Here is a 40,562-nt window from a genome sequence, read left to right on the forward strand (position 1 = left end):
GATCGGCGTGCGCGCCGAGGCGCGCACCGTGGAGGGCGCCCAGGCGCGCCGGCTGCTCGGCATCGCCCGCGACGTCACCACCGAGCACCAGGCGCAGCGCGCGCTGGAGGAGGCGCGCGCCGGGCTCGCCCGCCGGGTGGCGGAACGCACCGGCGCGCTGGCGGAGGCGAATGCCCGCCTGCGGGAGGGCGAGGCGCGGTTCCGCGGGCTGTTCAACGCCACCTTCCAGTTCATCGGCCTGCTCTCGCCCGACGGCACGGTGCTGGAGGCGAATGCGGCGATGCTGCGGCTGGGCGATGCGCGGATCGGCGATGTCGTCGGCGAGCCCTACTGGCGGGCGCCCTGGTGGCCGCAGGACGCGGCGACACAGGCGCTGCTGCGCGAAGCGATCACGGAGGGCGCGGCCGGGCGCTTCGTGCGGCGCGAGACGCAGATGCGCGATGCCGAGGGCCGCAGCGTGGCGGTGGATTTCTCCGTCACGCCGGTGCGCGACGAGGATGGCATCGTCTCGCTGCTGGTGGCCGAGGCGCGCGACATCTCGGCGCTGAAGTCGGCGCAGGCGCTGCTGCACGAGGCGCAGAAGATGGACACGCTCGGCCAGCTGACCGGCGGCGTGGCGCACGACTTCAACAACCTGCTGATGGCGGTGCTGGGCAACCTGGCGATCGCCCGGCGGCGGGCCGAGAAATCCGCGCCGGAGCTGCTGCGCCAGCTCGACAACGCGACCCAGGCGGCCGAGCGCGGCGCCGCGCTGACCCAGCGCCTGCTGGCCTTCGCGCGGCGGCAGGACCTGAAGCCGGTGCCGGTGGACCTGCATGGGCTGCTGCTGGGACTGGAGGCGCTGCTGCGCCGCTCCGCCGGGCCGCTGGTGACGCTGGAGCTGGATGCGCCGGCGGGGCTGCCGGCGGCGCTGGTGGACCCGCATGCGCTGGAGCTGGCGCTGGTCAACCTGGCGGTGAATGCGCGCGATGCGATGCCGGAGGGCGGCCGGCTGCGGGTGCGGCTGGCGCTGGAGGAGGGCCGGCTGGAGGGACGGTTGGCGGCGGGGCGGTGGCTGACGGTCGCGGTCGCCGATACCGGCGCGGGCATGGACGAGGCGACGCTGATGCGCGCGGTGGACCCCTTCTTCACCACCAAGGCCCCGGGCCAGGGCACCGGGCTCGGCCTGTCCATGGTGCATGGACTGGCCGCGCAGTCGGGCGGCGCACTGGTGCTGGAGAGCGCGCCGGGGGAGGGCACCACGGCGACGCTCTGGCTGCCGGTCTCGGCGCGGCCGCCGGCCGCGCCGGCCGCGCCGGACGCGCGGCAGGCGGAGTTGGAACCCGGCCGCGGCGCCGTGCTGGTGGTGGATGACGAGCCGCTGGTGCTGGAGAGCACGGCGGCGATGCTGGAGGAGCTGGGCTACGACCCGGTCTGCGCCTCCTCCGCCGCGGCGGCGCTGGAGCTGCTGCATCGCCGGAGCGACGTGGCGCTGGTGCTGACCGACCACGCGATGCCGGGCATGACCGGCGCGGCGCTGGCCTTGCAGCTGATGCGGGAGCGGCCGGGGCTGCCGGTGATCCTGGCGACCGGCTATGCCGGCGCCCGCGGCGAGGCCGGGGCATGGCCGCCGGTGCTCTCCAAGCCCTACAGCCTGGCGCAGCTCTCGGCCGCGCTGCACCGGGCCATGCAGAAGGCGACGGCGGCACGGGACGGCGTGCAGGCGGCGCAGTGACGGCATGGCGGGACGGAGCGCCCCGCATGGCTCGCAACCCGCGCGCATTTTGACGCTATGAGACGATTCGGGCATCCTCGCCGGCTTCCGCGCCAGCCGGGGCAATGGGCTTCCGGGCCGCGCGGAGCCTGAGGAAGCGAGGAAACATCGTGATCCCCGCCCTGATGCCGAACTACAACCGCGCCGACCTCGCCTTCGAGCGGGGCGAGGGCGCGCGCCTGTGGACGGCGGACGGACGACGATTCCTCGATTTCGGCGCGGGCATCGCGACCTCCTCCATCGGCCATGGCCACCCGCATCTGGTGAAGGCGATCGCCGAGCAGGCGGCGCGGGTGATGCACGTGTCCAACCTCTACCGCGTGCCGCAGGCCGAGGAACTCGCCCGCCGCCATGTGGAGGCGTCCTTCGCGGACAGCGTGCTGTTCTGCAACTCGGGCGCCGAGGCGAACGAGGGCATGATCAAGGCGGTGCGCAAGTACCACGCCGAGAACGGCCACCCCGAGCGCTTCCGCACCATCTGCTTCGAGGGCGCCTTCCACGGCCGGACGCTGGCGATGATCTCGGCGACGGGGAACGCGAAATACCTCGCCGGCTTCGGCCCGCCGGTGCAGGGCTTCGACCATGTGCCCTTCGGCAACATGAACGCGGTGCGCGACGCCATCGGGAAGGAGACGGCGGCGATCCTGATCGAGCCGGTGCAGGGCGAGGGCGGCGTGCGCCCGGCCTCGCTGCAGTTCCTGCGCGACCTGCGCGCTGCCTGCGACGAGTTCGGCATCCTGCTGGCGCTGGATGAGGTGCAGACCGGCATGGGGCGCAGCGGAAAACTCTGGGCGCATCAATGGGCGGGGATCGAGCCGGACGTGATGAGCTCGGCGAAGGGCATCGGCGGCGGCTTCCCGCTGGGCGCGGTGTTCGCCAAGGAGCATGTGGCGAAGCACCTGAAGCCCGGCACGCATGGTCACACCTATGGCGGCAACCCGCTGGCCTGCGCCGCCGGCAACGCGGTGCTGGACGTGGTGCTGGCGCCGGGTTTCCTGGACGGCGTGGACCGCGTGGCGCGGCATCTCTGGCACGGGCTGGAAGGGCTGGCGCGCCGCCACCCCGAGGTGATCGAGGGCGTGCAGGGGGCCGGGCTGCTGCTCGGCCTGAAGCTGCGCGAGGCGGTCAGCAACACCGCGCTGCAGGACGCCGCGGCGGCGGAGGGGCTGCTGACGGTGGCCGCCGGGATGAACGTGCTGCGCGTGGCGCCGCCGCTGATCATCACCGATGCGGAGGCGGACGAGGCGGTCGCGCTGCTCGACCGCGCCTGCCTGCGAGTCTCGACCTCCAGGGTCGCGGCGCAATGAGCGCTGCCCTCAAGGTGGCCGGCGGGGGGAGCGCATCCCCCCGCCACTTCCTCGAGATCATGGACCACGATGCGGCGACGCTGCGGCGGATGCTGGATCTCGGCGTGCAGGCCAAGAAGGGCGCGGTGGCAGGGCGGCCGCTGGCGGGCAAGCATGTTGCGCTGATCTTCGAGAAGCCCTCGACGCGCACCCGCGTCTCCTTCGAGGTTGGCATCCGCCAGCTCGGCGGCGATGTGGTGGTGCTGTCGTCGAAGGACATGCAGCTCGGCCGCGGCGAGACGCCGGCCGACACCGCGCGGGTGCTGTCGCGCTACGTGGATGCGATCATGCTGCGCACCGGCGACGTGGCGAAGATCCGCGAGCTGGCCGAGCATGCGACGGTGCCGGTGATCAACGGGCTGACGGATGTCTCGCATCCCTGCCAGATCATGGCCGATGTGATGACCTTCGAGGAGCATCGCGGGCCGATCGCCGGGCAGGTGGTGGCCTGGACGGGCGACGGCAACAACGTCGCGCAGAGCTTCATCCAGGCCGCGGCGCGCTTCGGCTTCACGCTGCGCATCGCGACGCCGCCGGAGCTGGCGCCGCCGGCACAGCTGGTGGAGTGGGCGCGCCGGGAAGGTGCGGCGATCGAGCTGACGGACGACCCGAGGGCGGCGGTGAAGGGCGCGCGCTGCGTGGTGACCGACACCTGGGTCAGCATGTCGGACGAGAAGCCCGATGCGGCCGTCGTGAACCGCCACAACCAGCTGGCGCCCTATCAGCTCAACGCCGCGCTGCTGAAGCATGCCGCGCCGGATGCGGTGGTGATGCACTGCCTGCCGGCGCATCGCGGCGAGGAGATCACCGACGAGGTGATGGACGGCCCGCAGAGCGTGGTGTTCGACGAGGCGGAGAACCGGCTGCACGCGCAGAAGGGTGTGCTGCTGTGGGCGCTGGGGGCGGGCTGAGCGCCGGGGCGCTGGCGGCGTTCCCGTCATTCTGATTTTGCGATCGCATCGTGCCGGCGGCCGGTTGGGCCCGCACGCCCGGCTGGCGACCCGCATCGCCTTCACCTTTCGATACTGTCGCGGCCCTTGGCCGATCCCCGGCGCGGGGCCACCTTGGCGCGCATGAAGCCAGTGACACGTCGCACCGCCCTCCAGGCCGCCGCGGCCGCTGCCGCCGCCGGCACCCTGCCAGCCGAGGTGCTGGCCCGGCAGAGCCTGGCCCCAGCCATCGAACGCGCCGCCGAGCGGCCGCTGTTCGGCGCCACGCTGCGCACCCTGCCCAACGGGCTGCGCGTCGCCTTCGTCGAGCAGCGGCGGGCGCCGGTGGTCGCGCAATATGCCTATGTCGCCGCGGGCGGCGCCGAGGACCCGGCGGGCAGGTCCGGTGTCGCGCATTTCCTCGAGCACATGATGTTCAAGGGCAGCCCGCGCGTGCCCTCGGGCGAGTTCTCCCGACGGGTGGCACGCGAGGGGGGCAGCGACAACGCCTTCACCTCGCGCGACGTCACCGGCTATTTCCAGCATGTCGAGGCCAGCCGGCTCGACCTGGTGGCGATGATGGAGGCGGATCGCTTCGCCGCCGCGCTGATCCCCGAGGCCGAACTGGAATCCGAGCGCCGGGTGATCCTGGAGGAACGCTCGCAGCGCACCGGCTCCTCGCCGCGAGCACTGTATTTCGAGGGTTTCCAGGCGGCGATGTGGGGGCCGCAGCATTGGCACGGCCGGCCGATCATCGGCTGGGAGGACGAGATCCGCGCCATCACCCATGACGACCTGATGCGCTTCTTCCGGGCCCGCTACGCGCCCGGCAACGCGGTTCTGGTGGTGGCGGGCGCGGTGCAGCCGGAGGAGTTCTGGCGCGTCGTCGAGGACAAGTGGGGCGCGGTGCCGGCCGGGCCGCCGGTGCCGCGCGACCGCGCGCCGCCGCCTGCCGCGCCGCCCGATCCGCGCTATTCGCGCAACGATCCGCGGCTGCGCGGCGAGGCGGTGTTCCTCCGCTCCTGGCAGGCGCCCTCGCTCACCGCCGGGGAGACCCGGCTCGGCGAGCCGCTGGAGGTGCTGCGGCACGTGCTGGGCGGCGGCGCCGGATCGCGGCTGCACAAGGCGCTGGTGGAGACCGGGCTCGCCGTCTCGGCGGGGGTTTCCTACAACTCCGACGCGGCGTCCTGGACCGATTTCGACCTCTCCGCCGTGCCGCGGCGGGAGGTGGAGCCGGCGCGGGTGGAGGCGGCGGCGATGGCCGTGGTGAAGGGCCTGCTGGACGAAGGCGGGCCGACCGAGGCGGAGGTTGCGCGCGCGATCCGGCAGATGACCGCCGGCGCGCTGCTGGCGCTCGACGGGCTTGGCGCGGCGCCGCGGATGATCGGCGGCGCGCTCTCCGTCGGGCTGCCGATCGACGCAGTGGAGTTCTGGCCGGCCAGGCTGCGCGCGGTGACGCGCGAGCAGGTGGCGGAAGCCGCCGCGGCGGTGCTCGGGCGGGCACCCTCGGGCAGCGGATGGCTGCTGCCCGATGGGATTCCGGCGCCGGTGGAGGTGCGGCTGTGACCACTCCTTTCCGGCTTGAGATCCAGCAGGTTTCGGAAGGCGGGCATTCCGCCTGGCTGATCGAGGACCATTCGGTTCCCGTCGTCTCCCTGGCCTGGGGCTGGCACGGCGGAGCGGCGCTCGACCCGGCGGAGCATGGCGGGGCGCTGGCCATGGGGGCGGCGCTGCTGACGGAGGGTGCCGGGCCGCTCGACAACGTCGCCTTCGCCGACGCGCTGCGCGACGCGGGCATCGGGCTCGGCTTCGACGCCGAGCGCGACGGCTTCCAGGGCTCGCTGCGGGCGCTGCGCCCGGCGCTGGACGAGGCGGTGCGGCTGGCCAACCTGGCGATGCGCAGCCCGCGACTCGATGATTCAGCGGTGGCGCGGGTGCGGGCGCGGGCGGTGGCCGGCGCGCGCGCACAGCTGGAAACGCCGCGCGGCCAGGTCGGGCGTGCCTTCTGGGCGGCGGCCTATCCGGAGCATCCGGCCGGGCGGCCGACCAACGGCACGGTGGAGACGCTGAGCTCCCTCCCGGAGGAGGCGATCCGCGCCGGGCTGGCGCGGCAGCTGCGCGAAGGCGGCGTACTGGTCGCGGCCGCGGGCGCGATCTCGGCGGCGGAGCTGGCGCGGGTGATGCCGGCGCTGTTCCAGGGGCTGCCCGAAGGCGCGCCGCCCGAGCCGGCGCCGCTGCCGCCCTTCACCGCCTTCGGCCGGCTGGTGGTGGAGGTGCCGGCGCCGCAATCGGCGATCCTGTTCGGCCAGCCCGGCCTGCCGGTGACCGATCCGGACTGGGAGGCGGCGCAGGTGGTGCTGCGGGTGTTGGCCGGCGGCGGCTTCTCCTCCCGCCTGATGGAGGCGGTGCGGGTGCAGCGCGGGCTGGCCTATGGCATCGGCGCGGGGCTCGACGTGCTGTTCGGCCAGGGCGTGGTGGTGGGGTCGTCGGCCACCGACAATGCCCGCGTGGCGGAGACGCTGGCGGTGACGCGCGCGGAATGGGCGCGCATGGCCGAGCAGGGGCCGACGCAGGCGGAGCTGGAGGATGCGGTGGCCTTCCTCACCGGCAACCTGCCGCTGCAGTTCACTGACAGCCGCCGCATCGCCGGCACGCTGCTGGCGCTGCGGCGGAACGACCGCGCGATCGGCTGGCTGAACGAGCGCAGCGACCGGCTGCGGGCGCTGACGCAGGCGCGGACCACCGCGGTGGCGCAGCGCCTGCTGGCGCCGGCGGCGCTCTCGGTGGCGATCGCCGGGCGGCCGGAGGGGGTCTAGCCCGCGATCGCCCTGGGTGTGCACGCCGCAGGCGGGCACGCCAGGGCGTGAATCGCCGGCTCGAAAGGGCTGGACCCGAGCTGCCAGGACAGAGTCCGGGCAACTCGGGTCTAGCCTCTCCGGCTCGCCAAGCTCAGCGGCTCGCCAGGCTCAGCGCTGCGGCACGCCGCCGCTGTTCGAGGGATAGGCGCCCGAGGTGTTGGAGCCGGTGGCGCGGTCATAGGTGCGCTCCACCGCGGTGCCGGGCGGGTTGCCGGGGATGCCGTCGCTCTGCGTCGGGAAGGCGCCCGAGGTATTGGTGCCCGCCGCCCGGTCCAGCGCGCGCTCGGCCGCGGTGCCCGGCGGGTTGTCGCGGGTGCCGTCCGGGCTGGTCGGACCGCTGGCCGTGGCGCGGTCATAGGCGCGCTGCGCAGCGGTGGAGGGCGGGTTGCCCGGGGTGCCGTCGGTGTTCGGGTTGGCGCAGCCGACGATCGGCAGCGCGAACAGCGCAGCCAGGAACAGGCGGGTCATCGCGTATCCTTCCGGGGTTTGCCCGGCCGCTCGCCGCGCGGCCGGGCGGGTCGGGTTCAGCCGCGGCGGCTGTCGGCGTCGTAGGTATAGGCCGGCAGGCTCTGCAGGCTGTCCCGGGTGGCGCCCTGCAGCACCCAGCGGTCGCGGTCGGGGTCCTGGCGCAGCCGGTCATAGGGCACGGCGACCAGCCGCGCGCCGATGCCGAGGAAGCCGCCGACGGAGAGGATCGCCACCGGCGGATGGCCGCCGGGCGGGACGATGATGTCGTCCACCTCGCCGATGCTCTCGTTGTTCTCGTTGTAGACGGTGGAGCCGATCACCCGGCTGGCGCGGCGGCCGCCCTGCATTCCGGCGCTGTCCACCGCCATGGTGCCGGTGGTGGTGCCGGTCGTGGTCTCGGCGGGGCGGCCGATCACCGGCGGGGTGCCGGTGACGGAGCCGCCGGAGGTCGCCCGCTGGCCGGGATTGCCCGCCGCGCCCGGGGCGATGCCGCCGGGCTGGCCGAGATGCGAGGTGTCGGGCGGCTGCGCATCCGTGCCGGTGGTGTTGCCGGGGTTCTGCCGGATGCGCTCCATCTGGCTCATCTCCGGCTCCGGCGCGCCGGCGCCCGGGGCGATGACCCCGCCGGGGCCGGGCGTGATCTGGGTGCCGGTGGTGGCGGCGTCGCGGGCGGCGGGGTTGCCGGCGACCGGCGAGCGGTTGGGCGTGGTCTGGGTGGTCTGGGGCTGCATGCTGCTGCCGCCCGTATTGGCCTGGCCGAAGGCGAGCATCGGCACGGCGCAGAGCGCCGCGGCGGCCATCAGCGTATGTCGCATGGTCATGGTCATCGGTCCTCCGGGTCCTTGCCCCTGCGAACGCGGCGGCGCGGGCCCGCGTTGCCCTCGGACGGCGACGCGGGCCCGGTCATGGCGCCTGGGCGTCAGCGGCGCCGGTCGGCCTCCTCATGGGAGTAGGCGGGCAGTTCCTTCAGCCCGTCCCTGGTGGCGCCGGGCAGCACCCAGCGGTCGCGGTCGGCGGCGCGCTGCAGCCGCTCGAAGGGCACCGCGACCAGGCGGTCGCCGATGCCGAGGAAGCCGCCGACCGAGAGGATCGCCACCGGATTGCCGCCGCCGGTGGGGATGATGATGTCCTCCACCTCGCCGACGGTCTCGTTCGCCTCGTTGTAGATGTTGGTGCCGATCAGCCGGCTGGCGCGGCGGCCGCCCTGCATGCGGGCGCTGTCCACCGCCATGGTGCCGGTGGCCGTCCCGGTGGTGGTCGCGCCGGTGGTGGTGGTGGTCGTGGTGCCGCTCGGCGTGGTGGTGGTCGTGGTGTTCGGCGTGACCGAATCGGCGGCCCGCCTCGTGGCATCCCCGGCGCGCTCGGCGGCGCCCTGGGCTGCATCTCCGGCGCGCTCGAGCGTGCGGCCGGCTGCGGTGCCCGGCGGGTTGTTGCCGGTGCCGTCGGCATCGGTGCGCTCGCCGGTGGCGCGGTCGAGGGTGCGCTGGGTGGCGGTGGAGGGCGGGTTGCCCGGCGTGCCGTCGCGTGGGTTCGGCTGCACCTGGCCGAAGGCGAGAAACGGCAGGGCGCAGAGCGCGGCGGTGGTGGTCATCAACAGCGTGTGCTTGCGGGGGATCATCTGGACATTCTCCGGCATTTCGTGGTGCGTATGGGAACGTCCGCCGAACCGTCCGGTTGCGATCCGGGAGACGGCGCGGCCCTGCACGCGCAACATTGATGCGCCGCGCGGTGGAGGGGTCGTCTTGGCCCGGGGCGCCGTGGCACAAGGGCTGGATGTCCGATGCGAGGCGGCGCAGCGCGCGCGATCCGGTGCGCCCGGCCGGCGCTCCCCCCGATGAGAGCCGCCTGGCCGAGGCGGCGCTGGCGCATCTTGCCCGCTTCGCGGCGACCGAGGCGGGGCTGCGGCGCGTGCTGGCGCGGCGGGTGGAGCGATGGGCGCGGGCGGCCGAGGCCGAGGGGCAGGAGGATGTCGCCGGCCGCGCCGCCGCGGCGAAGCAGGCGGCCGCGGCGGTGGCGCGGCGGATGGCGGCGCAGGGCAATGTGGACGATGCGGCCTTCGCCGGCAGCCGTGCCCGCCGGCTGCAGCGCGCCGGCCGATCCCGCCGGGCGACGCTGGCGCATCTGCGCGAGAAGGGGGTGGACGCCGAGACCGCTGCCGCCGCCCTGCCGGAGGGCGAGGAGGTGGAGCTGGCCGCCGCGCTCGCCTTCTGCCGGCGCCGGCGGATCGGGCCGTTCGGCGCCGCCGAGGCCGGGCCGGAGGCGCGGGTGAAGGCGCTGGGGGCGCTCGCCCGGGCGGGGTTCGGGCGGGAGGTGGCGGGGCGCGCACTGGCGATGGAGCCCGACGAGGCGGAGAGCCGGCTGATCGCGGCGCGCCAGGGGTGAGACGACCGTGAGCGAGAGCGGCGAGGCGGCGCGGCGCGTCGTCTTCACCCGGCACGGCGTGGCGCGCGGCGCGCGGGACAGCCTGCCGCTGTGGATCGGCATGATGCCGTTCGGGCTGGTCATCGGCGTGCTGGCCGACGCCAAGGGCCTCTCCTTCGCCGAGACGGTGCTGATGAGCGCGATCGTCTATGCCGGCGCGGCGCAGCTGGTGGCGCTGGAGCTGTGGTCGGACCCGGTGCCGATCGGGGCGGTGGTGATCGCCACGCTGGTGGTGAACAGCCGCATGGCGCCGATGGGGGCGGCGCTGGCCGGCTGGCTGGACCGGCTGCGCGGCATCCGGCTGTGGGGCACGCTCTGGACCATGGTGGACCATTCCTTCGCGCTCTCGATCCAGGAGCAGCGGCGGGGCGGGCGGGATGCGGGCTACCTGCTGGGGATCGGCGCGGCGCTCTGGGTGGCCTGGGTGCTGACCACCGCGGCCGGCTACCTGGCCTCGAGCGCGGTGCGGCTGCCGGCGGGGCATCCGCTGTACTTCGCCTCGGTGGCGGCGTTCCTTTCGATCCTGGTGGGACTGTGGCGCGGGGTGCGGGTGGACTTGCTGCCCTGGCTGCTGGCCGGCGTGGTGGCGCTGGCGGCGCACCGGGCGGGGCTGCCGGTGCCGCTGCCGCTGCTGGCCGGCACCTTCGCCGGCGCGACCCTGGGGGCGTGGCGGGAGATGCGCGGGCGGAAAGGGTCGCGATGACCGTCCGTCCGGAGGTCCTGGTGGCGATCCTCGGCATGGCGCTGGTGACCTATGCCTGCCGGGCCGGCGGCTATGCGCTGTTGCGGAGTTTCCGACCGCCCGAGTTCGTGGAGGCGATGCTGCGCCACCTGCCGGGCGCGCTGTTCATGGCCTATGTGACGCCGCCGCTTGTGGCGGGCGCGCTGCCGGCCTGGATCGGCGCGGCGACGGTGGTGGGCGTGCAGGTCGTGACGCGCAACATGGGGCTCTCGATCCCCGCGGGCGTCGCGGCGGTGTGGGGCGCACAGGCGTGGCTGTGGTGAGGCCCCGGCTGGTTCACTGGTCGGGCGGAACTTCTGCCAGCAAGGCCTCGGCGTCGCGCAGGAAGGCCGGGGCGTCCAGTTCGAGGAGCGCGTCCCGCGCCTCGGTCGCGGCGCGGCGCGCCTTCGCAAGTGTGTCTCCGCCGAGCGTCGGGGCGAGCAGCAGCAGGGATTCGGCGGTGCGGACGCGGATTCGCGACCACAGGAAGGGCGCATTGAGCCGTTCGATGGCTGCCTCGGCCTGCTCGAAGTGCGTCAGCGCGCGCTGCGCCGCCGCCTCGTCGCCCAGGGCTCCGAGCATGGCGAGTGATTCGGCCTGCTCCAGCAGCAGCCAAGCCCGCTCCTGCCATTGGCGGGCCACCCCGGGCTGGGCAAGCTTCTCCTCGGCCGCGGCAAGCCCTTCCCGGGCTGCGGCGACGAAGGCGGCCCGCTCCTCCTGCCCGGCAGCCTCGGCCCTAGTCTCCGCAGTCTCCGCCAACTTGTTCAGTGCCGAGCGGAATCGAAGGCGGCGCGGATCAACCTCCAGCCGTTTCGCCCTGTCGCCGGTGCTGAGCCACTCGATGAGCGCCCGCTCTCGCGAGAGACGGTCGTCGCTTCCAACGAGGATAAAGACTAGGCGGGAAAGGTACTCCCACTTTTCGAGCAGATCGCGCCGCTCGGGGCCCTCGGGAAGAGAATGAAGTTCCTCGCCCACCGCCTCGCAGGCGGCAAGCGCTTCGCCCGGCCGCCCTTCCTCGCCTAGCCACGCAAGGTGCCACAGCCCGAGGCACATGTACAAGCGTGCACGCAGGAGCGTTTCCGGCACCATGTCGTCAGCCGGGATCGGACCCAGACCAGCACCACTCTCCAGCACCTGCTCCGCCAGGGCCACCCCCTCCCGGACCTCGCCTCGCCTACCGCGCACGAAACTAACGAGCAGCTCCGACAGATCGAGCTGCGCCTCGGCGCGCGCGGCCGGGTGTTCCGCGGCGGCCTTGCGCAAGCGATCCCGCGCCACGCCGACCAGGCGCACGAACGCGGCAACATGGCCCCGGCCTTGCAGCAGACCGAGCGCAGCGAGCCTGTCCGCCACATGGCCATCACGCGACGCGATGACCTCTGGAAGCGCCGGCAAGGCCTCATCGAGCAGGGCGACGGCTTCCTGCAGCGCTTCGTCGGGGCCGTCCTCGCCGATGCGGAGCAGCGTCCGGGCGAGCATGGCCTTGATCCAGGCGCGCGACCACCGTTCGGAAGCGGGCGTCAGCGGCAGGATCGCCCGCAAGAGCGCCTCAGCCTCCTGCAGCGCCACCCGGTCGCCCGAGGCGCCGAGATCGAGAAGGGTGAGCGCGGTCTCCTCCGCCACCTTGCGCCAGCGCACCTCCTGCGCCCGCACGTCGATCCTGCGGAGTTCGCCCTGCAGCAGCGCGACGGCGCGCCGCAGCGCCGCCTCGCCGGCGCCGGCGACCGCACGAAGCGGACCGGGCAGGCGCTCGAAGACCAGCCACCACTGCAGGTCGCGCCCAGCTTCGCCATAGGCGGCGAGCGCGGCGCCGAGTTCCTCGACCACCGTATCGGCCGTAGCCGCAGAGATCGACGGATCGCCGGCCAGCAAGGCGAGTCCGATGCGATGACGTAACATCGCGCGCTCCAGCCTGTCCCGCTCGCGGCCGTCGACGAGCATGGCGCGGTAGAGCGAGACGGCTTGGCCGGCGACTCCGCGGTCTCTGCCCCAGCGCGCGGCGAGCACCAGCGCGTCGGCCAGCACCAGCCGGAGCTCGTCACGCTGTCCGACGGAGAAGCTGGACGGCGGACGCTCCGCCAGCTGCCACAGGCGCGGAACGAGGCTGTCGCTCAGCTCCGCCATCCGTGCGGCGTCGCCGGTCTCCACCACCGGTCGCAGTGCGCCGAGCGCGATGGCCTGGATCGTCGCAGCGAACTGGTCCTGGAAGCCTTGCCCGAGCAGGCCGCCCTCAAGCCGCCAATCGCGGGGGCCGGCCTCCGTGGGCTCGCCCGGGTTGGTGAACCAGAGCCGGAGGATATGCTCCCCGGCACCCGCCACCTCGCCCCAGATGACGAGGTGCGCGCCAGTGCGCCGCGCCAGGGCCCGGGCTGCCTCCAGGCCCTCGGCTTCGGCACGCTGCAGCCGCATGTCGTGGCTGGCACCGATGCCGAGGCAGGACTCGCGCACCTCAAAGCTGCGCTCGCCGCGGAACGCCCCGGCCAGGGTCCGGGTGTAGGTGCCGTCGTGGTCATGATCCAGGCGCGCGATGACCACCCTGAAGCGCTGCGCGGGCGGCACCTGACCGGCGGCGACGAGCTGCCACGCCTCACGGGCTAGGCAGGTCCAGCTGGCTTCCACCGCTCGCCCGAGGCCGAGCATCTGGGTGGCGGATGCACGCGCAAGGTCCGCGGTGAACCAAAGAGCGCCGCCGAGCAGGCTGATAGCCGCAGCAGCGATCATGCCCTTCAAGCCTATCATTTCGCCAAGCCAGCGAAAACGCTGCGCCGCGGTCACCGGCGCTTCGCGTCTCGGCGGACCAAGCGGCGGCGGCGCGGTTGGCGGCGCAGCGGTCATGGGCGTTCCGTTCGCGGCGGCGGGATGATCGGACGATGCGGTCGGGCCTGCAAGTCCGTCCTGCGCCCGGTGCTTGACCCTGGCGGGGCCCCGTCCGCATATGTGCCGCATGTTCCGGTCCTGGCGTTCACCGCGAATTATCCGCCCGGCCTTCGCCTGAAGGCCGGGTTCTCCGCACGCGCCCCCGACCCCCGCGGCCCCGACCGGCCGCCCGAGAGCCGCATCCATGAACGACGTCCCCCCCGAACAGCCCGCCCGCGACTACCGCGGCACCGTGATCCTGCCGAAGACCGACTTTCCCATGCGCGGCGACCTGCCGAAGCGCGAGCCGGGCTGGCTGGCGCGGTGGGAGAAGCTCGGCCTGTGGGAGCGGCTGCGCGCGCAATCCGCGGGGCGGCCGAAATTCGTGCTGCATGACGGGCCGCCCTATGCCAACGGGCCGCTGCACATCGGCACCGCGCTCAACAAGATCCTGAAGGACGTGGTGAACCGCGCGGCGCAGATGGCCGGCCACGACGCCGACTACGTCCCCGGTTGGGACTGCCACGGCCTGCCGATCGAGTGGAAGGTCGAGGAGGAATACCGCGCGAAGAAGAAGAACAAGGACGAGGTTCCCGTCCTCGAATTCCGCGCCGAGTGCCGCGCCTATGCGCAGCACTGGCTCGGCATCCAGCGCGACGAGTTCAAGCGGCTGGGCGTGGCGGGCGATTGGGTGAACCGCTACGCGACGATGGACTTCCCCTCCGAGGCGATCATCGCCGGGGAGATCGGGCGCTTCCTGATGAACGGCTCGCTCTATCGCGGCCTGCGCCCGGTGATGTGGAGCCCGGTGGAGAAGACGGCGCTCGCCGAAGCCGAGATCGAATACCACGACCATGTCTCGCCGACGCTCTGGGCGCGATTCCCGCTGCACCAGGCGGGGTCGGAGGATCTGGCAGGCGCCAGCGTGGTGATCTGGACCACCACGCCCTGGACCATCCCCGGCAACCGCGCCGTCGCCTATGGCGAGGAGATCGACTACGCGCTGGTGCATGTGGAGGGCGTGGCCGAAGGCAGCGCGCTGAAGGTCGGCGAGTTCCTCATCGTCGCGCTCGCGCTGCTGCCGCAGTTCGAGAAGGATGCGGGGCTCGGCGCGCATACGGTGAAGCGCGTGCTGAAGGGCGCTGAGCTGGCAGGCGCCATCGCGGCGCATCCGCTGCGCGGATGGGCGGAGGCGGCTGGCGGCTACGATTTCGACGTGCCGCTGCTGCCCGGCGACTTCGTCACCACGGAAGCCGGCACCGGCTTCGTGCACATCGCGCCCGGCCATGGCGAGGACGATTTTCTTCTGGGCCGCGCGCATGGCTTGCCGGTGCCGGAGACGGTGGATGACGACGGCACCTTCACGCGGCACGCGCCGGGCTTCACCGGGCTGCATGTGTGGAAGGCGCATGACGCGGTGTACGCCGCGACCGAGGCGCTGGGGACGCTGGTGGCGAAGGGCAGGCTGACCCACAGCTATCCGCATAGCTGGCGGTCGAAGAAGCCGGTGATCTTCCGCGCCACGCCGCAATGGTTCATCGCGATGGATGATGCGAATACCATCCGTGCGAAGTCGCTGGAGGCCATCGCGGCGACGCATTTCGTGCCCGACATCGGGCGCAACCGCATCGGCAGCATGGTGCAGAACCGGCCGGACTGGTGCATCAGCCGCCAGCGCGCCTGGGGCGTGCCGATCGCCGTCTTCGTGGACAAGGCGACCGGCGAGCCGCTGCGCGACCAGGCGGTGATGGACCGCATCGTCGCGGCCTTCACCGAGGAAGGCGCGGATGCGTGGTACAGGCCGGGCGCGGCGCAGCGATTCCTGGGTCATGGACGGAACCCGGACGACTACGAGCAGGTGATGGACATCGTGGATGTCTGGTTCGAGAGCGGCAGCACCCACGCCTTCGTCCTGACGCCGCAGCGCGGGCTGCCCTGGCCGGCGGACCTGTATCTGGAAGGGTCGGACCAGCATCGCGGCTGGTTCCAGTCCTCGCTTCTCGAATCGGTGGGCACGCGCGGCGCGGCGCCGTTCAAGGCGGTGCTGACGCATGGCTTCGTGCTCGACGAGCAGGGCCGCAAGATGTCGAAGTCGCTCGGCAACGTGGTGGCGCCGCAGGAGGTGGTGGGGAAGTCGGGCGCGGACATCCTGCGGCTGTGGGTGATGAACACCGACGTCACCGAGGACCAGCGCATCGGCAAGAACATCCTGGAGCAGCAGGGCGAGCTGTACCGGCGCATCCGCAACACGCTGCGCTGGCTGCTGGGCAACCTGGACGGGTTCGACGAGTCCGAGATCGTGGAGCATGCGCAGCTGCCGGAGCTGGAGCGGTGGGTGCTGCACCGGCTGACGGAGCTGGATGCGAAGCTGCGCACGGCGCAGCGCACGCATGACTGGACCGGCGTCTATCCGGAGATCCACGCCTTCTGCGCTTCCGACCTTTCGGCCTTCTACTTCGATATCCGCAAGGATTCGCTCTACTGCGACGCGCGCGATTCGCTGAGGCGGCGCAGCGCGCGGACGGTGATCGACCAGCTGCATCGCTGCCTGACGGCCTGGCTGGCGCCGGTGCTGGTGTTCACCGCGGAAGAGGCGTGGCTGGCGCGGTTCCCGGATGAGAACGACAGCATCCATCTGCGGGACTGGCCGGTGCTGCCGGAGGGGTGGAAGGACGAGGCGCTGGCGGCGAAGTGGGAGCGGGTGAGAGAGATCCGCAGAGATGCGACCATGACGCTCGAGAAGCGCCGCATAGAAGGGGTGATCGGTTCGAGCCTCCAGGCAACTCTAGAGCTGACACTCGAGGAGCGCGACAGCGCTTTGCTTTCGGCCGACGAGTGGGCTGAGATCTGCATCGTCTCTGGTGTCGCGCTGAAGTTTGGTTCGGACCATGACAGCGCCACGGGCTTGTTGGTCGGGGTTCGCGCAGATGTAGCCCCCGGCACCAAATGCGACCGCTGCTGGCGCGTGCTGCCGGAAGTGGGGCAGTCCCACGCCCACCCGACGCTCTGCCGCCGCTGCGAGGCCGTGGTGGAGGCGCAGCCGGCCTGATGCTCCGCACCGGCCTGACCCTCGCCGCGATCATCCTGGTCGCCGACCAGCTCTCCAAATGGTTCATGCTGGACGTGCTGAACCTGCCGGAGGTGCGGCATATCCCGCTGCTCGACCTCGGCCCCTTCGGCTTCGACCTGACGATGGTCTGGAATCGCGGCGTGACCTTCGGGATGCTCGCGGGCGACGCGGGCTGGACGCAAGTCGCGCTCGGCGCGCTGGCGCTGGCCATCGCGGGCTTCCTGCTGGTCTGGCTGCGGCGCGCGGAGAACCGGACCACGGCGCTGGCACTCGGCGCCGTCATCGGGGGCGCGGTGGGGAACGTGATCGACCGGCTCCGCTTCGGCGCGGTGGCCGATTTCCTCGACGCCCATGCCTGGGGCTGGCACTGGTACGTGTTCAACGTGGCGGACGCCGCCATCGTGCTCGGCGTGGTTGCACTTGTCGCGGATGCCTTGTTCCGGCCCTCCGGCAGCGTTAAGCGTTCATCGCCATGACCCTGCGCCCCGCCCTGTTCGCTTTCCCGCTGCTGCTGGCGCTGGCCGGCTGCGGCCCGGATACCGCCCGCACCCTCGGCTTCACCCGCGACCCGCCGGATGAATTCCAGGTGACCACCCGCGCGCCGCTCTCGGTGCCGCCCGCCCTCGGCGACCTACCGCCGCCGCTGCCCGGCGCGGCGCGGCCGCAGGACGAGGCGCGCTCGGCCGGCGCCATCCTCGCCCCGGGCGCCACCAGCGCCGGCGCGCCCTCGGCCGCGGAGCGCGCGCTGATCGCCCGCGCCGGCGGGCCGGTGGATGACGGCATCCGCCGCCGGGTGGACGAGGAGAGCCTGCGGCTCGACCGGCCCTCCGAAGACGTGGTGGACCGCCTGATGTTCTGGCGCGCGGGATCGGCGCAGCCCGGCATCGCGGTGGACCCGACGCGCGAGGCCCAGCGCCTGCGGGAGAATGCGGCGCTCGGCCGCGACAGCACCGAAGGCGACACGCCGGTGGTGCAGCCGCAGCGGCGCAGCCTGCTGAACCGGCTGTTCGGCATCGGCGAGTAGCACGCGCCCGGGCGGCAGTGGTGCAGGGGCGGTGGCCGGACGCGGCAGGCGCCCCCATCTATGGCCCCTCCCCTCACCCAGCCGGGCCATACGCTCCTTGACCGATCCCACCCTGCCCTCCGCCACGCCTGCCTTCCTGAACCACGACCGTCCCCCGGTTCCTGACCTGGTGGTGCCGCGCGGCGTGCAGCCCTTCCACCTGCACCTGAAGCCAGTCCGTGGCCGGCTGGTGCGGCTCGGGCCGCTCGCCGAGGCGCTGCTCGGCCGTCATTCCGCCCTGCACCCCGCCGTGCTGGGCCTGATGGGCGAGGCGATGGCGCTGACGGCCGCGCTCGCCACCGCGCTCAAGTTCCGCGGATCGTTCAGCCTGCAGGCGAAGGGCGACGGGCCGGTGCCGATGCTGCTGGCCGACTGCACCGAATCGGGCGCGCTGCGCGGCTATGCCCGCGCCGATGCGAAGAAGCTGGCGCGCATGCTGAAGGCCGAGCCCGAGCCGCCGGCCGGCGCGCTGCTCGGCACCGGCTATCTCGCCTTCACCTGCGACCAGGGCCCGGAGATGGACCGCTACCAGGGCATCGTCGCGCTGGAGGGCGTGACGCTGGCGGACATGACCGGCAGCTACTTCCGCACCTCCGAGCAGTTGCAGAGCCAGGTGCACCTGGCCTGCGCCCGCACCGAGGCGGGGTGGCGGGCCAGCGCGCTGGTGATCGAGAAGGTCGCAGGCGAAGGCGGCGTGGACCCGCAGGCCGATGCCGAGGCGCAGGAGGAGGCCTGGCGCACCGCGCAGGTGCTCGCCGGCACCATCACCGCGGGGGAATTGCTGGATGACGGGCTAACCGGCGAGCGGCTGCTGCACCGGCTGTTCCACGCCGAGGGGCTGGCGCTCGATCGTCCGCGGGCGCTGTCCTATGGCTGCCGCTGCTCCCGCGCGCGGCTGGCGGGGGTGCTGGAGGGATTCCCGCCCGACGACCTCGACCACATGGCCGAGGAGGGCGCCATCACCATGACCTGCGAGTTCTGCAACATCGATTTCCGCTTCGCGCGCGACGAGGTGCAGAGCCGGGCGGGCAGGGCGTGACTTTCCAATCCGGACCCTTTCCGTCGTAGAATGGTCGGCATGGACGCCAGACGCCTCCCCCTGCTGCCCCGCCGCAGCCTGTTCCTCGCCCTGCCGCTGGTCGCCGCCTGCGCCGGCGGGGAGCAGCCGGCCGCGCTGCCGCCGCTGGTCAGCGGCTACGGGCATCTGACGCCCATCCGGCTGAACGTGGCCGAGCTGGAGCTGGCGGACCCCGCCGCCGGCGCGGTGCGGGTGGACGAGCCGGCGCCGGTGCGGCCGGAGCGGGAGATGCTGCGCATGGCGCAGGACCGGCTGGTGCCGACCGGCACCGAGGGCAAGGCGCGTTTCATCGTCGAGCGCGCCGAGTTCCGCCGCGAGCCGCTTCGGGCCGCCGGCGGCCTGACCGGTCTGTTCGCCGGCGATCCCGGGGAGCGGATCTCGGTGCTGCTGCAGTCGCGGCTGGAGGTGCTGTCCGGCGAGGGCAGGCGCGTCGGTTTCGTCGAGACGCAGGCGCGCCATCAGCGCACCCTGCCGGACGGCACCAGCGCCGCCGCCCGCGGCCGCGCCGCCGAGGAGGCGGTGCGCCAGGCGATGCAGGAGCTGAACGTGGAGTTCGAGTTCCAGATCCGCCGCGCGCTGCGCCCCTGGCTGGTGGAGGGCGCGGCGCCGCCCTCGGTGCCGCTCGGCCCCGGCGGGATCGAGGTGGAGGAGCTGCCGCGCGGCTGATAGCATCGGCCAACGTCGTTGACCGATGGTATCAGCTCTCCTTCGCCCTCAGGCACCGGGCCGCATTCGCGGCCTCGGCATCGGTCAAAGACCGACGGCGGCATGAGACCACTCGGGAGGACCGGCGATGAGCGTGAAGTTCGAGAACCCGTCCGGCGTGCACAAGCCGGGCTCGCGCTATTCCCACGCGGCCACCGTCGCGGGCGAGGGGCGGCGGCTGGTGATCTCCGGCCAGATCGGGGTCGCGCCGGACGGCATGGTGGCGGCCGGCGGCGAGGCGCAGATCGCACAGGCGCTGGCCAATCTCGGCGCCATCCTGAAGGCGCAGGGCATGGGGCCGGCGAACATCGTCAAGATGGGCGTGTTCCTGACCGACCGGGCGCTGATCCCGGCCTGGCGGGCGGAACGCGAGAAGTTCCTCGGCAGCCATGCGCCGGCCAGCACGCTGCTGGTGGTGGCGGGGCTGGCCGATCCGCGTTTCCTGTTCGAGGTGGAGGCGGAGGCGGTCGGGGATTGAACCCGCCGGCTACGCCAGCCGCACCAGGTCCATCTTCAGCAGCCAGCCGAAGGCGCGCTGCATCCGCCAGGCGCGGGCGGGCGGCAGCTCGGCGGTGAGCTGCGCGGCGGTGGCGGGGCCGGTGGCGAGCTGGTCGAACACCACGCGGAGAGCGTCGGCGCCGGGCAGCAGGTCGCGGCGTGGGGCGGCGCCGGGCAGGGCGGCGAGGGAGAGCAGGCGCTCCATGCTCGATGCCGCGGTCGCGCCGGGGGGCAGCGCCAGACGGGACTCGGGCATCAGGCGACGGGTCGGGTAGTCGGGGAACAGCAGCGCGGGGTCTGGGCGGTGGGGCACGCGCTCCTCGCCGCGTAGAGGCGCGGCGCGCTCGATCCGGCTGGCGCGGCGGATGCGGGCCAGCTCCTCCCACAGCAGCCGCCAGCGGGCGATCACGACCGGCCAGTCGAAGCGCGCCAGGGCGTCCTGCCGCGCCGCCGCGGCCATGCGGGCGCGCAGGCCAGGATCGGCGATCAGCGCGGCGAAGGCCTCGGTGGCGGCGGGGATGTCCACGGCGGTGGATTGCGCGATGCCGGCGATGAAGGCGTCGTAGCTGTCGAAGCCGGCATCGTGGCGCTCGGCAAGGTCAGGCATCACCCCGGCCACCGTGGTGGGGATGCGGAAACCGGTCTCGCCGTGGCGGATGGTGTCCTTCAGGCCGTCCCAGTCGGCGCCGACCACCGGCAGGCCGGCGGCGAGCGCCTCCACCGGGGCGAGGCCGAAGCTCTCCTGCACGTTGTCCGAGAGCAGGGTGAAGAGATCGGCGGCGCTGCGCAGCGTGGTGCCGGTCTCCGGCCGCTCGACCAGGCGGATGGCGAGGTTGGGGGCGACCGCCCTGGCCTGTTCGTGGAAGGCGCGGCGCTGGGTCTCGTCGGCGAACCAGCCGGAGAGGATCAGCACCACCCTGGCCCCCGCCGGCGCGCGCCCGGCGGCGCGGGCGAGGGCGAGGAACATCGGCAGCGGATGCGCCTTGGCGTGGAAGGACAGGCGGCCGTGGTGCAGCACCGCGATGTCGTTCGCGCCGAGGCCGAGCCGGGCGCGCCATTCGGCGCGGGCGGCCGGATCGGGGGCGAGTGCGGCGCAATCCACGCCGAGCGGGATCACCGGCAGCGCGGGGCCCTCGACGCGGGTGGCGCCGAGCCGCCGCGCCAGATAGGCGGATTGCATGTCCAGCAGGCGGCGCACCGCGCCGTGCACGGCGTGCGAGGTGCAGACGATCGCGTCCCAGGGCTGCACCGGGGCGACCAGGCTTTCCACGATCGAATCCATCGCGCCGGCGGAGGCGATGGTGTGGGTGACGCCGACCAGCGAGAAGGCGGCGGCCTCGCCGGCGCGGCGGCGGCGCCAGGCGAAGCCGCCGAGGCCGGGGCCGGGCAGCAGCAGGCAGCCGATGGCGCCGAGGCGGTGCAGCTGGTCGTCCGGGATGGCCTGGGCCGGGACGGTCGCGCCGAGGGCGGCGACATGGCGGCGGAACGCCTCGGCATCCGCCTCGCCGCGGGTCAGCGCGACCATGCGGTCGAAGCCGGCATGGCGGACCAGGCCGGCCAGGAAGCCTTCGCCGGCGGCGTGCCGGCCCATCAGCTTCGGGCGGGAGGTGTCATAGCCGTCCGGCGCGTAGAGCAGGGCGGCGCGCGGCGGGGACGGCAGGGGGGGCATGGCGCGGGCAGGCTGCGTGGTGGCCCCGGGCGGCGTCAACTGGCGGGCGCCAGGCGGCGCGGCGGTTGCTGGCGCGGCGCACCGGGAGTATCGCGCCCGGATGGATCTTGCGCCTGCCGCGGCGGCCCGGAACGAAGGCCCGCTGCCCGCCTACCGCGCCATGGTCGCCGCCGGCACGCTGCAGGCCGACCCCGCGCAGATGCGCGCGGCGGAGGTGCTGCAGGATCTGTGGCGGCGCACCCGCGGCTACGACCCGCATCCGGAGGAGCCCGAGCAGGGCGGCTTCTTCGGGCGCTTCCTGCGCCGCAAGCCGGTGGCGCCGGAAGAGGCGCCGGCGGGCACGCCGATGGGGCTCTACCTCGTCGGCGAGGTCGGGCGCGGCAAGTCCATGCTGATGGACCTGTTCTTCGAGACGGCGGATGTGGCGCGGAAGGAGCGCATCCACTTCCACGAGTTCATGCAGCACCGCGTGCATGCACGCATCCATGCCTGGAAGAAGAAGCACGGCGATACCGCCGATCCGATCCCGCCGCTGGCCGACGGCATCGCGGCGGAGGCGGCGCTGCTCTGCTTCGACGAGTTCCAGGTGCACGACATCGCGGATGCGATGATCCTGGGGCGGCTGTTCCAGGCGCTGTTCGCGCGGGGGACGGTGGTGGTGGCGACCTCCAACACCACGCCGGACGACCTGTTCAAGGGCAGGCCCGGCCGCGACGCCTTCCTGCCCTTCATCGCGCTGATCAAGCGGCGGCTAGAGGTGCTGGTGCTGGAAGCCGCGCGCGACTACCGGCGGGAACGGCTGCTGGACATGCCGAGCTGGTACATGCCGCTCGGCGCGCGGGCGGAGGCGGCGATGGACAACGCCTTCCGCGAACTCACGGGACACGAACGCGGCGAGCCGACGCGGCTGACCCTGCTCGGCCGGGCGATCGAGGTGCCGCAGGCGGCGGAGGGCGTGGCGCGATTCGATTTCGACGCGCTGTGCGGAAAGCCGCTCGGTCCCGCCGACTACCTCGCGGTGGCGACGCATTTCCACACGCTGCTGCTTGATGAAATTCCGAGACTTGGTGCGGAGAATTTCGACAAGGCAAAACGGTTCATCACGCTGGTGGATGCACTCTACGAACACCGCGTTAAGCTTGTTGCAAGTGCCGCGGCAAGTCCCGACCGCATTTACGAAAAAGGCGAGAATGCGGCGATGTTTGCGCGCACTGCGAGCCGACTGCACGAGATGCAGAGCCGGGACTGGCGGAGCCGTCCGCATCTTCCCTGAATCCTGTCGTGCGGCGTTGACAGATCACGGCGCGATGCGCCAAGGGAGTGGTGGGGATTGTTTCTGGGTCCGGGGGGACCCGCCCTCGGCACGGCCGGGGATGGTGACCAGAACGGGGGAATACAGAACGCATGCGACGCATCCTGCTCGTCCTCATCACCCTTTCCTGTGCAATCCCCGCGGCCGAAGCCGCGACGCGGGACGCGACGAGGGGGGAGGCGGCGAGCAGACCGGCGCAGCAGGCGGGCAAGCAGGCCCGGCCGCAGGCGGCACGGCAGCAGGCCTCGCGCCAGCAGGCGACACGGCAGCGCAGCGCGCGCCAGGCGACGCAGCGGCGCGCGGCGCTCAGGCCCGGCGATGTGCGGACCTCGCGTAGCGGCGTGGTGGTGCGCGGCGCCTCGGCGGCGACGGTTTCCCGGCAGGCGGCGTCAAGCTGCACGCGCCGCAACGGCCGCCGCGTCTGCGCCCCGGCGCGCAGCAGCATCGCCGGCTGGCAGCGCGGCCTGCCGGTGGCGAACTACACGCAGCGCGAATGCCCGGAGGGCACGCTCGCCACGCTGGCGCGCGGCCATGACGACGTGGTGCGCTGCATGCCGCTGTGAGGCGGCGGGCCGGGCTTCGGGGTGAAGGGGGCGCCTGCGGGCGCCCTTTTTCGTTCCGGCGCGGATCCTGAACGCAGGATGGACGCGTGCGCATGCGGTCGTTCCCGCCCCAGCCTTGCCCATATTGCACCGCGGGAGTAAGCACCCGCCGGGCGCTCGGCGCCCTTGACATCGGCATGCCCGGCACTCCCTCGCATCGGCCGCCGGGCCAGGTTGAGGACTGCGCATGGCCCGGAAGAAGATCGCCCTCGTCGGCGCCGGCAACATCGGCGGCACGCTCGCCCATCTGATCGGGCTCAAGGAGCTCGGCGACGTGGTGCTGTTCGACGTCTTCCCGGGCGTCGCCGCGGGCAAGGCGCTCGACATCATGCAGTCCGGGCCGGTGGACGGCTTCGACAGCCACATGGTGGGCGCGGGCGACTACAGCGCCATCGCGGGTGCTGACGTCGTCATCGTCACCGCCGGCTTCCCGCGCATGCCGGGGATGAGCCGCGACGACCTGCTCACCAAGAATGCCGGCGTGATCGGCCAGGTGGCCGAGGGCATCAAGACGCATTGCCCCGACGCCTTCGTCATCTGCATCACCAACCCGCTCGACGTGATGGTGTGGGTGCTGCAGCAGCGCTCCGGCCTGCCGCCGGAGAAGGTGGTGGGCATGGCCGGCGTGCTGGACAGCTCCCGCTTCCGCCTGTTCCTGGCGCAGGAATTCGGCGTGAGCGTGGAGGACGTGACGGCCTTCGTGCTCGGTGGGCACGGCGACACCATGGTGCCGCTGACGCGCTACTCCACCGTCGCCGGCATCCCCATCCCCGACCTGGTGAAGATGGGCTGGACCACGCAGGAGAAGATCGACGCGATCGTGGCGCGCACCGCCAATGGCGGCGGCGAGATCGTCAAGCTGCTGGAGAAGGGCTCCGCCTTCTACGCGCCGGCGGCCAGCGCGATCGCGATGGCGGAGAGCTACCTGCTCGACAAGAAGCGCGTGCTGCCGAGTGCCGTGCTGCTGAACGGCGAATACGGCCAGACGGGCTTCTATGTCGGCGTGCCGGTGGTGATCGGCGCGGGCGGCGTGGAGAAGATCGTCGAGGTGCAGTTCACGCCGGAGGAGAAGGCCGCCTTCGACAAGTCCTGCGACGCCGTGAAGAAGCTGATCGAGGACTTCAAGAAGCTCGGCGTCTGATCGCTCCGGTCGGGGGAGCGGTCCCCCGGCCGCTTCCACCTGACCGGAGACCGGGATGAACATCCACGAGTACCAGGGCAAGGAGCTGCTGCGCCGCTACGGCGTCGCCGTGCTCGACGGCCATGTCGCCTGGACGGCGGAAGAAGCGGTGGAGGCGGCGAAGAAGCTGCCCGGCCCCGTCTATGTCGTGAAGTCGCAGATCCATGCCGGCGGCCGCGGCGCCGGGCGCTTCAAGGAGGATCCGAACGGCAAGGGCGGCGTGCGCGTGGTGAAGTCGCTCGACGACGTCCGCGCGGCGGCCGAGGCGATGATCGGCAAGACGCTGGTGACCAAGCAGACCGGGCCGCAGGGCAAGGTGGTCTCCCGCGTCTATGTCGAGGATGGCTGCGACATCAAGCGGGAGCTGTATCTCGGCCTGCTGGTGGACCGCACGACCAGCCGGGTGCTGATCATGGCCTCCACCGAGGGCGGCATGGAGATCGAGGAGGTGGCGGCGAACCACCCCGAGAAGATCCTCAAGGTCGCGGTGGACCCGGCTTCCGGCATCTCCGGCTTCCATGCGCGCAAGCTGGCCTTCGGGCTCGGCCTCGAGGGCAAGCAGGTCAGTGCCTTCACGAAGTTCGTCACCAGCCTCTACGGCGCCTTCCTGGAGCTCGACTGCGCGATCGTCGAGATCAACCCGCTGGTGGTGACCGGCAAGGGCGAGATCGTGGCGCTGGACGCCAAGGTCTCCTTCGACGACAGCGCGCTGTTCCGCCACAAGGACCTGGAAGCGCTGCGCGACGACAGCGAGATGGACCCGAAGGAACTCGACGCCGCGAAGTTCGACCTGAACTACGTCGCACTCGACGGCGAGATCGGCTGCATGGTGAACGGCGCAGGCCTCGCCATGGCGACGATGGACATCATCAAGCTCTACGGCAGCAGCCCGGCGAACTTCCTCGACGTGGGCGGCACGGCGAATGCGGCGCGGGTGACGGAGGCGTTCCGGATCATCACCTCCGACCCGAACGTCAAGGCGATCCTGGTCAACATCTTCGGCGGCATCGCCAAGTGCGACATGATCGCGACGGGCATCGTCGAGGCATCCAAGACGCTGCACCTGCAGGTGCCGCTGGTGGTGCGGCTGGAGGGGACGAACGTGGCGCTCGGCAAGAAGATCCTGGCCGAGTCCGGGCTGGCCATCATCCCGGCCGACAACCTGGCGGATGCGGCCCAGAAGGTCGTGGCCGCGGTGAAGAAGGCTGCCTGACCGATGGCCGTTCTCGTCGACAAGAACACCCGGGTGATGACCCAGGGCTTCACCGGTGCCCAGGGCACCTTCCACGCCAGCCAGGGCATCGCCTATGGCAGCACCTATGTCGGCGGCACCACGCCCGGCAAGGGCGGCACGATGCACCCGGAGCTGAACCTGCCGGTGTTCAACACGGTGGCCGAATGCGTGGCCGCGACGCAGGCGAATGCCAGCGTGATCTACGTGCCCGCCCCCTTCGCGGCGGATGCGATCCTGGAGGCGATCGACGCCGAGGTGCCGCTGATCATCTGCATCACCGAGGGCATCCCGGTGCTCGACATGGTGAAGGTGAAGCGCGCGCTCTGCGGCTCGAAGTCGCTGCTGGTCGGGCCCAACTGCCCGGGGGTGATCACGCCGGACGCCTGCAAGATCGGCATCATGCCCGGGCACATCCATCGGCGCGGCTCGGTCGGCATCGTGTCGCGGTCGGGCACGCTGACCTACGAGGCGGTGGCGCAGACCACCGCGGCGGGGCTCGGGCAGAGCAGCTGCGTCGGCATCGGCGGCGACCCGGTGAAGGGGCTCGACTTCATCGACGTGCTCGAGATGTTCCTCAAGGACGACGAGACGCAGTCCATCATCATGATCGGCGAGATCGGCGGCGAGGCCGAGGTGGTGGGCGCCGAGTTCCTGCGGCGGGAGAACTTCGCGCCGGGCAAGCCGAACAAGCCGGTGGTCGGCTTCATCGCCGGCGCCACCGCGCCGCCCGGCCGGCGCATGGGCCATGCCGGCGCGGTGATCTCGGGCGGCAAGGACACCGCGGCGGCGAAGATGGAGGCCATGGCATCGGCCGGCATCCGCGTGGCGGACAGCCCCTCCTCGCTCGGCTCGACCATGGTGAAGGCGCTGGGGCGTTAAGCTTTCCGAAGGGCGCAGGGCCGACCTTCCGCCGGCGCGGAGGAAGGGGTCTGCCGCATTGTGGCCCTTCCGCCTATGTATGAACTTGGAACCGCCCCCAGCCCGGGGTTCCCGCGCATGGCGCTGCGCGGGGCAGGGTTGGGGGCGGTCGCGTATCCGGGCCCGGGGCCCGAGCGAAACGGTTGAGGACGAGCCGGCAGACGCCAGGGTGGCGGCGCCGAGGAGGACATGATGGCCGGAGTGGATATCCTCGCGAGCGCGATGTCGGGGGCGAACGCCGCCTTCCTCGCGGATCTCTATGCACGCTGGGCCGAGAACCCGAACAGCGTGGACCCCTCCTTCGCCGAACTCTTCGCCGCGCTGAACGACGAGGCGCGCGCGGTGCTGGAGGATGCGGCCGGCGCCAGCTGGGCACCGCGCAGCCGTGGCCGCTTCGGGCCCGATCCCGAGCCGCCGCCGCCGGCGAAGCGCGACGGCAAGGCCGCCCCGGCCGCGGCGCCCGCCGTGCCGACGATGGACAAGGCCGCGGCGCAACGGGCCGTGCTCGATTCGATCCGCGCGCTGATGCTGATCCGCAGCTACCGCGTGCGCGGCCACCTGGAAGCGCAGCTCGATCCGCTCGGGCTGCAGAAGCCGAAGCCACATCCCGAGCTGACGCCGGCGACCTATGGCTTCACCGCGGCCGACATGGACCGGCCGATCTTCCTCGACCACGTGCTCGGCCGCGAATACGCGACGCTGCGCGAGATCCTGGAGATCTGCCGCGCGAGCTATTGCGGCCCGATCGGCGTCGAGTTCATGCACATCCAGGATCCCGACCAGAAGGCCTGGATCCAGCGCCGGATCGAGGGTGCGCCCTGGCTCACCGCCTTCGACCGCGACGGCAAGCGCAAGATCCTGCAGGAGCTGACCGAGGCCGAGGGCTTCGAGGCGTTCTGTGCGAAGAAATACGCCACCACCAAGCGCTTCGGCCTGGAAGGCGGCGAGAGCACCATCCCCGCGATCGAGACGGTGATCGAGACCGCCGCCGCCGGCGGCGTGAACGAGATCACCATCGGCATGGCGCATCGTGGCCGGCTGAACGTGCTGGTGAACGTGGTGCGCAAGCCCTTCTCCGCGGTGTTCTCCGAGTTCCGCGGCAGCTCGGCGCATCCGGAGGACGTGCAGGGCTCGGGCGACGTGAAGTACCACCTCGGCACCTCGACCGATGTCGAGGTTGCCGGGCGGATGGTGCATCTCTCGCTGCAGCCGAACCCCTCGCACCTGGAAGCGGTGGATCCGGTCGTCGTCGGCAAGGTGCGCGCGCGGCAGGACATGGCGGGCGACACCAAGGCGCGGCGCAGCGTGATGGGCATCACCCTGCATGGCGACGCCGCCTTCGCCGGCCAGGGCGTGGTGTACGAGACGCTGGCGATGAGCCAGCTGATCGGCTACCGCACGGGCGGGACCATCCACATCGTCACCAACAACCAGATCGGCTTCACCACGGTCCCGGCGCATGGCTATTCCGGGCTCTACTGCACCGATGTCGCGAAGAGCATCCAGGTGCCGATCCTGCACGTGAACGGCGACGACCCGGAAGCGGTGGTGTTCTGCGCGAAGATGGCGGCCGAGTTCCGCATGACCTTCGGCCTCGACTTCGTGCTCGACATCGTCTGCTATCGCCGGCACGGCCACAACGAGACCGACGAGCCGGCCTTCACCCAGCCGATCATGTACGGCCGCATCCGCGAGATGAAGACCACGCGGACGAAGTATGCCGAGCGCCTGGCGGCGGAGGGCTCGGTGACGGCGGCGGAGTCGAAGGCGATGCTCGACGCCTTCCAGCAGACGCTGGAGGAGGCGTTCCAGGCGGCGCAGTCCTTCAAGCCGAACAAGGCCGACTGGCTCGAAGGCCACTGGTCCGGCCTCAAGGCCGTGGCGGTGGGCGAGGAGACGGAGAAGCTGCACGAGACGGCCGTCGGGCTCGATACGCTGCGCGAGGTCGGCGCAGCGCTGACCCGCGTGCCGGCGGAGTTCAACCTCAACCCGAAGATCGCGCGCCAGCTGGAGCAGAAGAAGCAGGCGATCGAGACCGGCGAGGGCATCGACTGGGCGACCGGCGAGGCGCTGAGCTTCGGCACGCTGCTGCTGGAAGGCCACCGCGTGCGGCTCTCGGGCGAGGATGTGCAGCGCGGCACCTTCAGCCATCGCCACGCCTATCTGGTGGACCAGAAGACGCAGGCGGAATACGTGCCGCTGAACAACATCCGCAGCGGCCAGCCGAAGTTCGAGGCGTTCAACAGCCTGCTGAGCGAGTTCGGCGTGCTCGGCTTCGAATACGGCTATTCGCTGGCCGACCCGCGCACGCTGGTGCTGTGGGAGGCGCAGTTCGGCGATTTCGCGAATGGCGCGCAGGTGATCATCGACCAGTTCATCGCCAGCGCGGAGACCAAGTGGCTGCGCATGTCGGGGCTGGTGATGCTGCTGCCGCATGGCTACGAAGGCCAGGGGCCGGAGCATTCCTCGGCGCGGCTGGAGCGCTACCTGCAGCTCTGCGCGGAGCGGAACATGCGGGTGGGGAACCTCACCACGCCGGCCAACTACTATCACGCCCTGCGCCGCCAGATGAAGGCGAACTACCGCAAGCCGCTGGTGCTGATGACGCCGAAATCGCTGCTGCGGCACAAGATGGCGGTGTCCTCGCTGGCCGAGTTCGGGCCGGGCAGCGGCTTCCAGTACGTGATCCCGGAGACCGACGCGATCGCGGCCGAGGAGAAGGTGAAGCGCGTCGTGCTGTGCACCGGCAAGGTCTATTACGACCTGCTGCAGGAGCGGCGCGAGAAGGACGTGAAGGACGTGGCGATCGTGCGCGTCGAGCAGCTCTACCCCTTCCCGAAGGCGAGCCTGGCGAAGGCGCTGGCGCCGTATCGCAATGCGGAAGTCGTGTGGTGCCAGGAGGAGCCCGAGAACAAGGGCGCCTGGACCTTCCTCGACCGCCGCATCGAGGCGGTGCTGGGCGAGATCGGCATCAAGGCGAAGCGGCCGCGCTATGTCGGCCGCTGCGAGGCGGCCAGCCCGGCGACGGGCCTGGCGAAGATCCATCAGCAGCAGCAGGAAAAGCTGGTGCGCGAAGCGCTCGGCCTGGGCTGAGCGGCGCGCAGCACGCATAGGACGGGACGGAGATGACGGAGATCCTTGTTCCCCCGCTCGGGGAAAGCGTGTCCAGCGCCACCGTGGCGCGCTGGCTGAAGAAGGCCGGCGAGGCCGTCGCGGCCGATGAGCCGCTGGTCGAGCTCGAGACGGACAAGGTGACCGTCGAGGTGAATGCGCCTGCCGGCGGCGTGATCGAGGCGATCGCCGCGAATGAGGGCGCGGAAGTCGGGCCTGGCGCGGTGCTCGGCACGATTTCCGCCGGCGCGACCGCCGCCGCGGCTCCGAAGCCCGCTTCCAGCGGCACGCCGACGGCGCCGAAGCCTGCCCCGGCGGTGCCCGCGCAGCCGCATGTCGAGCCGGCGCATGTGCCTTCGGGTCCGGTGGCGCGGCCCGGCGAGGTGGCCACCGGCCTGCCGAACGGCCCGGCGGCAACCAAGCTGATGGCGGATGCCGGCGTCAGTGCGGCGCAGATCGGCGCGGGAACCGGCAAGGATGGGCGCATCACCAAGGGCGATGTGCTCGATTTCCTGAGCCGCCCCGCCGCGGCACCTGCCGCCGCCCCGCCCGCGCCCAAGGCCGCGCGCGCACTGGAAGGCGGCGAGGAGCGCGTGAAGATGACGCGCCTGCGCCAGACCATCGCGCGGCGGCTGAAGGAAGCGCAGAACACCGCCGCGATGCTCACCACCTTCAACGAGGTGGACATGGGCGCGGTGATGGCGCTGCGGGGCGAGTACAAGGACGTCTTCGAGAAGCGCCACGGCGTGAAGCTCGGCTTCATGAGCTTCTTCGTGAAGGCCTGCGTCGCCGCGCTGAAGGAGTTCCCCGCGGTGAACGCGGAGATCGAGGGCGACGAGATCATCTACAAGAACTTCGTCCACATGGGCATCGCTGTGGGCGGGCCTTCGGGCCTGGTCGTGCCGGTGCTGCGCAACGTGGATGACCTCTCCTTCGCGCAGATCGAGAAGGGGATCGGCGATTTCGGCCGGCGCGCGCGCGACGGGCAGCTGAAGCTGGAGGAACTGACCGGCGGCAGCTTCACCATCACCAATGGCGGCATCTACGGGTCGCTGATGTCCACGCCGATCCTGAACCCGCCGCAATCCGGCATCCTGGGCATGCACAAGATCCAGGAGCGGCCGATGGTGGTGGGCGGCAAGATCGAGGCGCGGCCGATGATGTATGTCGCGCTGAGCTACGACCATCGCATCGTGGACGGCAAGGAGGCGGTGAGCTTCCTGGTGCGGATGAAGGAGGCGATCGAGGACCCGCGCCGGCTGATGCTGGACGTGTGATCCGGCTGTCGGCCACGTCGTTCCGCCCGGGCGGGCTCCCTCGCGGGGGCCCGCCCTTTCTCCTGCGCTTTGTTCCTTCCGCGGCGCCCTGCTATCTGGCGGAGACGCTGAAGCGTGGGGGGGCGCAATGGGCCGCGACGCCGGCGCGCTGCTGACGTGGTTCCAGGCCCGCGACCGCCGGCCCTTCCTGTGGCCCGCCGTCGCAGCCACGCTCCTGCACCCGCTGTTCTGGGTGATGCTGCTCGGCACCGACCCGAAGGGCTACACGGGTCGCTTCGGCGGCTTCGGCGGCCTGCGAGCGCTGCACGCCTTCGCCGAGATCCTGCTGATCGCCGCCATCCTGCCCGCCCTCGGCTGGGCCTTCGCCAGCCGCGGCGTCTTCGCGGTGTTGGCGCTCGGCGGCGTCTTCGCTTGGGTGCCCTGGGCCTTCTTCGTCGGCTTCGTCGTGATCACGGGACCGGCGGTGTGGCTCGGCCTGCCGGCGGTGGACCGCGTCACGGGCGTGGTGCTGGCCGTCCAGGTCCTGCTCTGGCCAATTTGTTTTGTGCTGGTCTTCCGCGCGGCGATGGGCGGCGCGCGACGGTGATGAGCGGCAACGCGACACTGCCCCTGCGCGACCGCCGGCGCTTCCTATGGCCGGCGATCCTGGCGACCCTGCTCAATCCCTTCCTGCTGTTCGACCTCTCCGTCGCCGTGCTGCTTGGTCGTGCGGCTCCAGGCCTGTCCGTCGTCGCGCTGGCCGGCCCGCTCGGTCTCGGACTGTTCGTGGCGACGTTGCTGCTGCCGTTCCTCGGCCTGGGGCTCGCCAGGAGCTGGCCCTTCGGCGTGGTCCTGTGGCTGGCCGTCTTGACCCTGGCGTCCTGGCCGATGAGCGTCGGATTCGCCTTTGGTGCGACTCTCGACGGGCTGCGTCTGGACGCCGGCGGGCTGCTCGGCAAGCTGTTCCTGATCCATATCGCCTGGACGCTCGCTCTTGCCGCCGGGGCCTTCGGCTCGCTGCTCCGGCGCGACCGGAGGCCATGACGATGATGGTCGCCCGGCTTGCACGCAGCCGCCGACCTTCCCTCTGGCCGATGATCCTAGGCGTAGCGCTGCATCCGCTCGCTTACGCACCCTGGATCCTGCTGCCGGGCTGGGCGATCCGGACGATCTATGCCGGCCCCACGCTGCTCGTCGGCGCGCTCGGCCTCGTGCCCGTCCTCGGCTGGTGGTTCGCCGCGCGCGGCGCCTTCGCGCTGCTGGCCGTGCTCGGCATCGTCGGCCTGTTCGCCTGGCCGGCCCTGGTCTTCCACGGCGCCGTCCTGCTGCACGATGGCTGGCACGCGACGCATGCGCCGATGCGGGCGGGACAGGCTGTGCTCGGGCTGCAATGGCTGCTCTATCCCGTCTGGGTCTTCGCCATGTGGCGGGCCGCCATGGCGAAGCCACGCTGAGGGGAGGCATGCCGTGATCTCCGCGCTGCTGATCCTCCTGAACCTCCTCGTCCTCGCGGCCTGCGGATGGTTCATCGTGAAGGCGATGCGCCATGTCCTGCGCGAATTCCTCGGCCGCGGCGAAGGCCCACGGGCGGATTGGCATCCGCTCACCATCGTCCCGCTGCGACCACCGGCCGAGGGCAAAGGGTTCTGGTTGCTCGAGATCGCATTGCTGGCCGCGATCTTCCTGCTCGGCCTCGCCTACGCGCTGGGCGTCGTCTGACGCTGCCCGTGCATTTTCCTATTGCATCGCCCGGCGTGCTTAGACTAAACGCCGCGCCCTCGCCGGAAATCGTTCCGGCGCGATGATCGTGTGTCCCGTGCCGCCGAACGCGCTTTGCGCTGTCTTCGCCGGTGGCCCGCTCCTGCAAGCGCAGGATCGGAACGTCGGCATGCGACCTGGCAGCTTCAGCAACTCCAGGCCGTTGCCCGCCTTCGCCTGACATGCGCGCGGCGCCGTCGCGGCGCCTTATGCGTTCGTCCGCTGGAGGCGCGTGTGCGCAAGCTGGCCACTGCGGCCGGCATCGACCCGGACTCGCGCATCCCCAACCGCTCACGCCCGGCAAGACCATGCCGGCCTGGAGCGTTCGGCCGCGCGGCGCGGCCGACGGAACAGTGACGGTGCCTGGCCGTTCTTGCGCTGGACGCAACGCAGGAGACAGGACCATGAAGCTCCGTCACATCCTTCCCGCCCTCGCCGCCATGGCGGTGCTGGCCGTGCCCGCCACCGCGCAGGAGGCGCGCTACCGGGAGGCGGATGACGAGCGGCTCGTCGTGCAGCCCTTCAACCTCACCGTGGACCAGGTGGACGACATGAAGCTCCACGCCCGGAACGGCGAGGAGATCGGCGAGGTCGACGAGGTGCTGGTGGATGCGACCGGCCGCGCCGTCGCCGTCTCGGTCGAGGTGGGCGGCTTCCTCGGCATCGGGGACGAGGAGGTCGTCGTCCCGATCGAGCAGCTGCGCCTGCAGGATGGCCGCTTCGTCAGCGACTACAGCAAGGCGCAGATCGAAGCCCTGCCGCGCTGGGAGGATTGAGGTTCAGCTTCCCGCCTTCAGCGGCACCATGATGGCCGTCAGCCATTCGGCGGGCGGCAGGGTGCGGCAGTCGTTCAGGTACTCCTCGCGGCAGGGCTGGTCGGCCGGCTCCTCGCCGCTGGTGGGCAGCCAGTCGCGGTAGATCCAGCGATAGGCGCCCTCCAGCTCGGCATAGGGGCCCTTGAAGACCAGCACCGCCACGCGCGTCGGCGGCAGCTGCAGGATCCCGGCGCCGTCTGCGGCCTCCACCTCCGCCGGCACGGTCATGCAGGCCTCGGCGCGCAACTCCTTCGCCGGGACGCTGCTCGGGTCGTCGCGGTAGAGGCCGAGGAAGCGCGTCTCCGCCCGGATCAGGCCGCGCGCGGCACCCCAGGCCATCAGGCGGTCGAACACCGTGCCGATCTGCGTGTAGGGGCCGCGATGCGCCATCGCGGCCAGGCGCAGCGCGGGCTCCGCGCGGATGGTGATGTCGAACATGCTCCTCTCCTCCTCGGGGATTCCCGGCGGGCGTGGCGCGCCGATGCCGCCGGCGTCGCGATAGGCGGCGGGCGGGATGCCGTAGGCGGCGCGGAAGGCGCGGGTGAAGGCGGCCGCGCTGCCATAGCCGCAGCGCCGCGCCACCTGCGCGACCGGCAGCGCATCGCGCACCAGCAGGCCGGCGGCGCGCGAGAGGCGTTCGCGCGCCAGGGTCTCGGCGGGGGTCTCGCCGGTGAGTTCCCGGTAGATGCGGTGGAAGTGGAAGGGGCTGAAGGCTGCGGCCTCGGCCAGTTCGTCGAGCGAGGGCGCGCGCGCGGGGTCGGCGGCGATGCGCGCCATGGCGCGGGCGATGCGCCGCCCGTAGTCGAGGCGGGTGGCGGGCTTGGCCGGGCCGGAGAGGTCATGCGCCATGCCGGCATCCTGCCGCGGAACCGCTTGATCGCGCTTGCGGAAGTTGCATGGCTTGAACCATGCGCCGCGCCGTCTATGGTCCGCCCCGGACAGCACCGCAGGACATCCCCCCACCATGCCCGAGAGCTTCGACGTCATCGTCATCGGCGCCGGTCCCGGCGGCTATGTCTGCGCCATCCGCGCGGCGCAGCTCGGCCTGAAGGTGGCCTGCGTGGAGAAGCGCGCGACGCTGGGCGGCACCTGCCTGAATGTGGGCTGCATCCCCTCCAAGGCGCTGCTGCAATCCTCGGAGCATTTCGAGGAGGCGAAGCACAAGCTGGCCGATCACGGGGTGAATGTCGGGCAGGTCTCGCTGGACCTCGCGAAGATGCTGGCGCGCAAGGGGGAGGTGGTCTCCGCCAACGTCAAGGGAATCGAGTTCCTGTTCAAGAAGAACAAGGTGACCTGGCTGAAGGGCGCGGGGCGGATTGCCGCGCCCGGCAAGGTGGAGGTGGAGGGCACGACCTACGACGCGAAGCACGTCGTGATCGCCACCGGCAGCGAGAGCATCCCGCTGCCGGGCGTGGAGGTGGACGAGAAGATGATCGTCTCCTCCACCGGCGGGCTGGAGCTGGAGACGGTGCCCGGCCACCTGGTGGTGATCGGCGGCGGCTATATCGGGCTCGAGCTCGGCAGCGTCTGGCGGCGGCTGGGGTCGCAGGTGACGGTGGTGGAGTTCCTCGACCGGCTCGTGCCTTCGATGGACAACGAGGTCGGCAAGATGTTCGAGCGCGTGCTCGGCAGGCAGGGGATGAAGTTCCGGCTGAAGACCAAGGTCACCGGCGCGCGCAAGGGCAATGACGGCATCACGCTGATGCTGGAACCCGCCGCCGGCGGCAAGGCGGAGGAGCTGAAGGCCGATGTCGTGCTGGTCGCCATCGGCCGCCGCGCGCTGACCGAGGGGCTGGGGCTGGAAGAGGCCGGCGTGGCGCTGGACGAGCGCGGGCGCGTCAAGGTGAAGCCCGGCGAGTTCGCCACCAGCGTGCCCGGCATCTGGGCGATCGGCGACGTGATCGAAGGCCCGATGCTGGCCCACAAGGCCGAGGAGGAGGGCGTCGCGCTGGCGGAGCTGCTGGCCGGCCAGCATGGGCATGTGAACTACGGTGCCATTCCCGGCGTGGTGTACACTTGGCCGGAAGTCGCCTCGATCGGCGAGACCGAGGAGCAGCTCAAGGCGCGCGGCGTGGCCTACAACGTCGGCAAGTTCCCCTTCACGGCGAATGGCCGCGCGCGGGCGATGGGCGATACCGACGGCTTCGTGAAGATCCTGGCCGACAAGGCGACCGACCGCGTGCTCGGGGCGCACATCATCGGGCCGGATGCCGGCACGCTGATCGCCGAGATCGCCATCGCGATGGAATTCGGCGCCAGCGCCGAGGATGTGGCACGCACCTGCCACGCGCATCCCTCGCTGAACGAGGCGGTGAAGGAAGCCGCGCTCGCCGTGGGCGGACGGGCGCTGCATATATAGCCCTCAGGCGGCGGGCGCCGCCTCCGGCGGCTTGCCTTTCGCGCCGACGCGCTGGCGCGCCGGTCCAAGCGCGTGCGCTGCGCGCGGGGCCACATTCGCGGCCCGGACCTGGTGAGGCGCCCTGACAGCAGAGATGTTGCACTGCCTCATGGGCGGGACCATCTGGGCGGCCATGATGGAATTCCGGCCGTCGCTGAAGCGCAAGACCGCGGGGTGGGGCCTGATGGGGCTCGGCGTGCTCGGGCTGGTGCTGCCGTTCCTGCAAGGGTTCCTGTTCCTCGCCCTCGGCCTGTTCGTGCTGCGCCACCAGTATCTCTGGGCGCATCGCGGCACCGGCTGGATCGCCTCCCGCTGGCCGGACACCGTGGCGCGGGCGGAAGCGATGGAGCAGCGCCTGATGGTCCGCACGCGCGAGGCCACGCAGCGGCTGCGCTTCCGGCTGCGCCGCGTGCTCGGCCGGAGCTGAGCGAAAGCGCGCCTCCCCGAAACCACGTCTCCGCCAATCCGTTTCCAGTCAACACAGCCCGGAGACGAGACGATGCGCAGACGCGCCCTGATGAGTTCTGCACTGCTGGCCGCCCCGTTCGCGGCGCTGACTGTTGTGCCAGCCCGCGCGCAGGGGCTGCTCGACCTGCTGGCCGGCACCGGCGTGGGCGCCACCCGCTTCGTGGAGCTCGTCACCATTGGCAACAATTTCGAGATCCAGTCGAGCCAGATCCTGCTGACCCGCAGCACCCACCCGCAGATCCGCGACTTCGCCCAGCGCATGGTCGAGCAGCACACCGCGCTGAACAACGAGCTCTCGGCGATGCCGGAGGCCAGCACCCGCACCCCGGCCGCCCTCGACGACCGGCACACCGGCAAGCTGCTGACGCTGCAGCGGCAGGAGGATGTGGACATGCTCAACCGCTACTACGTGCAGCAGCAGATCGAGGCGCATGAGGAGGCGGTGGAGGCTTACGAGGCCTATGCCGCGCAGGGCGAGGTGGCCGCGCTGAAGACCTATGCGCAGCGGCACCTGCCGGCGATCCGCCAGCACCTGCAGGCGGCACGCACGCTGCAGGCGCCGCGCAGCGAATAGCGCGCCCCGCGGCGCGGCAGGCGCCGCCTGTTGTCTGCTTGACCGCGTCGCGGTGGGGGCGCACATCGCGGGGATCGCGCCTGGCATGACGCCGCGCGCGGTTCCCGCAACCCGGATCACGTCCCGATGGCGGACAGCCTGCTGGACGGATTCCGCCCCGGAGCGCCCCGGTGCTGGCCCTGCGCGTGATTCCCTGCCTCGACGTCAAGGACGGCCGCGTCGTCAAGGGCGTCAACTTCGTCTCGCTGCGCGACGCCGGCGACCCGGTGGAGCAGGCGCGCGCCTATGACCGCGAGGGCGCGGACGAGGTCACCTTCCTCGACATCACCGCCTCCCACGAAGGGCGGGACACCATGCTGGACGTGGTCAGCCGGACAGCGGCGGAGGTGTTCATCCCGCTGACCGTCGGCGGCGGCGTGCGCAGCGTGGACGACATGCGGAACCTGCTGCTGGCCGGCGCCGACAAGGTCTCGATGAACTCGGCGGCGGTGGCCGATCCGGCGCTGGTGACGCGCGGGGCGGAGGCCTTCGGCAGCCAGGCGATCGTGGTGGCGATCGATGCGCGGCGGTCCGGCGACCGCTGGGAGGTCTTCACCCATGGAGGCCGCCGCGGCACCGGGATCGATGCGGTGGAGTGGGCACGGCAGGTGGAGGCGCGCGGCGCCGGCGAGATCCTGCTGACCTCGATGGATCGCGACGGCACCAAGCAGGGGTTCGACCTGGATCTGCTGCGCGCGGTGCGGGCGGCGGTGCGGCTGCCACTGGTGGCCTCGGGCGGCGTTGGCAATGCGGCGCATTTCGTGGAAGGCGCGCGGGCCGGCGCGACCGGGCTGCTGGCCGCGAGCGTGTTCCATTATGGCGAGATGCGGATCGCCGAGGCGAAGGCCGCGCTGGAGCAGGCCGGCCTGCCGATCCGCCCGGTGTCGGAGGCGCCCTGATGGGCAAGCCGGTGAAGAAGCCCGCCAAGGCGAAGGGCAGGACGAAGGCGCAGGCCAAGGCGGAGCCGAAGGCCAAGCTGAAGACCGGGCCGAAGGTGAAGACCGGGCCGAAGGCGAAGGCCGGGCCGAAGGTGAAGGCGAAGAAGAAACTGCTGCGGCGCGCCGCCGCGCTGCCGCTGCCGCCGGCGCTGCCACTGCCGCTCGACCTGCCGCCGCCGGCGGTGGACCCCGGCGCCACCGCAAGGGCGCCCTTCGCGGTGGCGGGTGCGGAAGCGACGATCCTTGATGCGCTGTGGCGCACGGTGGAGGCCAGGCGGCAGGCCGGCGACGTGGAGCATTCGCACTCCGCCCGGCTGATCGCGCGCGGCACGCCCAAGGTCGCCCAGAAGCTGGGCGAGGAGGCGGTGGAATGCGTCATCGAGGCGACGCTGGGCAACCGCACCGCGACCGTGCTGGAGAGCGCGGACCTGCTGTATCACCTGGTGGTGCTGTGGGTGGATGCCGGCATCCGGCCGGAGGAGGTCTGGGCGGAGCTGGCGCGGCGGCAGGGGATCTCCGGCATCGCGGAGAAGGCGGCGCGGCCGAAGGGCCTGGTGCGGGCGGCGCAGACCACCAAGCTGCCGTGATCGGCACCCCGCGACATCGCTGGGCGATGCCGCGGAGGGCCGGTGATATGCGGCGCGCTACGCCGCTTCGAACTTCACCGTCTCGGCGGCGGGGCTGCCGATGACGGTCCAGGCGGTGCAGGGACCGATGCCGTCGTTGCGGAACCAGTGGCGGCGGCCGGCCGGATTGAAGACCAGGTCGCGCGGGCCGAGCTCCATCTCGACCGCCTCGCCATTCTCCTCCCAGCCGACGGTCAGGCTGCCTTCCAGGACCATGATCGCGTCCTCCACCTCGCGGGCATGGGGCTTCACGCCGATGCCGGCGGGGATGCCCCACATCTCCTTGCGGCAGGTCTCGCTCTCCACGCCGCCGGGGCCGACATAGACGCGGCGCTGGAAGCCGGCGGCCTCGCGGATCGGGCGGGCCTCGGCGTGACGGATCACGTGGCGGGCCATCAGCTGCTGCAGCGGGTGATCGCCCGCCGGGTCGAAGGGGATGGTCTTGCCGGGCGCGGCGCCGAAGGCGCGCGAGAGGACGGGGTCGCTGCCGAGCTTCGGGTGGTGCAGGTAGCGCGGCGGCAGCGGCTTGCCGACATCGACGCTGATCGTCATCAGCACCGGCTCGATCCCGTCGTTGCGGAAGCCATGGCCGATGTCGCGCGCGTTGAGGATCATGTCCCTGGGGCCGAGCTTCACCTCGCAGACCTCGCCCTCGCGCTCCCAGCCCACGGTCAGCACGCCGTCGAGGACGAGGAAGCTCTCCTCGATCTCGTGCGCGTGGCAGGCGGCGTAGTTGCCGATGGGCTTGTGGATCAGGCTGAGGGTGAAGTGGTCGGGCGGCAGCGTGCCGGGCTCGCCGACCTTGGGGCTGCCGCCGGCGCCGATGTAGCGCATTTGCGCACGCGCCAGCTCCGGGAAGCCGCGGTTGGAGGGGAAGGCGTCCCAGTCAAAGGTCTTCTGGGTGTGCCGCACGACATGGCTGCGGAGTGCGGCGGCGAGCGGCGTGCCAAGGGGTGAGGCTGCCGGCTTCGCGATCACGTTCATCCTGCGTCTCCTCGGTGGCTGCGCTTCCCATAGCGTGAGGCCGCGCGGGCGCGTAGCCTGAGTTTCATGGGCAAAACGCCGGCCGAGGCCGACCGCTACCTGGTGCCCGGCCTGGTGCGCGGGCTGGAGGTGCTGGCGCTGTTCACGCCGGACGCGCCGCGCCTGACCCAGGCCGAGATGGCGCAGGCGCTGGGCGTGACGCGCTCGGCGGTCTTCCGCGTGGTGCACACGCTGACGGAGCTCGGCTTCCTGCTGCAGGAGCCGGCGACCGGGCGCTATGCGCTGGGGCCGGCGCTGCTCCGGCTCGGCCATGGGGTGCTGCCGGCGCGGGACGTGATCGGCGTGGCGCTGCCCGTGCTGGAGGGGCTGCGGGACGAAACCGGCTGGTCGGCGCATCTCGGCGTGCTGGAGGGGACGGAGGTGGTCTATCTGCTGCGCGTGCCGGCGCGGCGGGGGATGCGCAGCATCGTCCATGTCGGCTCCCGCCTGCCGGCGGCAAGCACGGCGATGGGGCGCGTGCTGCTGGCCGGGCTGGAGGAGGCGGCGCTCGCCGATCTCTACCGCGGGGGGCGCTTCGCGGCGCTGGCGAAGCGGGCGCGGACGGACCGGGCGCGCGGGCATGTGGTGCATCTCGGCGAGTTCGAGGCGGGCGTCGCCTCGGCCGCGGCGCCGCTGCGCGATGCGGCGGGGCGCGTGGTGGCGGCGATCAACCTCTCGGCGCCGCTGGAAGAGGCGCCGGAGGGGCAGCGGCGCGCGGCGCGCGAGGCGGTGGTGGCGGCGGCCGCTGCCATCTCCCGCAGCCTCGGCTGGGCGGGCGCTTAGACCCGAGTAGCCCAGGCTGGAATCGGCTTGTGATTGGATGCGGCGCGGCAGGGTGTGATTCGTAGGCGTCCAGCTTTGGCTGGAGGCGGAGA

General features: G+C 72.0%; 39 protein-coding genes. 32 read left to right on the forward strand and 7 right to left on the reverse strand.

The genetic code is table 11. The features are described 5' to 3' along the window. From ACESM1_RS25250 to ACESM1_RS25270, 5 genes are all read left to right on the forward strand, one after another. Positions 1 to 1,714: ATP-binding protein (locus ACESM1_RS25250; RefSeq protein WP_372623996.1), on the forward strand; the 1,714-nt coding region annotated here is incomplete at its 5' end. Between the two features lie 149 nt (positions 1,715 to 1,863). Beyond that, complete coding sequence (locus ACESM1_RS25255; protein WP_372623997.1) at positions 1,864 to 3,060, forward strand: aspartate aminotransferase family protein; 1,197 nt, start codon at positions 1,864 to 1,866, stop codon at positions 3,058 to 3,060. Further along, positions 3,057 to 4,010, forward strand: coding sequence for an ornithine carbamoyltransferase (gene argF, locus ACESM1_RS25260; RefSeq protein ID WP_372623998.1), 954 nt, complete (start codon positions 3,057 to 3,059; stop codon positions 4,008 to 4,010). Before ACESM1_RS25255 ends, argF begins: the two co-directional genes overlap by 4 nt. Before the next feature lie 162 nt (positions 4,011 to 4,172). Beyond that, positions 4,173 to 5,594, forward strand: coding sequence for a M16 family metallopeptidase (locus ACESM1_RS25265; RefSeq protein WP_372623999.1), 1,422 nt, complete (start codon positions 4,173 to 4,175; stop codon positions 5,592 to 5,594). Continuing rightward, positions 5,591 to 6,844, forward strand: coding sequence for a M16 family metallopeptidase (locus tag ACESM1_RS25270; protein WP_372624000.1), 1,254 nt, complete (start codon positions 5,591 to 5,593; stop codon positions 6,842 to 6,844). Before ACESM1_RS25265 ends, ACESM1_RS25270 begins: the two co-directional genes overlap by 4 nt. A 150-nt stretch (positions 6,845 to 6,994) precedes the next feature. On the opposite strand, the gene ACESM1_RS25275 is transcribed toward ACESM1_RS25270, so the two are convergent. From ACESM1_RS25275 to ACESM1_RS25285, 3 genes are all read right to left on the reverse strand, one after another. After that, positions 6,995 to 7,354, reverse strand: coding sequence for a hypothetical protein (locus tag ACESM1_RS25275; protein ID WP_372624001.1), 360 nt, complete (start codon positions 7,352 to 7,354; stop codon positions 6,995 to 6,997). Between the two features lie 56 nt (positions 7,355 to 7,410). Beyond that, complete coding sequence (locus ACESM1_RS25280) at positions 7,411 to 8,175, reverse strand: PRC-barrel domain-containing protein (RefSeq protein ID WP_372624002.1); 765 nt, start codon at positions 8,173 to 8,175, stop codon at positions 7,411 to 7,413. 98 nt (positions 8,176 to 8,273) lie between these two features. Beyond that, positions 8,274 to 8,972: a PRC-barrel domain-containing protein gene (locus ACESM1_RS25285; RefSeq protein ID WP_372624003.1), complete on the reverse strand. Its 699-nt coding sequence runs from the start codon at positions 8,970 to 8,972 to the stop codon at positions 8,274 to 8,276. Positions 8,973 to 9,127: 155 nt separating this feature from the next. Here ACESM1_RS25285 and ACESM1_RS25290 point away from each other — a divergent pair, with 155 nt between their 5' ends. The 3 genes from ACESM1_RS25290 to ACESM1_RS25300 are packed head-to-tail and all read left to right on the forward strand — an operon-like array spanning position 9,128 to position 10,780. Then, entirely contained in the window at positions 9,128 to 9,736 is a 609-nt protein-coding gene (locus ACESM1_RS25290; protein WP_372624004.1) for a regulatory protein RecX, read from the forward strand. Between the two features lie 7 nt (positions 9,737 to 9,743). Then, positions 9,744 to 10,478: an AzlC family ABC transporter permease gene (locus ACESM1_RS25295; RefSeq protein WP_372624005.1), complete on the forward strand. Its 735-nt coding sequence runs from the start codon at positions 9,744 to 9,746 to the stop codon at positions 10,476 to 10,478. Continuing rightward, positions 10,475 to 10,780 carry an AzlD family protein gene (locus ACESM1_RS25300; protein ID WP_372624006.1) on the forward strand — a complete coding sequence of 102 codons (306 nt, stop codon included), beginning with the start codon at positions 10,475 to 10,477 and terminating at the stop codon, positions 10,778 to 10,780. Before ACESM1_RS25295 ends, ACESM1_RS25300 begins: the two co-directional genes overlap by 4 nt. 13 nt (positions 10,781 to 10,793) lie before the next feature. Here ACESM1_RS25300 and ACESM1_RS25305 read toward each other — a convergent pair whose 3' ends face one another. After that, entirely contained in the window at positions 10,794 to 13,331 is a 2,538-nt protein-coding gene (locus ACESM1_RS25305) for a hypothetical protein (protein WP_372624007.1), read from the reverse strand. A gap of 226 nt (positions 13,332 to 13,557) precedes the next feature. Here ACESM1_RS25305 and ileS point away from each other — a divergent pair, with 226 nt between their 5' ends. The 6 genes from ileS (at position 13,558) to ACESM1_RS25335 (ending at position 19,746) form a co-directional block, all read left to right on the forward strand. Next, positions 13,558 to 16,401: an isoleucine--tRNA ligase gene (gene ileS, locus ACESM1_RS25310; protein WP_372624008.1), complete on the forward strand. Its 2,844-nt coding sequence runs from the start codon at positions 13,558 to 13,560 to the stop codon at positions 16,399 to 16,401. After that, positions 16,401 to 16,898: a signal peptidase II gene (gene lspA / locus ACESM1_RS25315; RefSeq protein ID WP_372624009.1), complete on the forward strand. Its 498-nt coding sequence runs from the start codon at positions 16,401 to 16,403 to the stop codon at positions 16,896 to 16,898. The genes ileS and lspA overlap by 1 nt, the downstream gene beginning before the upstream one ends. After that, positions 16,895 to 17,446, forward strand: coding sequence for a DUF3035 domain-containing protein (locus tag ACESM1_RS25320; RefSeq protein ID WP_372624010.1), 552 nt, complete (start codon positions 16,895 to 16,897; stop codon positions 17,444 to 17,446). The genes lspA and ACESM1_RS25320 overlap by 4 nt, the downstream gene beginning before the upstream one ends. Positions 17,447 to 17,543: 97 nt before the next feature. Further along, positions 17,544 to 18,524 (forward strand): Hsp33 family molecular chaperone HslO, encoded by a 981-nt coding sequence (locus tag ACESM1_RS25325; protein WP_372624011.1) that lies wholly within the window; start codon positions 17,544 to 17,546, stop codon positions 18,522 to 18,524. Between the two features lie 39 nt (positions 18,525 to 18,563). Then, positions 18,564 to 19,229, forward strand: coding sequence for a hypothetical protein (locus ACESM1_RS25330; RefSeq protein WP_372624012.1), 666 nt, complete (start codon positions 18,564 to 18,566; stop codon positions 19,227 to 19,229). Between the two features lie 127 nt (positions 19,230 to 19,356). Beyond that, complete coding sequence (locus ACESM1_RS25335) at positions 19,357 to 19,746, forward strand: RidA family protein (RefSeq protein ID WP_372624013.1); 390 nt, start codon at positions 19,357 to 19,359, stop codon at positions 19,744 to 19,746. A gap of 9 nt (positions 19,747 to 19,755) precedes the next feature. Here the strand turns inward: ACESM1_RS25335 and ACESM1_RS25340 are convergent, their stop codons facing one another. Further along, the gene (locus ACESM1_RS25340; protein WP_372624014.1) at positions 19,756 to 21,435 is read right to left on the reverse strand and encodes a glycosyltransferase; all 1,680 of its coding nucleotides are present in this window, start codon (positions 21,433 to 21,435) and stop codon (positions 19,756 to 19,758) included. Between the two features lie 100 nt (positions 21,436 to 21,535). Here ACESM1_RS25340 and zapE point away from each other — a divergent pair, with 100 nt between their 5' ends. From zapE to ACESM1_RS25400, 12 genes are all read left to right on the forward strand, one after another. Next, the gene (gene zapE / locus ACESM1_RS25345) at positions 21,536 to 22,708 is read left to right on the forward strand and encodes a cell division protein ZapE (protein WP_372624015.1); all 1,173 of its coding nucleotides are present in this window, start codon (positions 21,536 to 21,538) and stop codon (positions 22,706 to 22,708) included. A gap of 131 nt (positions 22,709 to 22,839) precedes the next feature. Beyond that, positions 22,840 to 23,310 (forward strand): hypothetical protein, encoded by a 471-nt coding sequence (locus ACESM1_RS25350; protein ID WP_372624016.1) that lies wholly within the window; start codon positions 22,840 to 22,842, stop codon positions 23,308 to 23,310. Positions 23,311 to 23,536: 226 nt separating this feature from the next. After that, positions 23,537 to 24,490 (forward strand): malate dehydrogenase, encoded by a 954-nt coding sequence (mdh, locus tag ACESM1_RS25355; protein ID WP_372624017.1) that lies wholly within the window; start codon positions 23,537 to 23,539, stop codon positions 24,488 to 24,490. Positions 24,491 to 24,545: 55 nt separating this feature from the next. Further along, positions 24,546 to 25,742 carry an ADP-forming succinate--CoA ligase subunit beta gene (sucC, locus tag ACESM1_RS25360; protein ID WP_372624018.1) on the forward strand — a complete coding sequence of 399 codons (1,197 nt, stop codon included), beginning with the start codon at positions 24,546 to 24,548 and terminating at the stop codon, positions 25,740 to 25,742. Positions 25,743 to 25,745: 3 nt separating this feature from the next. Continuing rightward, entirely contained in the window at positions 25,746 to 26,642 is an 897-nt protein-coding gene (gene sucD, locus ACESM1_RS25365) for a succinate--CoA ligase subunit alpha (RefSeq protein ID WP_372624019.1), read from the forward strand. Positions 26,643 to 26,873: 231 nt separating this feature from the next. Beyond that, a complete protein-coding gene (locus ACESM1_RS25370) occupies positions 26,874 to 29,774 on the forward strand; it encodes a 2-oxoglutarate dehydrogenase E1 component (RefSeq protein WP_372624020.1) in 2,901 nt (966 codons plus the stop codon). A gap of 32 nt (positions 29,775 to 29,806) precedes the next feature. Next, positions 29,807 to 31,069 carry a 2-oxoglutarate dehydrogenase complex dihydrolipoyllysine-residue succinyltransferase gene (gene odhB, locus ACESM1_RS25375; RefSeq protein ID WP_372624021.1) on the forward strand — a complete coding sequence of 421 codons (1,263 nt, stop codon included), beginning with the start codon at positions 29,807 to 29,809 and terminating at the stop codon, positions 31,067 to 31,069. Between the two features lie 127 nt (positions 31,070 to 31,196). Then, positions 31,197 to 31,655, forward strand: a complete 459-nt coding sequence (locus tag ACESM1_RS25380; RefSeq protein WP_372624022.1) for a hypothetical protein — start codon at positions 31,197 to 31,199, stop codon at positions 31,653 to 31,655. Continuing rightward, positions 31,655 to 32,092, forward strand: a complete 438-nt coding sequence (locus tag ACESM1_RS25385; RefSeq protein WP_372624023.1) for a hypothetical protein — start codon at positions 31,655 to 31,657, stop codon at positions 32,090 to 32,092. Before ACESM1_RS25380 ends, ACESM1_RS25385 begins: the two co-directional genes overlap by 1 nt. Next, positions 32,089 to 32,502, forward strand: a complete 414-nt coding sequence (locus tag ACESM1_RS25390) for a hypothetical protein (RefSeq protein WP_372624024.1) — start codon at positions 32,089 to 32,091, stop codon at positions 32,500 to 32,502. Before ACESM1_RS25385 ends, ACESM1_RS25390 begins: the two co-directional genes overlap by 4 nt. A 13-nt stretch (positions 32,503 to 32,515) precedes the next feature. Then, positions 32,516 to 32,767 (forward strand): hypothetical protein, encoded by a 252-nt coding sequence (locus ACESM1_RS25395; protein ID WP_372624025.1) that lies wholly within the window; start codon positions 32,516 to 32,518, stop codon positions 32,765 to 32,767. A 443-nt stretch (positions 32,768 to 33,210) separates the two neighbouring features. Next, positions 33,211 to 33,582, forward strand: a complete 372-nt coding sequence (locus tag ACESM1_RS25400; protein WP_372624026.1) for a PRC-barrel domain-containing protein — start codon at positions 33,211 to 33,213, stop codon at positions 33,580 to 33,582. 3 nt (positions 33,583 to 33,585) lie between these two features. Here ACESM1_RS25400 and ACESM1_RS25405 read toward each other — a convergent pair whose 3' ends face one another. Next, positions 33,586 to 34,470: a GyrI-like domain-containing protein gene (locus ACESM1_RS25405; RefSeq protein ID WP_372624027.1), complete on the reverse strand. Its 885-nt coding sequence runs from the start codon at positions 34,468 to 34,470 to the stop codon at positions 33,586 to 33,588. 115 nt (positions 34,471 to 34,585) lie between these two features. On the opposite strand from ACESM1_RS25405, the gene lpdA reads away from it, so the two are divergent. The 5 genes from lpdA to ACESM1_RS25430 all read left to right on the forward strand — a co-directional run bounded on the left by lpdA (position 34,586) and on the right by ACESM1_RS25430 (position 38,625). Beyond that, on the forward strand, positions 34,586 to 35,980 hold the full coding sequence (gene lpdA / locus ACESM1_RS25410; RefSeq protein ID WP_372624028.1) for a dihydrolipoyl dehydrogenase: 1,395 nt from the start codon (positions 34,586 to 34,588) through the stop codon (positions 35,978 to 35,980). 133 nt (positions 35,981 to 36,113) lie between these two features. Continuing rightward, complete coding sequence (locus ACESM1_RS25415; RefSeq protein ID WP_372624029.1) at positions 36,114 to 36,446, forward strand: PGPGW domain-containing protein; 333 nt, start codon at positions 36,114 to 36,116, stop codon at positions 36,444 to 36,446. Between the two features lie 72 nt (positions 36,447 to 36,518). After that, entirely contained in the window at positions 36,519 to 37,061 is a 543-nt protein-coding gene (locus ACESM1_RS25420) for a DUF4142 domain-containing protein (protein WP_372624030.1), read from the forward strand. 170 nt (positions 37,062 to 37,231) lie between these two features. After that, on the forward strand, positions 37,232 to 37,999 hold the full coding sequence (gene hisF, locus ACESM1_RS25425; RefSeq protein WP_372624031.1) for an imidazole glycerol phosphate synthase subunit HisF: 768 nt from the start codon (positions 37,232 to 37,234) through the stop codon (positions 37,997 to 37,999). Beyond that, positions 37,999 to 38,625 carry a phosphoribosyl-ATP diphosphatase gene (locus ACESM1_RS25430; protein WP_372624032.1) on the forward strand — a complete coding sequence of 209 codons (627 nt, stop codon included), beginning with the start codon at positions 37,999 to 38,001 and terminating at the stop codon, positions 38,623 to 38,625. The genes hisF and ACESM1_RS25430 overlap by 1 nt, the downstream gene beginning before the upstream one ends. A 57-nt stretch (positions 38,626 to 38,682) precedes the next feature. Here ACESM1_RS25430 and ACESM1_RS25435 read toward each other — a convergent pair whose 3' ends face one another. Then, positions 38,683 to 39,648, reverse strand: a complete 966-nt coding sequence (locus tag ACESM1_RS25435) for a cupin domain-containing protein (RefSeq protein WP_372624033.1) — start codon at positions 39,646 to 39,648, stop codon at positions 38,683 to 38,685. Between the two features lie 66 nt (positions 39,649 to 39,714). On the opposite strand from ACESM1_RS25435, the gene ACESM1_RS25440 reads away from it, so the two are divergent. Beyond that, positions 39,715 to 40,470, forward strand: a complete 756-nt coding sequence (locus tag ACESM1_RS25440) for an IclR family transcriptional regulator (RefSeq protein ID WP_372624034.1) — start codon at positions 39,715 to 39,717, stop codon at positions 40,468 to 40,470. Positions 40,471 to 40,562 lie beyond the last annotated feature (92 nt).

This window comes from Falsiroseomonas sp. (assembly GCF_041690465.1).
Classification (GTDB): Bacteria; Pseudomonadota; Alphaproteobacteria; order Acetobacterales; family Acetobacteraceae; genus Falsiroseomonas.

Coding starts and splice junctions, on each gene's coding strand:
- argF (WP_372623998.1), top strand. CDS start 3,057: ATGAGCGCTGCCCTCAAGGTGGCCGGCGGGGGGAGCGCATCCCCCCGC.
- ACESM1_RS25265 (WP_372623999.1), top strand. CDS start 4,173: ATGAAGCCAGTGACACGTCGCACCGCCCTCCAGGCCGCCGCGGCCGCT.
- ACESM1_RS25275 (WP_372624001.1), bottom strand. CDS start 7,354: ATGACCCGCCTGTTCCTGGCTGCGCTGTTCGCGCTGCCGATCGTCGGC.
- ACESM1_RS25280 (WP_372624002.1), bottom strand. CDS start 8,175: ATGACCATGCGACATACGCTGATGGCCGCCGCGGCGCTCTGCGCCGTG.
- ACESM1_RS25285 (WP_372624003.1), bottom strand. CDS start 8,972: ATGATCCCCCGCAAGCACACGCTGTTGATGACCACCACCGCCGCGCTC.
- ACESM1_RS25290 (WP_372624004.1), top strand. CDS start 9,128: ATGTCCGATGCGAGGCGGCGCAGCGCGCGCGATCCGGTGCGCCCGGCC.
- ACESM1_RS25300 (WP_372624006.1), top strand. CDS start 10,475: ATGACCGTCCGTCCGGAGGTCCTGGTGGCGATCCTCGGCATGGCGCTG.
- ACESM1_RS25305 (WP_372624007.1), bottom strand. CDS start 13,331: ATGACCGCTGCGCCGCCAACCGCGCCGCCGCCGCTTGGTCCGCCGAGA.
- ileS (WP_372624008.1), top strand. CDS start 13,558: ATGAACGACGTCCCCCCCGAACAGCCCGCCCGCGACTACCGCGGCACC.
- lspA (WP_372624009.1), top strand. CDS start 16,401: ATGCTCCGCACCGGCCTGACCCTCGCCGCGATCATCCTGGTCGCCGAC.
- ACESM1_RS25320 (WP_372624010.1), top strand. CDS start 16,895: ATGACCCTGCGCCCCGCCCTGTTCGCTTTCCCGCTGCTGCTGGCGCTG.
- ACESM1_RS25330 (WP_372624012.1), top strand. CDS start 18,564: ATGGACGCCAGACGCCTCCCCCTGCTGCCCCGCCGCAGCCTGTTCCTC.
- ACESM1_RS25335 (WP_372624013.1), top strand. CDS start 19,357: ATGAGCGTGAAGTTCGAGAACCCGTCCGGCGTGCACAAGCCGGGCTCG.
- ACESM1_RS25340 (WP_372624014.1), bottom strand. CDS start 21,435: ATGCCCCCCCTGCCGTCCCCGCCGCGCGCCGCCCTGCTCTACGCGCCG.
- zapE (WP_372624015.1), top strand. CDS start 21,536: ATGGATCTTGCGCCTGCCGCGGCGGCCCGGAACGAAGGCCCGCTGCCC.
- ACESM1_RS25350 (WP_372624016.1), top strand. CDS start 22,840: ATGCGACGCATCCTGCTCGTCCTCATCACCCTTTCCTGTGCAATCCCC.
- mdh (WP_372624017.1), top strand. CDS start 23,537: ATGGCCCGGAAGAAGATCGCCCTCGTCGGCGCCGGCAACATCGGCGGC.
- sucC (WP_372624018.1), top strand. CDS start 24,546: ATGAACATCCACGAGTACCAGGGCAAGGAGCTGCTGCGCCGCTACGGC.
- sucD (WP_372624019.1), top strand. CDS start 25,746: ATGGCCGTTCTCGTCGACAAGAACACCCGGGTGATGACCCAGGGCTTC.
- ACESM1_RS25370 (WP_372624020.1), top strand. CDS start 26,874: ATGGCCGGAGTGGATATCCTCGCGAGCGCGATGTCGGGGGCGAACGCC.
- odhB (WP_372624021.1), top strand. CDS start 29,807: ATGACGGAGATCCTTGTTCCCCCGCTCGGGGAAAGCGTGTCCAGCGCC.
- ACESM1_RS25380 (WP_372624022.1), top strand. CDS start 31,197: ATGGGCCGCGACGCCGGCGCGCTGCTGACGTGGTTCCAGGCCCGCGAC.
- ACESM1_RS25385 (WP_372624023.1), top strand. CDS start 31,655: ATGAGCGGCAACGCGACACTGCCCCTGCGCGACCGCCGGCGCTTCCTA.
- ACESM1_RS25390 (WP_372624024.1), top strand. CDS start 32,089: ATGACGATGATGGTCGCCCGGCTTGCACGCAGCCGCCGACCTTCCCTC.
- ACESM1_RS25400 (WP_372624026.1), top strand. CDS start 33,211: ATGAAGCTCCGTCACATCCTTCCCGCCCTCGCCGCCATGGCGGTGCTG.
- ACESM1_RS25405 (WP_372624027.1), bottom strand. CDS start 34,470: ATGGCGCATGACCTCTCCGGCCCGGCCAAGCCCGCCACCCGCCTCGAC.
- lpdA (WP_372624028.1), top strand. CDS start 34,586: ATGCCCGAGAGCTTCGACGTCATCGTCATCGGCGCCGGTCCCGGCGGC.
- ACESM1_RS25415 (WP_372624029.1), top strand. CDS start 36,114: ATGTTGCACTGCCTCATGGGCGGGACCATCTGGGCGGCCATGATGGAA.
- ACESM1_RS25420 (WP_372624030.1), top strand. CDS start 36,519: ATGCGCAGACGCGCCCTGATGAGTTCTGCACTGCTGGCCGCCCCGTTC.
- ACESM1_RS25430 (WP_372624032.1), top strand. CDS start 37,999: ATGGGCAAGCCGGTGAAGAAGCCCGCCAAGGCGAAGGGCAGGACGAAG.
- ACESM1_RS25435 (WP_372624033.1), bottom strand. CDS start 39,648: ATGAACGTGATCGCGAAGCCGGCAGCCTCACCCCTTGGCACGCCGCTC.
- ACESM1_RS25440 (WP_372624034.1), top strand. CDS start 39,715: ATGGGCAAAACGCCGGCCGAGGCCGACCGCTACCTGGTGCCCGGCCTG.